This window comes from Spirosoma validum (genome assembly GCF_014699035.1).
In the GTDB taxonomy this organism is placed as follows: Bacteria; Bacteroidota; Bacteroidia; order Cytophagales; family Spirosomataceae; genus Spirosoma; species Spirosoma validum.
The window spans coordinates 230,686-288,356 of record NZ_JACXAA010000010.1; the positions used below are offsets into that span (position 1 = coordinate 230,686).

Below are 57,671 nucleotides of genomic sequence, written 5' to 3' on the forward strand. Positions count from 1 at the left end.
CGATTACTCAATTTTTGCAGAGAAATTTTTGTAGAATTTTCACCTTTAAGAGGCTGAGCCGCAGATTGATTGCAGCTCGTTAAACGAATCCTCTCATTATGAAAATACTCTACAGAAAATTAGGTAATTTACTTGTGTGGCCGTTTGTTTTGGGTAGTCTTGTCGTCAATGCCCAAACTCGTGTCAAGGACATTCGCTCTGGCGCTGCTTCATCAACGCCAGAGCAGCTTATTAACATCAACGGAGTTCTCTATTTTGTGGCTAATGATGGTGTGCATGGGAAGGAACTCTGGAAATCGGACGGCACGGAACAGGGTACAACACTTGTCAAAGACATCGGGCCGGATGCTGTTGATGGTGAGGTTAAGTATCTAACGAATGTAAATGGAACTGCATTTTTCAGCGCCAGGGTAGCGACTGGGTTCGGTGTAGTTGGAGAACTCTGGAAATCGGACGGTACGGCTGCTGGCACGGTAGAACTGCTGGATGGTCAGACGAACAAAGCAGAGAGTAAAGACCCTGCTAATTTGACCAGCGTGGGCGGTACACTCTATTACTCCAATACGCTGGCGCTGGGTGGATTCGGCTACACAGGGCTGTTTACATCAAACGGTACCAGTTCGCCCGGCACCCGGCGGATCAAGTATTATTCGTCCGAAGCGCCAGCTTATCCCAAAATTTCGCAGCTAACGGATGTCAATGGGACGCTCTATTTCATATACGCAGGAGGACTCTATAAATCGAATGGTACGGAAGCCACGACGACATTAGTAAAAACAATTACGTCCAGTACAGAAAACACAAAAATTCGGAACCTGATTAATGTCAACGGAACGCTCTTTTTTGCCGCCGATGAATCGTCAACGAATACGTATCGGCTCTGGAAATCAGATGGCACGGCTGCCGGTACGGTAAAAGTGAACGATGGAATCGGGAATCCGGCTGAAGCGGCAGATGCGGCTAATCTGACGAATGTAAATGGTACGCTGTATTACACAAACAGTGTTGTAAGGGCTGGAACGGGCATATACTGGGGCTTGTTCAAATCAAACGGACCCGATTATCCTAATGCCAGTTTCTTTGGGTCCTTCAGAAAATCTTCCAATGATAATCCGCTTAGCAACGACATCCCCTATGACGCTACGTCCGCTCAGGCTGCTCGACCGTCTGACTTAACGAATGTAAATGGAACATTATACTTCGTATTTGCCGGTAATCTCTGGAAGTCGGATGGTACGCGAGCTGGTACGGTAAAAATAACGGATGCAGTTGCGCCGAGCTATCTAACAAATGTGAACGGAACGCTTTATTTTGTCAGTGCGCAAAAGTCGATTTACAAGACGGACCCTACTTCCAGTACGGCATCAAGCGTTGTCATGTCATCTGATTTTACCTACAATCTAACAAACGTCAACGGCACGCTTTTTTACACACACAATGATCCTGCTACAGGTGTCGAGCTTTATAAAGTAGATACTGCACCGGTTGGACCACAGTCTCTGGTGCTTACTGCACCAATCTACAACTGTACAACCGGCCAATTTATCTTCCAGACGAGTGGGGGCGACAACACACTTATCGAATACATGGCTCCTGGTATAACAAGCTGGACAGCTAATCCAAACCAGTTTGTGGATACTGAACTTCGGACAGCTGCCGATGCTAAACCCATTGTGCTATACGCTCGCCAGAACGGGGTGATTGTTACAACTTTGTTCGACATACGGGCGCTGTGTCCGGTGGGTCAACCGCCCATGAACGGCGGGCTACAGCTGATCACTCCGCTCTATAATTGCCAAAGTGGTGCTTTTACGTTCCAGACAAGCGGGGGGAACAATACGCTGATTGAATACATGGCGCCCGGCATAACCAGCTGGACAACAAATCCCAACCAGTTTGTCGATACGGAATTGCGCACGGCTGCCGATGCTAAACCCATTACGCTGTACGCCCGTCAGAATGGATTAACCGTAACAGCTTTGTTTGATATACGGGCGCTGTGTCCGGTAAATTCTCCCGCTCGCGTGGCAGCACCGTCCAGGCTGGACGTAACCCTGAGGGCGAGGATTTACCCCAATCCCGTTTCAGAAAAATTTACAGTCGATATTGAGGGAGATACCGATCAACCCGTTCGGTTATGGTTGGTTGACGTAATGGGGCGAACAGTTATCGATCGACAGATTAAGCTGGATCAGCCACACCATTCGGAAGATGTAGGAATAGGCCAGCAGGAATCGGGCTTATACCTACTACGGATCAGCACACCTTCCCAAATACGAACGTTGAACGTATTGAAACGCTGAAATACCGAGTTCCTGATGGGATAAATGGGTAACTGTAATCCGTTTTTATTGAAATTACTGACTAAATCAGATAAGAAGATGATCAATAACGAATCATAACTTCTAAACAGAACAGGCTTGGCAAAGTGCCAAGCCTGTTCTGTTTAGAAGTTATGATTTCAGATTAGCGTTAACGCCCTACGCCATTGGGCCCATACGTTCCAGCAAGGCTTTCGATTTACGGATTCCTTCGTATTCGTCCAACGTATCACCCTCATATTCGATACCGGCTATGCCTTTAAAACCGCTGTCTTTCACGATTTTCAACATGCGGGTATAGTCGGTTTCGACGCAGTTGCCGTTCGCGTCGAAGTTGTAGAACTTCGTTGAGACGCCCCCTTTGGTATACGGCATCAGTTCTTTCACGCCCTGGTAGCGGTCGTACTCTTCCAGGCAGGAGTGCCCTTCGCCACGCTTAATGCAGAAATTGCCGAAATCAGGTAACGTACCAACGTTTTTCATATTTACCTGCTTCATAATGCCCGATAGCCATTTCCCGTTGGAGGAAGGACCGCCGTGATTTTCAACAATCACATTGATAGTCATGGTTTTGGCAAACTCACCTAATTTGCTGAGGCTCTCGACCGCAGCCTTGGCCATTTCTTCTTCGGTGCCCTGTCCGGCTGCGTTTACCCGAATGGTTTTACAACCCAGATACTTCGCGCATTCGACCCATTTGTGGTGATTCTCAATAGCCTGCGCGCGCTTGGTCGCATCAGGTGAAGCCATATCTCCTTCACCGTCAATCATGATCAGGTGATTGGTAATGCCATTGTCTTTGCAACGGGTAAGCAGATCGTTCAGATACGTTTTATCCTGCGCTTTGTCCTTGAAGAACTGATTGACGTATTCAACAATACTGATATCGAACTCTTTACGGGCGATGCCGGGAAAATCCAGATTCGTGATTTTCTTAGCGAACAGGGCTTTGTGCAATGACCACTCGGCCAGCGAAATATCGAACCACATTTTTTTAGGAGGAGTTTCGGCAAAAGCAGTTGGAAAAACGGCCATACCCGCCAGCGAAACAGCAGCTTGTTTCAAAAACGAACGACGATTGGAGGTCATAACAGAATAGGTTTGACAATGAGGACTGGCAGCCAAAGACCGCTTTCCGTTACGTAAAAGCAGACTGCTACGTCGAAAATACTCATGACTAATTCGGCCACCTTTATGGATTCGGGCTTGTCTTGTAGCGGATTTAGACTCTGTGCAAAACAAGCCGTACAAGCCTGAAGGAGAAATTCTTCGTAATTTGCCACCATTCGACTACTACGTACCCAATGATTTCTTTCGAGACCATTCAGCAAGCTCACGACCGAATCCGGCCATATATTCATCGGACGCCCGTTCTGACCAATCAGACCATCGACGAACTGGCCGGGGCTAAGCTATTTTTTAAGTGTGAAAACTTCCAGAAAATCGGTGCTTTTAAAGCACGGGGCGGTTTAAATGCCGTGCTGCAGGTAGCGGCCAATAAAGAAGGTAAGGCCATTACAACGCACTCGTCTGGGAATCATGCGCAAGCAGTGGCTTTTGCCGCCCGACAGGTTGGCTTACCTGCTTACATTGTTATGCCACGTACCGCCCCGCATGTCAAAAAGGCGGCTGTGTTGGGCTACGGTGCCGAAGTGATTGAATGTGAGCCAACCCTTGAAGCCCGAGAACAGGGCGTCCGTGATGTGATCGAACGAACGGGTGCGGTGCTGGTCCACCCGTTCGATGATGATCGCGTCATCGCCGGGCAGGCAACCGCGACAAAAGAACTGATTGAGGATGCCGGGATGGAGAAGTACGGCACTGAGCCGGAACGCCGGACCAGACCATTCGATTCAATTTTAGCGCCCGTTGGCGGGGGAGGGCTGTTGAGTGGCACAGCGCTGACGACACATTACCTGTCGCCAGCAACGCGCGTGGTTGCCGGAGAACCTGAAGGCGCGGCAGATGCAATTTTATCGTTCCACAGTGGACGGATTGAGAAAGCCCCCTATATCAACACCATTGCTGATGGCCTGATGACCACGCTCAGTGAGCGAACTCTGGCGATTATTCGTGAACATGTCGCTGATATTTTAACCGTTTCGGACGCAGAAATTATTGCCGCCATGCGACTGGTTTGGGAGCGGATGAAAATCATTATCGAGCCATCCTGTGCGGTCCCACTGGCTGTAGTCCTGAAACATAAGGACCAGTTTGCAGGGCAGAAAATCGGTCTTATTTTAACCGGCGGGAATGTCGATTTAGGAAAACTGCCATTTTAATTTCAGAACTGACCTATGGTTGCCATCCGTTCTATCGCTCACGAACAGACGTATCCGCTCCGTCACTCAGTGCTTTGGCCCGATAAGCCGTTTGATTACGTAAAAGTTGAAAATGATGCTGAAGGACATCATTTTGGTGCATTTGAGGATGACAAGTTAATTGCCGTGATTTCACTATTTGTCAGCGATGGAGCGGCTCGTTTTCGGAAGTTTGCGGCCCATCCTGACCGTCAGCGACAGGGGATCGGTACGCGCTTGATGAAACACATCATCACCGAAGCCCGGCATTTAGGTGCTACGACACTCTGGTGCGACGCTCGATTGGACGCGGCTGATTTCTATCGGCGTTTCGACATGAAAGCCGTAAGCGAGGTATTTTACAAAGGGCCTATTCCGTACGCCAAATTTTCGCGTACCTTGTAAAACTTCTTAATGGCGTGGTACATCCTGATAGACGTATTATCTAACCATAAACCCTTATCAACCAATGAAACTGTTTGTAAACTTTCTTTTTCTGATCAGCTTGTCGATGCTGGTCAACGTAGCAAACGCCCAGTCAGCGCCAGCTTCGTCTGCCGATTCAACGAAAGCGTATGCCGGTTCATACACGTTTGCCAGTGGTTCGCCTGTTCAAAAATACGTTATCACTGCCGAAAAGGGGGAGATCTATGGCGCTGCCGATGACTATGGAAAAAATAAACTGGTTAAACAGGCCAAAGTAGATACGTATAAGTCAACCAGTTCGTATGGTTCGATCATTACGTTTGTTCGGGATGCTACGACAAAAGCGGTAACAGGACTGACCATGGCCATTCAGGGAAGTGAATTAACGGCTAAAAAAGACAATCCGTAACTAAACGGCTCATCTATGAGTTGAAGGTTTATGTGTATCAACAAGGATTGATACGTAGCAGCTTGCCACGTAACGATCGGTAAAGCACGTAAACACAATTGACTCAACGATGAAAACAACATTTGCTCTGTCAGCCACTGTGCTGGCTGTAACGATGCTGGCTTGTAGCCAGAAAAAAGAAGCGAACCAGACCGAAACATCGGTTGTTGCCGCCGACACAACCATTGAGCTGCCTGCGCCATACGCAACCAAATCAGCCAAGAATTTTAGCAACGTAACAGGTTGGTCTGAGGGGGAAACTCCGAAGGCACCCGCTGGATTTGCCGTTACGGAATTTGCCCGGGATCTGGCGAGCCCACGCTGGATATACGTAGCGCCCAATGGCGATATTTTCGTTGCCGAGGCCAACACTGAGCGTGATAAACCCAAAGATATAGCCCTCAATGCTGTTACAGGACGAAACAAGTCGGAACGGACTGGTGCCAGTGCCAACCGCATCACGCTTTTTCGCGACACGAACAAAGACGGAAAACCTGACCTGAAAGAAGTATTCCTTACGGGTTTGAATCAGCCTTTTGGTATGTTGGTGTTAGGTGACTATTTCTACGCAGCCAATACGGATGGGTTGATGCGCTATGATTACAAGCCGGGCCAGACGAAAATAACCGCGCCAGGAAAAAAGATTCTGGATTTGCCAGCTGGTGGTTATAACAATCACTGGACGCGTAATTTGCTGGCTAGTCCTGATGGAAAGAAAATTTTTATCACGGTTGGTTCAGGCAGTAATGTGGCTGAACACGGCATTGATAACGAGAAACGTAGAGCGAATATCCTGGAAATCAATCCGGACGGCACCGGCGAGCGCATTTATGCCAGCGGCCTGCGAAATCCGGTTGGGATGGATTGGCAGCCCACTACTAAAGTTCTGTATACAGCTGTTAATGAACGTGACGAACTGGGCGATGATCTGGTACCTGACTACATGACCAGTGTGAAAGAAGGCGCCTTTTATGGCTGGCCTTACGCTTATTTAGGCCCGAACGAAGATCCACGTCGGAAAGGTGAGCGCCCCGATCTGGTCAAAAAGACACTCGTCCCTGATGTTCCCTTAGAATCACATACCGCGTCGCTCGGACTAGCTTTTTACGACAAAACGGCCTTCCCTGAAAAATACCGGAACGGTGCTTTCATTGGGCAACATGGCTCCTGGAACCGCTCGAAACTCGTAGGTTATAAAGTTGTGTTTGTGCCGTTTCAGGATGGTAAGCCTGGAAAACCCGAAGATTTTTTGACAGGATTTCTGGCCGGAAATAACAAAGATGTGCATGGTCGGCCTGTCGGGGTTACCGTGATGCCTGACGGTTCGATGCTGGTTGCCGATGACGCATCAGGCCGCATTTGGCGGGTAGCATCAAGCAAGTCATAAGAATCGAAAGATAAGTAGGTCCAAAAGCATCAGTGGCTGACACGCAGGTTTTCACGCCTATGTCAGCCACTGATGCTTTTTTTTAGACAACGTTTATGCCTATTAAAACTGGTACAATAGTCTGGCCCGCAAGCCAACTGTCGTATTTTTCTGCCAGTTGAGGTCTGGTTGTTTCAGCTGTTGGTTACTTTGTATGGGTATGTTTAGCACGGGGCTAGCCTGTACGACCCAGTGACTACGTTGCCATTCGATCCCCGTAGTTAAGGCAAAATTGCTGACGAGGGCAACCGGTTGACTTCTGGTCGTATTTATCTCATCAAACCCACGCTGTACTTGAGGCTTTAAAGGCAGTTTTAATATATCGCGGCAGTAGTAAGTTATATTTTCTGAGTTCGTCAGGTTTAAATACATACCAGCCGTGGGTAAGAAGGTTAAACTCTGATTAATCGGAATTCGATAGCCAAGACTTACCGGTATCTGAAGCCGTATTTGTCGCGTGTCAATGTTTAAAATATCCCGCCAGGCATCATTAGGACGGGCAAATTCCTTTCGGAAATCGCGCTCGGTGCGGTCATTGAAATCTTCTTCAGTAATAAATCGGTTCAGGAACGTAGCCTGACTAAGACCGACGCCCAGCGTCCAGTGCCGCCCAAGTAAAACTTCCGTAAAGACGCCTGCACTCCACAAACGAGAGGTAACTTCTCCACCCACACCCGCCCGGAAACGAGTTGCTACCTGCTGCACGGGCTGGCTGGCAGGTGTCTGCGCCTGTGTTTGGGCAGGTTCTGCATTAACTACCGTTGTGCGGGCTGGACGCATTCGTTTCGCCCGCTGGGCCAATGCCGCTCCCCAGTTTATACCTTCAGTCGATAAGGGCAAACTGGCAATTGTCTCGTAGGTCGCCGAGGTCTCGTTCGTTGTCCCCGCCGTTTCAGTTGGGTTGGCTTTATTATCCCCGACATTCGTATTGGCTACTACGTTTCCCTGATCATCAGCAGAAGTTGACGGTAATACGTCGTTACGTCTCGTCTCCCGATTCCGCCCACCCTTCGTCTGACCAATTGAATTTTTTTCGTTTGTAAGCGTATTGGACGGTTTAACAGACGTATTAGTCGATTTATTGATTACTGATGATTCGTTATTGGTATTCTTGGCAACAGAAGGAGTAGAGGATACATCATACGATTCCGTTTGTTGGTTTTTAGTCTGGTTAGTAGGTTGACGCGTAATGACCGGAGAAGCCGTAGGGTTATCAGTAGCGTACCGTTGTTCCGGAGGTGTCTCCGTATGTTGACTAAATCGCTCGTCACTACGTATCTCCGATCGTACGTCTGCCCTTGTTCGTGATGGTACAGGAACGTAACGAGTAATGTAAACCGTATCCGGACGAACGGCCTGACTCTCGTTCCGATTCGCTGAAGCCGTTGTTTCCTGTGATTTTTGAGCGGACGTAGTTTTATCCACATGCACTACGTCGGGCTGTACGCGTTCGTTCAGAATCACATCCGAACCCGAGACCGATGGGACTGGTGCGGATTGTTTTGTAGCATTCGGATGCAGTTGCCCGATTGTCTGGCGGAGCTGGTTGATTTCCTGCCGCTGCCAGATACTGAAGGCGATTAAGGCAACTGTGCTGATAGACGCAGCTGCCAGAAGCCATGACTGCCCCGACCAGACACCACCTGAAAATGGGCTATTCGCGCCAGGGGTGTTAGGCTGGTATAAGTTAGCGTCTTTGAGCGTTGACTGCATCCGCGCCCAATCTTTGTCGGTAAACTCCGGCCGAATACTTTCCAGTTTTCGCCGGATAATATCGGTAAATCGGTCAGTTTTCATGATATGGAATCGTAGCTGTTGAGCCAGTCTTAGCGTGGTAGGCTTGTTTGATGAGAAGTTGCAATTTCTGTCGGGCACGCGCGTAATTCGATCGCACCGTCGCTTCGTTATGGTTCAAAATTCCGGCGATTTCATGCAGGCTGTACCCATCCACTACATGCATCATAAAAACCGTTCGATACGTTGGGCTGAGTTGCTGCACTAACGCCAGAATCTCTTCGGCGGCAATCTGATCGACAATGTCATCGTTAACCGCCACCTGCTCTCCCATTTCCAGCGAACTATGCTGATCCTGCCGGTGATTTTTTCGGTAGTGGCTAATGGAAGTGTTAACCAGAATTGTTCGTAGCCAGGCCTTGAAAGGCAACGTTTCATCGTAGCTGTCTAAATGCTGAAACGCTTTGAGAAACCCTTCGTTCAGAACATCTTCGGCTTCTTCGACGCTCGATGTGTAGCGGAGACAGATACTTTTGGCGTAACCAAAAAATTGTTTGAACAGCGTTCGTTGCGCTCGCGGATCGTTGGCGCGGCAAGCCCGAATGACACTCAGTAAGTCATTGTCGGCGAACGTAGACGATTTTCGGAAAAACAAAGTTCGGGCAGATTAACGTAAACAATCCTGATTACAAAGACACTACGCTTTTCCAACCTATAACGTTGCAGGCCTCTATCAAGTTATCTTTTTTTATTTGTACTGCCACATTTGTCTGCAACGTAACGTAAAGGCAATAAATGGGTTTACTCACCCCGTTTATTGGTGTGCAATGAAAGTGTTAGTGATTGGTGATGAACATACCTACGGCTATGGGCTGTCGGGTGGAAAACTAAGCTATTTGGGGCATTTTATCCGTCACATTAGCCGGACGGGACAAGATATTTCGGTTGAAGCGTACGCACATTTGACGATGCCACAAATCGCATTGACGCTGGCCCAACTGCCTCTGGATCGCTATGACCTCATCATCCTACAGTTCAATCACAACCTGTTGCAGTCTACCAAAAACGATCTGTCGGGTATGCCGCGGGTAGCGATGCCTATTTTGCCTCATCCGCTGGCGCTGGAAAAACCAAAAGTCCACGTTACGTTTCTGAATCGTTTAAAAGCGCTTAAAACCGCCTTGCTCTCCATGGTTTGGCCACCCTATGGTTTAGCGGGTATATCGGCTTTACTGAAGCAGTTACGTCCTTATCGTCATAATGTATTGTTACTAACCCCGTTGCCACACCGAACGTGGGTTAGCCGATGGCTGCAAAGACAAAGCCGATCTATTCTGCTGGAAGAGGCTGATCAACAGATTTTTAGTGTTTTTGATGCCGATTCGGTTATTCAACTTCGGGAAGAGTATTTTCTGCCGAATGATCCTGAACACCTGAGTGCGGTTAGTCATGAGTTGTTAGGCCGCGTACTGTTCGATTTTTACCAATCTGCTCCAACCATTGTCACAGTCCAGTCTGTCCGACGGGAGCAAGAGTAATGGTATAACAACTGCGCTGGCATAGTTTGTACCTAGCCATGCCAGTGCAGTCCGTGAAATGCCAGGGTTATACCAATACTTAAGGTAACTTAGCCTGAAACAATCCATTCTTAAAATTGACTCTCTCAGCCGCATCGGATGTAGACTGGCTACTGTTGTCTCTGAGTAAAGAAACCTCGAACGTACCCTCAATTTCACCTCGTTGCAGGTCATATCTGGTAATCCTGATCGTTCCATTCCTGGTTAAGTCTGGTTTGTATTGATCTCGAATTACATCGCCCCCAATTAATGTCATAAAACTTACACCTACTTGATTTGTGCTGGCTGAACAGGATTGTTGAGTCGAGACGGTATACACCCCCACAGCTAAAGGTACGCCGATAAATGTAAGCGATTGATCTCCGCAATACCCTGCACAAAGGGTAGGAGATTGTAATCGGGCTTTTGGATAGGGTAACTTGTTTTGGATAATGAGGTTAACCGTATTAACCCCACTAGGGTCACTGGTAATGCCGTTTCGCCAGGTAGTCGAAAAGCCACCCCAAGCCTGTTCATTCAACACAGCACTTGTATCTCCGCTAAAAGCGGGATCAGGAGTAGATTTTGAGCACCCCAATAACCCGATCAATAGGATCAAAAGCGACTTCAAGGTCTTCATAAATATGTTTTCCTGGGTAGACCGAAATCAAGCGGTAAGCGTTGGCATTCCCTATTGTACAGAGATTGTAAGTGTGGTAAAACCTGATACTCATCATGTCTTCGGCTGATGAGTATTTTTTTTGTTACGTTTTCAGTCATAGGCTGAGTGGTCTAATTGAACGATTTTTGTTACTATTTCACGAACCAGCATAAAGGTTTGGTTATCACGTAGCAAGCAGCACTGAGCCTTTATTGATTCTAATGCTGCCTGCGCGTTGAAACTAACGGTCTGCGAAAGGGAAAACGTAGTGACTGGGACCGCACAGTTAGGCTTGCCGGTTCAGATGTGCGTTTACTTACTTCGTTCTCTTAAAATGAGGTTCTTTGCTATACACTATTTTTTGATCGTCAGCAAGGACCAACCTTGAAGAGTTGGGGATACTCTCAATTTCTAGTCATTAAATTATACTCAACATGAAACGCTTTTCAGTATTATATCTGCTCAACGAGCACTTTCATCATATTGGCTGTCGAACGCAGGCCGAGGCTGAATCACTTCTGCAACGGCTTTTGATGGATTCAAGACGAATTCCGGTGGGCATTTACGATGCCAAGACTGAACTCTTCGCCTGGGAACCCCTTCGCCAGCGGGCCTATAACCAGTCCGGTATTGGCGAGCAAGGGAAGCTGGGTGATCAGATCATAACTATTGCTGAAGCCTTGCGCCATGGAAATTCGAGTGGGCAAAGCTTAGTTAACGTTCAGAAAACCAGCTTTTTCGCCTGAATACTAGGTGGGATAGGGTTCTAATAGATCGTTAGTTAAGATTTAAAGCTTCCCTTTTTATTCAGCGCATCATAACGTAGCAACGCTTCCAGGTAATAGTAGTCAGCATAGACGATAGGCGTATTGACCTCACTTTTTTGTGGTTTGGAACCTACGCTATGTTTCAGAATAAAATTATTGTTCTCGCCTAAAGTCGCTTTGTAGGCGGGGCTGGCTAAGCTCTCCAGCATCTTCACGGCTGACTGATAATACGTCTTAGCAGAAGGACCACCGTAGGTACAGAGTTCGAGTAGGGCAGAGGCTGTAATGGCTCCCGCTGATGCATCGCGCTCTTCATTCGGAATATTGGGTGCATTGAAATCCCAGTACGGAATTTTGTCGGCGGGTAAATTCGGGTGTTTCAGATAGAAATCAGCAATGTGCCGGGCCTGAGCCAGGTATTTGGGATCTTTCGTTTCGCGATACATTACCGTATAGCCATACAATCCCCACGCCTGTCCCCTCGCCCAGGCCGAATTGTCGGCGGCACCCTGCGCCGTTTTCTTCGCAGCCACTGTACCATCTGGATTATAGCAAATGACGTGGTAACTGCTATAATCAGGCCGATAATGGTTTTTCAACGTATTGTCGGCATGAGTCAGGCAAATGTCCCGGAATTCCTTGTTCCCCGAAGTTTTCGCGGCCCAAAACAGAAACTCCAGATTCATCATGTTGTCGATGATAACGGGATAATTGTAGGTCTGAAATTTATTCCACGACTTAATGACCCCAACTTTTGGATCAAACCGTGTCGATAGCGACTTGGCACCGGTCAGCATGATCGGTTTGTAAGCCGCATTTTTGGTCAGTCGATAGCCATTGCCGAACGGGCAATACAGCATAAAGCCGAGGTCATGTGTACCGGTATTGTATTGTTCTTTGGCTACGGCCATTGTCCATTTATGAGCCGCTTCTTTCCAGACAGGATCATTGGTACGTTCGTATAGATACCAGAGCGAACCACCAAAGAAACCACTACACCACCAATCAGATTTTCGATCATCGGGCGTCCCGTCGGGCTTTGTAGACTGGGGAAACTTGGTCGTGTCGGGATGACTCTTCAGCATAAGGCCATACTGCTGAGTCGCAAAGGCAAATTCTTTATTGACGTCAATAGGAGTTTGGGCGATGGCCATATGGCCGATCAAAAGAAAAAGTAATACGTAGCGTTTCATGCGAATGGAGTTGTCAAAAAGCGACCATTGGTTTGTGCGATAATGGCCTGTTAGTAAACTAAGCAGAAAGCACCTAATTTTTAACCAACCGTAGTCGACTAAAAAACGAACAGGGGTGAATCTGTAACTCAGATTCACCCCTGTTGCGACTAGTACTATTACTGATACTATATCTGTACTTGCATCTCCTGAGGCTTTGTGGTATCGCCAGTAGGACGACCTTCCGGTTGAGGCAGCGGTCGTTTCTCCGTAGGATTCGGTCCTGGATTTTCGGGCTGTACATCCTTCCGGCGGGTCAGGTATGTGTAAATGACCGGCACTACGTAGAGCGTCAGAACGAGAGAGAAAATCAGACCGCCTACAATAACGATACCCAGCGGAATCCGGCTTTTTGAGGCTGAACCAAGCGCCAGAGCAAGCGGCAACGCGCCAAAAGCGGCCACAAGAGTTGTCATCAGAATCGGTCGCAGACGTAGTGCCGCTGACTCAGCAGCCGCTTCAAATTTATTCTTGCCCGTCAGCCGCTGTTCATTCGCGAACTCCACGATCAGAATCCCGTTTTTCGTGACCAGACCCACGAGCATGATGATACCAATCTGGCTGAAAATGTTCAGCGTCTGATTAAACATCCATAGCGAGAACACGGCTCCGGCAAGCGCCAGTGGTACCGTAATCATGATGATGAACGGGTCGATAAACGAATCGAATTGAGCCGCTAAGATTAGATAAACCAGAACCAGCGCCAGAGCGAAGGCAAATAACGTATTACCCGAACTCTCCGCGTAATCGCGCGAGGGGCCAGAAAGCGCTGTCTGGAACGTATCATCAAGCGTACGAGCGGCAATAGCCCGCATAACCTCTACGCCATCACCAACCGTTTTGCCGGGAGCCAGACCCGCCGAGACTGTCGCCGATTTAAATCGGTTGTAGTGATATACCTGCGGTGGACTACTAACCTCCTGAAACTTAACCAGATTGTCCAGCTGAATAAGTTGCCCTGCATTCGAGCGGACGTAGAACGATGCCAAATCCACGGGAGCGTCCCGGTCGTCGCGAGCTACCTGCCCAATTACCTGATACTGCTTTCCATTCATCAGGAAGTAAGCCAACCGACGGTTACTCAAGGCTAATTGCAGCGTCTGCGCTACGTCCTGTACCGAAACGCCTAGATTCGTTGCCTTTTCGCGTTCGATGGTAATGTTCAGTTCCGGCTTATTGAATTTTAAATCAACATCGGAGTTTTGGAACGTGGGATCTTTCTGGACTTCATCCAGGAATTTTGGCAGTTTCTCCCGCAGCTTTTCAAAGTTCAGATTCTGAATAACGAACTGAACCGGTAGCCCTCCTCCCTGACGACCAACCTGAATGGTCTGGTCCTGTGTGGGAAATATGCGGGCTTCGCTGAATTTTTTGAAGTTCTTGGTTAGGTAGTCGACAATCTCCTGCTGAGACCGTTTTCGGTCGGCTGGATCGGTCATGTTCACCATCACAAACGACGAATTCACGGCTCCTGCTCCCGAAAAACCAGGCGCTACAACACTAAAGGCCAGCTTGTTTTCCGGAACCGAGTCGAGTACGAACTGCAGAACCTTGTCGGTTATAGCTGATTGGGCTTCGAAGCTGGTCCCTTCAGGTGAGGTGATTGAAATTCGGGTACGGCCCCGGTCTTCGAGCGGAGCCAGCTCGGATTTAAGAAATGATCCCAACCCTAAAATCAGCAATAAACAGACGCCGATTATTGCGAACGCCCAACCTCGCTTGCGCATGAAACTATTCAATGAGTCGCGGTACGTTTCGTCCAGCCAGTTAAAAAACGGTTCGGTTTTTCGATAAAACCAGGAGCGACCGTGGTTTTTACTAGTCAGTTTTACGCTCAACACAGGCGTTAGCGTCAACGAAACGAAGGCCGAAATCAAAACGGCCCCTGCGACTACGATACCAAACTCACGGAATAATCTTCCCACAAATCCCTGGAGGAAGATGATGGGTAAGAATACAATAGCCAGGGTAATAGATGTTGATATAACCGCGAAGAAAATTTCGTTGGAACCTTCCTTGGCTGCGGTTTCGGTATCCATCCCTTCTTCAACCTTCTTGAAGATATTCTCCGTTACGACAATACCATCGTCAACGACCAGACCCGTTGCCAGTACGATCCCTAGCAGCGTCAGTACGTTAATACTGAAGTCGGCCAGATACATAATGAAGAATGCGCCAATAAGCGATACGGGAATGTCGATCAGTGGACGGAACGCAATAAGCCAGTCGCGGAAGAACAGGTAGATGACCAGTACCACCAGCACAAACGAGATGAGCAGGGTTTCGCCCACTTCCTCAATGGCCCGACGGATAAAGATGCTTCGGTCTGTCCCAACATAAACGATGATGTCTTCAGGTAAATCTTTTTTTAACTGATCAAACCGTTTGTAGAACTCATCAGCAATGCTCACGTAGTTAGCACCTGGCTGTGGAATCAACGCCAGAATTACACCGACGGCTCCGTTCTGCTTTGACGTTGTTTCTTCATTTTCAGCTCCGAGCAAGGCATAGCCAACATCCTTAAAACGGATAATCTGGTTACTGGTCTGCCGCAGAATCAGGTTATTAAAGTCATCCTCAGTAGTTAACCGACCTACGGCTTTTACCGTCAGCTCAGTCGTATTGCCATAAACCTTTCCTCCCGGTAATTCAACGTTCTGCGCTGTTAAAGCAGTCTGAATATCCTGTGCTGTCAGGCGATAGGCCGACATTTTAATCGGGTCAATCCAAAGCCGCATCGCCTGGCGTTTTAAGCCAAAAATGTTAGCCTGGCTGACGCCCGGAATGGTCTGTAGTCGTTCCTGAAGCACGTTTTCGGCATAGTCCGACAATTGCGTGGCGCTACGTGTCGTGCTCTGCACGTTCATGAAAATAATCGGGTCCGAGTTAGCGTCGGCTTTCGTCACAACGGGTGGCGCATCGATGTCTTGTGGCAGTTGTCGCTGAGCCTGCGATACCTTGTCGCGTACATCGTTGGCCGCCTGCTCCAGATTGGCGTCCAGGTTAAACTCAACCGTAATCGTGCTGGCCCCTAAGGAACTGTTCGATGAGATCGTTCGAATGCCTTCGATACTGTTAAGCGATTTTTCAATAGGCTCAGTAATTTGCGATTCAATGATTTCGGGGTTCGCTCCAGTATAATTGGTACGTACCGAAATCACGGGTGGGTCAATGGCCGGGTATTCGCGAACACCGAGAAAGGTGAAGCCGATGATACCGAACAGTACGATAACAATCGACATCACCATCGCGAACACGGGCCGGTTCAGGCTTAATTCGGGTAGACTCATGATTGAGTTACAGCGTTATAGAGTTTTGGATGCGTCAGACACCTGTATAACTGTACAACTGTTTAACGTTTTAGTTTGCGGCTATTTTGGGACTAGTGCCCGGTATCGTAATAACCTTCCCAACCTTAACCGGTGAATCGGGCTTTAGAAACAGCAGACCGGTTGTAGCCACCGTATCACCCCGTTGCAGTCCAGACAAAATCTGAATGGTACCTGCGGTACGAAGACCGGTTTTTACATCTTTAAAAACGGCTTTGCCATTTTTTACAACGATGACCTGATTCGTACGCGTTTGCGGAATAACGGCCTGTGTCGGAACCACTAAACTCTGCTCATTTTGAACCGTTAACGTAACGCGGGCAAACGTACCAGGTCGAAACCGTATAGACGCATTATTGACGCGCGCCCGGATGCGGAGGTTACGCGTTTGTTCTTCTACGCCCGGCTCAATGGCATAAACAACGGCCTGGCTAGGCTGCACACTTCCATCCACGGAAAACAAAATCTGACTTCCAGGATGTACGTACTGACCGTATTTTTCAGGAATTGAAAAGTCCAGCTTTAGCGATGATACCTGCTGTAAGCGAACAATTAACGTATTGGGAGACACTAAAGCTCCGGCACTCACATTTCGTAAACCAATAATACCCGAAAAGGGTGCCCGAATTTCGGTTCGTTGAAGATTGGCTTTAACCAGATCAATATCTGCCAGCGACGATCGCAGATTAGTCGTTACGATGTCGTATTCCTGCTGACTAATACCCCCTCGTTCCAGCAGTTGCTTGTTCCGCTCTTCCGTACGACGGGCATTGTCGGCCTGCGCCTGAAGCTTTTGCAACTGCGCCCGTAAATCGGCATCGAACAGTTTTACTAACAAATCGCCTTTTGCTACAGGCTGCCCTTCGCGAATGTTGAGCTGGATGATACGCGCCGAAATTTCGGGATAGATATCTACCTGCTCGTTAGGCAGTAAGGAACCGCTGGAAACAACATCTTCTTTGAGTCGCTGGGAGATAACGACAAAGCCATTTACGCTCGCTGGACCTCCTCCGCCCTGTCCGCCTTTGCCACCTGCTCCCCCCTTTCCTTCAGAACCGCCTTTACCACCTCCTCCGCCCGAACCGCCGGGTGAAGACCCTGGAGCGGGGTGTAACACTTTATTATACACAATTATCCCGCCGAGCACCAAAACGACGAGACCGATAGCAATCCATCTTTTCACAGAGTAATTATTTGCAGGAAGAACTAGAGATTTTAACGACAGAACAGCCGCTATTGTTACAGAATGCAAATCTATCAACGTTAGCGACTATTTCAAGACGCAAATACCCGAATATGAGCGGATTCCATAATTGTTTTTTTACCGTGTTTAGCAGGCTGTAAATGTTGCTATATCCGTAAAAATGCCTAAGCGTATAATGCCTCTTCGCTACTTTATTATCAGTTAAAGTGGAATTTGCCAAGATTCATTCTGCTCCTATCAGTTGAAACCCTTTATCGGGTAGCAGCCTTCAAAATAAAGGTGCAGGTATGAAGTACAGGAAGTACTTAAAAGAAAATCTACAGACGGCGATTTTCGGAAAGGAATTTGCCCTGTTGATTAGATTCTGACAGGGGGTGCATTCTCAAATTTCTATCATAACTACGGAAATGCTACGCTTGTTAGTCGTTCATATAGGTCTCATATGGGGTTTGTTTATATATTAGCCTAAAATAAAACGCTATGACGCCGGTAGAGGAGACTACAAAACCGAAGAAAGCAGCCATGACGCCCGAACAACGGCGACAACGGCAACTTTTGTTGAGCCAGCTCGTCTATGAAATGGACGACAAACCAATATACTACGCGGGCTATCGCGACGTATTGAATGGTCTCAAAGAACCGGAAGCAATCATGGGCGCAAGTTATTTGCAGAGTTATTTAGTTGAGATTATTCAACGTTTTCTGTTTTCACATCCATACAACAACCAATTTCGAATTTTGGCAAGTGAGCTGGGTGTGCAGATCGATAAAAAGAAATGGCGTTCGTGTGATATTGCTCTCTACGATAAGACGCGTTTAAAGGGAATTCCCTTATGGAACAAGTACATGCCTATTGCTCCGGATTATGTCATTGAAATTGATACAAAGGCCGATCTAAGTAAATATCATTACCAGCACGAATATTTTGTAAAAAAAACGCGCCAGCTTCATGAGTTTGGCGTAAAGAAAGTAATCTGGATTTTCACGGAAACTATACCCGTTATTTGGGAGTCTGAGTCCGCTGATGAGATTGTAATCCGGAACGGCTGGGATCATAACGTAACGATCACCGATGGCCTGACGTTTAATCTGGCAACACTATACGCCGATGCACAAAAAGATTAATCCGCATTCAATACCATTAATAACTCGCTGATCATCATAGCCGTAGCGCCCCAAACGCGGTAGCCCTGAATCTGATAGAACGGCGCGTCAACGAGCGTACCTCGTACTTCAATCTGGCTATCACCAACGATGGTTTCGTCCAGTAACGTCGTTAATTCGACTTCCACTACGGCTTCAACCTCTCGAGGGTCCGGGTAAAAATCCGGCCGGTAGGGAAGCATGCCGACTACGGGCTGTACATAAAAATTGCTGGGTGGAATAAATAACTCAGTCAGTAGACCCAATACTTTTACATCCGATATACGAATGCCTACTTCCTCCTGGGCTTCACGCAGGGCCGTACGGGTCAGGTTTTCGTCAATACGTTCCATTCGCCCACCCGGGAACGCCATCTGGCCCGCATGAACGCCATCATACTGAGGCCGCAGAATTAGTGGTAAATAAATGGAATGCTGATAGGGGTAGAAACAAATCAGCACCGCGCTTCGGCGTGTCCGTTCGTTGGGTTTAATGCCAAGCCGATACCGGGCTGTCGACGCCATTTTCTGGTGAGCTACTTCGCCCGGCAGCGGTTTTTGCAGCCGCTGGCGAAGGTCTTCCGTAAAGCTATGAAACGAGGTGTCGATCATTGTTTGATTTGTTGTTCGCCATCTGCCATATGTGGTTAACGTAACGCGGGTAACGGCTGGCCACAAGCAGGAAACGACTACCCTTTTTTATACAACTTAACTAATTCCTCCGCGCAACGTTCACCATCCATCGCTGCCGAAACGATCCCACCGGCGTAACCTGCCCCTTCACCGCAGGGAAATAATCGGCTAACCTGAACGTGTTCACACGTAGCACGATCTCTCGGGATACGCACTGGCGACGAAGTTCGGCTTTCTACGCCAATAAGTTGCCCCTCGTTGCTCAGATAGCCATTCATTTTCCGGCCGAAGTCGCGCAGTCCCTGCCGTAAAGGTTGAGCAATGTGATCGGGCAGAACGTCGCTCATATCAACCGAAGCTAAGCCGGGTTGGTATGAGGTTGGCAATAGCCCGCTTGACACACGACCATCAACGAAATCGGCGATACGTTGTGCGGGGGCCGTTTGCGAATCAGTTACGTTCGAAGGATTTCCCATCTGACAAGCCCAGCGTTCGAGATCATGCTGTAACGCCAGCCCAGCTAATGGTCCTTCATCAACGTAAGGCTGCAGGTCCTCATCAGCAATGGCTACAACCAACCCCGAATTGGCAAACTGCGAATCCCGACGCGAGGGCGACATACCGTTCACGACCAGTTCGCCCGGCGCGGTTGCCGCTGGCACAATAAACCCTCCCGGACACATACAAAACGAAAAAACGCCCCGTTCTACCCCCTTGAAACGGGTTTGCGTAACCAGGCTGTAGGAGGCTGCCGGTAAATAATCGCCCCGATCGGATCGGTGGTATTGAAACTGATCGATCAAACGCTGCTGATGCTCAATGCGAACGCCCATCGCAAATGGCTTGGCTTCGATCCGAACGTAGCGGTTATGGAGCAGATAAAAAATATCGCGGGCTGAGTGACCCGTTGCCAGAATAACCCCAATCCCGGTCAAGCTTTCGCCATTGGCTAGCACGACGCCTTTTATTTCGTTCGGGTCAGCCGGTGAACCGCTCAGGATTAAGTCGGTTACTTTGGTATCGAAACGTACCTCACCGCCCGCTTTCAGAATGCTGTTCCGCAGATCGGCTACAACGTTCGGGAGTTTGTTGGTACCGATGTGCGGGTGCGCATCCACCAGAATCTGTTCGGTAGCTCCATGTGCTACGAAGATTTCCAGGATCCGCCGGACATCGCCCCGCTTGGTCGAGCGCGTGTATAGTTTCCCATCCGAATACGTACCGGCCCCACCTTCGCCAAAGCAATAGTTCGATTCGGGATTGACAACATGATCTTTGTTAATCGCGGCCAGGTCACGACGGCGGAGACGAACATCACTGCCTCGCTCGAGCACAATCGGTTTTATGCCTAGTTCGATCAGTCGTAGAGCGGCAAATAAACCCGCCGGGCCCGCGCCAATCACTAGGGCTTGCGGAGCCAGCGTGACATCCATTTGTGGCTTCTGATACTGGATCAGTGGGGGAGGGGTTTCGCTGGCATACACGTCGGCTTCGACCTTCACCCGGACCTGCCGGTTGCGCGCATCGATCGACTGCCGTCGCTTACGTACTACTACGTCCTCAGTGTCGGGTAAGGCAAGACGACCCAATACCTCATCTCGAAAGGCCGTATCGTCTAAAGCCAGTTCAGGAGCAAGCGTTAGGGAAAGTTGATGAATCATTGGTGTAAAAATCGACTTAGGCTGTGGTTGCAGTTAGTCGGTAATTGAAAGGCAAAATTTGGACGAAATCCGCTCTTAACGTAACAGGTCAACAAAGGTTTGGGTTCGCTAGCGACGTAGCAACTACAACCGTAAGGCTTTCATCTGTTTAACGGCGTAATTCGCGGCTCTAGCCGTAAGTGCCATATACGTTAGCGAAGGGTTCTGCGTACTGGTCGACGTCATACAAGCGCCGTCGGTGACAAATACATTCGGACAATGATGTAGCTGGTTCCAGCGATTGAGTAACGACGTTTTCGGATCGCGACCCATCCGAACACCACCCATTTCATGATTCTCGCTACCCGGCAGTCGGCCAGTATCCTGCGTGCGAATGTTTTTGAAACCGGCCTTCGTGTACATTTCGGAGAATTGATCGAAGAAATCCCGCAGAATTTTTTCGTCATTTTCGTCGTAACCAACCGAAACTCTAAGTTGTGGTATCCCGAAATTATCTGTCAACGTCGGGTCAAGACGCACCGTGCTGTGTGGTTTCGGAATAGTTTCGGCCATCATCGCTGAGCCGACTTGCCATTCACCTAAGCCTGGATTTAACAGATTATGCTTTAATGCTGAACCAATACCGGCCTCATTCTGAGTAGACGGTCTCGAGGAATAGAACGTAGCGGCATAACCCCGCAGAAAATCGGTTTCCTGTTTCACTACGTTCCGGAATCGGGGAATGTAGCTGCTATTTGGCCGCCGACCATCCGTCGTAAATTCGGAAAAACCTTCATACGTAGCAGAAACTCGTCCCCGGTAACTGTGAAACGCCACGTGCGTACCCAATAGCCCACTGTCATTCCCCAGGCCATTTGGAAAACGGGTTGAGATTGAATTCAGAAGAATCAGATTGGTATGCAGTGCCGACGCATTCACGAAAATAATATGGGCGTAATACTCCGTCATCTGGTGCGTTTGCGTATCAATCACCCGTACGCCCGTCGCTTTGCCGGTTACCTTTCCATTCGTTTGGTCATCGTAAATAATGGAATGAACAACCGAATTAGGCTGTAACGTGAGTTTCCCGGTACGTAGCGCCCAGGGAATGGTCGACGCATTACTGCTGAAATAGCCACCATACGGACAACCGCGTTCACATAACGTTCGATGCTGACATTGTGCCCGACCTTGCTGATAATGAATAGGCTTCGGCTGAGTGAGGTGAGCTGCCCGACCAATGATTACATGCCGGTCGTTATACTGCGTAGCGATCTGTTTTTTGAAATACGATTCGACACACGACATCTCGTGCGGAGGCAGGAACTCACCATCCGGCAACGTAGCGAGACCATCCCGGTTTCCGGTGATGCCCACGAATTTTTCAACGTGACTGTACCAGGGTGCAATATCGGCGTATCGAATTGGCCAGTCTACGGCAAAGCCATCGCGGGCGGGTCCTTCGAAATCAAAATCGCTCCATCGCTGTGTCTGTCGTCCCCAGGTCAGCGAGCGCCCACCTACCTGGTAGCCATGTATCCAGTCGTAGGGCTTTTCCTGTACGTAAGGCTGTTCACTGTCTTTAGCAAAAAAATGCAGTGTGTCTTCGTGGAAGGCGTAGTTCCGGCTGGCAATTGAATAATCTTTGCGGATGTGAAGTGGTACTTGCCCGCGATGTTCCAGCTCCCATGGATTTAACGTAGCGGTTGGATAATCGGTGATGTGATCGACCGGCCGACCTCGTTCCAGCAATAACGTACGTAATCCACGTTGCGTAAGTTCTTTTGCTGCCCAGCCTCCACTAATTCCCGAGCCGATCACGATGGCATCGTATGTACGGGTTTTTACACTATCTATCGATAAATACGCCACGTCTACTAATGATTTTACGGAACGATCCAATAAGAACCGTTCCGTAAAAATAACAAACTCAACGCTTTTTAAAGCGTTGCCAGAAAGGCCATTGTGTCAACCCCATCGGCGTAATCATTCAGACTGGGGTGCTGGGTTTGTCCGAAGGGAACACTACCCGAAAGCCAGCCCTGGGCAGAAGCTACCACCTGAATTCGGTCGGCGTTGGCATCGAGCCACGTGATGGCGTCGTCCTGAGTCTGGTACGTCTGGTAATACACGACTGAAATGGGCGAAACCAGACCTTCATTTTCAGTTAGTAACAGGTAGCCGTTATCAAAGTGCGGTATGGCATTGATGAGATAGATCGACTTATTGTAATCGTAGTTGTTCTGGTACTTGTGGTTATTCAGAAAGGTTTTGGCCTCTGGTTCCAGCGTACGTAATAAAGGCGTGAAGTCATACGGCTCACCATTAGGCCCTTCTGGAACCAGCAGCGTTGAGACATTTCGGCACCCTAACCCATAATAATCGGAAAGGTCATGACCAAGTTTTTGAAACTCTTCTTCGCTTTCTTCGCCCATCAGCAGACCTACCGACGTACGGTTTTTGCGAATGATACTTGGCTTCTTCCCAAAGTAATGCTCAAAGTAACGGGCTGTGTTGTTACTCCCTGTTGCGATATAAGCATCAGCCGCATTTAGTCGGTCGGCTTCCTCCAGCCAGCTATCGATCGCTGGATTGACCTCCTTTAATTTTTGTATTAAATAGTGGATAAATACAAAATCCTGGCTGCTTAGTTTCGCCAATAGTTTGTGACCGCTCATAAGTACGCAGAGCAGATCGTGGAACCCAACGGCAGGAATATTTCCTGCCATAACGACCCCCACCGTACGCGGTTGCTTTGGCTCAGTCGGATACTGACTGGCCCAGGCCGTGAGCTTATCGGCGGTTAGAAAATCATCCGCAAGAGCGCGTAAGGCAGCCAATGAGTTCTCAAGCGTAAACCAGTTATTTTTATAGTAAGCCTGTTGAGCAATAGCAGCTAGTTCGGGTTGGGCATCAGCTGAGCGCAGAAAGTCACCTAGAGCCACGAACGTTTGCAGACGTTCTGAATGAAGCATGAATTGGATAAACAAATGGAATACACCATCAACTAATGTAATGAAAATTTAGTTTGTTGCCAACCTTTAAATAGTTATATTTGTTGTCCTATTTAAGATAGTATAAATTTAGCGTATATAAATCAGACCTGCTCATGGCAATCATGATTACCGATGAGTGCATCAACTGTGGTGCCTGCGAACCCGAATGCCCTAATACAGCCATCTATGAGGGTGGCGTCGAATGGACGTGGGGTGGGGGAACGGAACTGACCGAAGTCGATTTTGGCGATGGTACAGTTGTGAGTGGCAAAGCTCCTCAGTACCCTGTCTCGAACGAATTTTATTACATCGTCTCTGATAAATGCACCGAGTGTGTAGGCTTTCACGAGGAACCTCAATGTGCGGCCGTGTGCCCAGTTGATTGCTGTGTTCCCGATCCTGAACACGAAGAAGAAGAAGACACATTGCTGGCTAAGAAAGCATGGCTGCACGCTGAAGCATAAGCTAGCAGGACAAACCAGTTTACCATACAACAAAGCCCGATCAGTTTCCTGATCGGGCTTTGTTGTTTTCTAGCCTAAATACAACTCTAAAATAGGCGATTTCGCCCTAAAAAAGCAAGTTTTCATATAAAATAATATTCTGTAAAAGGTGCATTACGCAAAATATAGTTTAGAATTAAATTTAATAGTTATTTAGGTACTTATGGCTGAAGAAATAGAAATATTTCAATTTTTTTGGCTAAAATCTAAGAAATCGCATAATTATTTGAGGTTGCTTATTGCGTACGATAATTTTTTAAACAAAATTTGCTTCGAAATGAAACCACGATAATAATTTACCACAACCAAATTTATAATATGAAAAAAGCTGTTTTACTTATTGGATCTTTGTTTTTTGGTTTAGCCGTTCAGGCGCAGGATTCTACTTCAGCAACCCCCGGAAAATTCACGTTTTCTGGTTACATGGATACGTATTATTTTGGTAACTTCAATAATCCCAGAAGTCAGTCGAACTTAGGCTTAAGTGGTCCTGGTGTTCCGGGTACAGCGCGCGCTTTCGATCAGAAAGCGGGTCAATTTGGCATCGGTTTGATTCAGGCAAAAGCGACGTACACGGCTGATAAGATTGACGCCGTTATGGATCTGGCATTTGGTCCATTTGCTGATCTGGGTAACTATGGCAACAATGTCGGATTTCTTGGTGCTGGTTCAACATCGCTGGCGATCAAACAGGCCTACATAACCTTTAAAGCGACTAACAAATTATCGTTCACAGCAGGTCAGTTTGGTACCCACATTGGCTACGAGGTTATCGACGCTCCGGTTAACTATAACTATTCGCTCTCGAACCTTTTCAACAACGGACCCTTTTATCACATTGGTCTGAAAGCGCAGTATGCGTTTAGCGATAGAGCCTCTTTGATGCTTGGTCTTGTCAATAATGTCGACAACATCTTTGACAACAATAAAAAGAAAGGCGTGATTGGTCAGTTCTTCTTCTCACCAGTATCGGGTTGGAACGTCTATGTAAATGGAATCATGTCGAATGAGGCTTCTAATCCTGTTCTGGGTGTCGACAGCACAGTTGCGCTAAGTGCTGACAAAGGCATGTATTCGTTGCTTGATCTAACGACCACCTATCAGATTTCATCTAAGTTCTTCCTTGGCCTGAATGCGGCTATGGGCTCTCAAAAAGGTGATTATCAAGGCTACGGTGGACCCGCTACGTCGAAGAGCTGGGGCGGCTTTGCGCTGTATTCCAACTACGCCTTCACCGACAAATTTGGCTTAGGAGTTCGGTATGAAATGTTCGATAACAAAAGTGGCGTCCGGGCTCTGCTCGACGCTTCCGGAAAGGGTGCCAGTGTTAATTCCATTACCGTAACGGGAAATATTACGGCGGCTGATGGACACATCCTGTTTAAGCCTGAACTACGGGTTGATAGCTACTCAGCCAACAAATTCGAGAAAAATAATGGCTCTCTAACTAAGTCGCAGGCTACCCTGGGCATGGCTGCCATTTTCAAGTTCTAATAGATAACCCCGCTTGCTTAACCCAATTTCTTAACTCAGTACAACAAAAAACCTCTCCTGTATTATGCAAAAGCCCAGTTACATTCCTCTCATTCTTCTGCTAGTTTTTGCCGTGCTCGGTATACTGCCTGGTTTCAATGGCGTTCCGACACAGATCGTAACCGAAGGCATCAGCGCTGGTGATACGGCCTGGATGCTCGTTGCCACAGCTCTTGTCTTGTTGATGACTCCTGGTCTGGCCTATTTCTACGGCGGTATGGTGAATAACAAAAATGTTATCTCAACCATGCTGCAAAGTTTCGTAGCGATGGGTGTTATTAGTGTTTTGTGGGTTGTTATTGGATTTAGTCTTGCATTCGGTTCGGATATTGGTGGTTTCATTGGTAATCCAATGGATCACTTTATGTTCAAAGGCGTATTGGACGGTAAGCCCTGGTCCCTGGCCGCTTCGATTCCCCTGGTCGTTTTCGCGTTCTTCCAACTTAAGTTTGCCGTCATTACGCCTGCTCTGGTAACGGGTTCAATGGCCGAACGTATCAATTTCAAGTCATACGTTTTGTTCATGATCCTGTTCAGTGTGTTCGTATATGCTCCCCTGGCACACATGACCTGGCATCCAGAAGGTATCCTGTTCAAACGGGGTGTGCTTGATTTTGCTGGTGGTACGGTTGTACATATGTCCGCTGGCTGGGCCGCTCTGGCCGGTGCTTTGTACCTGAAACGCCGGAAGTCACAAATCGAAGCTAGCTACTTCCCACCAGCCAACATTCCGTTTGTTCTTCTAGGTACGGGTTTACTGTGGTTCGGCTGGTTCGGTTTTAATGCAGGTTCGGCAGTAGGTGCAACGCCACTGGCCGCTTCGGCTTTCGCAACAACCAACACAGCTGCGGCTGCGGCTGGTCTGGCCTGGGTTCTGTTCGATGCCGCTAAAGGCAAGAAAGTATCGGCACTGGGTTTCTGTATCGGTGCAGTAGTAGGCTTGGTCGCTATTACGCCAGCCGCTGGTTTTGTAACGGTTCCAACCTCTATTTTCATCGGTACCGTAGCTTCTATGATTTCGAATTACATCGCTCACTTACGGTCGAAGTCAACTCTGGATGATACGTTGGACGTGTTCCCTTGCCACGGTGTTGGTGGTATGGTTGGTATGGTCATGACCGGCATTTTCGCCAGCAAAGGGGTTAACTCAGCTGTAACGGTTGAAGGCTTGGCTTTTGGCGAAACGGGTCTGTTCGTTGAGCACATGATCGCCCTGGTTGGCGTATCGGTATTTGCCTTTGCTATGTCGTTCCTGCTCCTGAAAGTGACTGACCTGATTCTGCCACTTCGTGTAACGGAAGAAGACGAAAAGCAAGGTCTGGATGTCAGCCAGCACGACGAATTCCTGATCGAAGCGTAATTATAAACAAATGGTCACTACGTGTCTCAAAATCGTGGTGACCTAATCAATATTGCAACAGAGCCACAGGCACCCTGTCTGGCCGTGATGTCTGGCAGCTTTATCTGTGGTTTTGTTGTACTTATGGAGCCGTTCCCGCTTGGGGACGGTTTCCTATTTTATACCCTTTCCCGTCTATGAGAGCAACGTGAAAAGCAGGGCTATAATAGCGGGAAGGGCCTGAACGTAGAAAATAGATTTCTGAGCGGTCAGCGCCCCAAAAATACCCGCTACAATCACGCATCCCAGAAAGAAATAAGCGACGTTATTGTGCCATTCATTGTTTTGGATAAGTAATGACCAGATGAGCCCGGCGGCTAAAAAGCCATTGTAGAGTCCCTGGTTTGCAGCCAGCGATTTGGTTGGCTCAAATAAATCGGGTGGGAGCGATTTAAAGGTTTTCCGGCCTCTGGTTGTCCAAGCAAACATTTCCAGCCATAGAATATAGAGGTGTTCAATGGCTACGAAGCCGATTAAAATGCTGGCGATTAGTTTCATAACTCTTCAAAGTTGTTAACGTAAATTATCTAACGTAGCAGACGTCGACCTGACAAGCACGGATACAAAGGTCTCTCAATAAACACGTACAGACCGTGAGCGATCACGATCAGTAAACCGAACAGCAGCCAATAATTCCGTATTCCCATTTGCTGTAATCCGTTCGCAACTACCCCAAGATGAATCAGATAAAAAGCGTAGGAACTGTGTCCCAGTGCCTGAAAAAGAGGAAACGACAACACGTAATGAATGATCGATTTTTTGTTGAGTAAGCCCAGGAAAATCAGCCCGATACCAATTGGCAGAACACAGTTGTAGGCAATAAATTCGCTTCCTATTAATGCCACCGATTCAACAGTGTAAGACGCTACGTTGGCTTGCCAGATAACGCAGATTCCGAGTATGACTAGCCCACTGGACGTAGCAAAACGATAAGCAGGCATTTGTTTCCGGTGCCAGCGATGGGCCAGCCACATACCCACAATGAACTCAAACGCTCGCCCGAAAAACGTGTAAAACAGCATAAATGGTAAGTTGCCAAAGAAACCCCATCCGTTTGTTTCTTTCGCTATAAGCCATGCAGACAGGCCAATGCTGAGCAATCCGATGGTTAGCCAGAACGCTCCCCAACGTCGTAAGCCGGTAAAAAGGAAGGGAGCCAACAGGTAAAAACAGGCTTCGACCGTCAGGCTCCAGCTTTGGGCTATACCGCTGAATTTGATCTCGTCAAAAAAGCCTTTTAGTAACGTAATATTCAATACAAAGAGTGATAAACTCATTGGCTGGCCCCTCATTGCGCTAATTCCAGCGGTTAGAAAAAAGAGCAACGCATACAGTGGGAAAATTCGAGCGAATCGATTCTGTAAATACCTCCGCCATGACCAGTTTTTCTGAGTGAAAAAACTCTCCGCGTAGCGATGATAAATCAGAAACCCACTCAGCACGAAGAATATCGATACGCCAACATAGCCTTGGTCAAATAGCCGACGAGCGATAGTACCGGACGTAGCTGGATTATAGTGATGAAGAAAAACAAGATAGGCAGCCATCGCTCGTAAACCTGTTAGTGCCGACACGTAACGTCCAACGTTGTTTGAATCCAGTGGACCAGCGTTTACCAGAGCCCGGGTCATCGAAGTAAGATAATTCGGCCATTGAGTCGTTCGGCCAAACCGCTGTTCATCGGCCAGTCGTTCGGATCGGTAATGACAATTTTATACAAATACACGCCAGCCGGAAGTAATGCGCCGGAATCGGATCGCCCGTCCCACGTCCACTCGTTGAGCCCGATACGTACCGACCCATGCAGGCGACGTACTAGGTGTCCGTTCTGGTCGGTGAGGGCAATTGTTACGTTCTGGGGTGGGTGGTCGCCCGAGAGGGTAAAGGCAAAACGTGTTTGATCTCGGAAGGGGTTTGGGTAGATGGTAAAGTCAGTCAGACGGTGGGCGTTTATCACCTGGAAACGCACCTGATACGGTACGGCTCTATTACCTACGGCGTCGCGGGCAGTAACGAGCAAATGATAGTTGCCTTCAGTTAAGCTGGGTGATACATACCGAATCCTGAATACGTTGTCTGCCTCGGTTGCTTGAATCACGGCGTTCTGCCAGCTAAGTCGCTCGAATCGGGAGTTTTTGCCGGGACGTTGCACATATAAATCAAGGCCCGTCGTGTCGCGCCGGATAAGCGACCGGTTGTCATCGGTTACCAGTACGTCGATTACGGGTTGGGCTGAAACAACCGAACCGTCTGTAATTCGTGCTCCATCGAAAGCCACTTCAAGTAATGGACCAACGACATCCGCCTGGACGGGTACGGCTAAATCCAGCGTATTATTCTGAAACGAGTATTCGGGTTGAAGGCGAGGATTTACCGTTAAGATAATTCGGTTGTAACCTGGTAATGTTTCTGTAGCAATTACTGACGAAAAACGTAACGTATCAGTACCGTTCAACGCTTTAACTTTCCACTGTTTTAGTTGGGGATTGGATAGCCCGGATGCGTAAATCGTTTGCTGAACAATAAGCGAATCGGCAAATGGATAGGGGCTTAGGTTCGTAAATTCAATGGGAATAGTGAGTACGTCACCCTGCTGAATATCCGTGGAAAGAGGCTTTGCCAGCCGAATCTGGCCTTCAGGTAAGCCGAGCGCCGGACTGTTTGGCGCATACGTAAATGAACCCGTAGCCCATCCTGAATCTGCACGTACAGAACCGTTTTGGTAGTCTGCCCGCCGGACGCGCCAGTAGTACGTAGTATTCGGCCGATCAGGCAACGTAGTTGGATAACTAATGATGGCGATAGCAGTAATACGTTGGGTCAGGTGTAGTGGACTGTCGAATCGGGTGGTGCTGTCAAGTTCCAGATCGAAGGTATGCGGAGTCGTGGTAGCATAATTGGCCGTCAATCGAATAGTTGTCGTTTTGACTACACTATTCGGTGCTGGATAAATTAAAATGGGTTTCTGCCCGACCAATGTTACGTCAGTGGTAGCCTGATTGTTAGAATGGTTTTTTTCAGCACGAACCGACGGGGAGTCAGCAGGATTGATCGTTACCTCAAATTGGTTTTGTCCCTCAGTGTCAGGCGCATTCGGGAAGATTAGTATCAGTGTATCACGGTAAGCAATTGGCTGAGGGATTATCCAGTTAAAAATCCCTGATTCTCGTCCGTGAACGAACCGACGTACCCGGACGGGAATCGCTCCGACCCGATATTGCCCGGCATTCTGAACCACAACCTGGATCTGCACCGAATCGCTCTGTAGACTTAACCGCTGGTGATGCGTGTCTTGAATGCTAAGCCCACCGGTCGTTACGATGTAATCCGGGGTTTTGAAGGGAAATAGTCGGATAGCCGGGTCGCCCTGTAAAACCATTTGCTGACAGTTGGCCACTGCCCGTCCATCAGATGATTGCGCCAGAATCCGCCGGATCGTTTCCTGCTGAAGTTGGCCAATGGATTTGTATAAATGAGTACTGTCCGCCAGTAGCGTATACAGCGTAGTGCTATACTGATGCAGGACATCCGGGTAGCCGAGATGGCTGTGGGCAATAGCCGCAATGGCTCCTCGGTTGGGCGTAAGCACCCAGTCGGTTGCGAGCGTTGGACGACCGAAAAAGAAATTACCGATAGCGCACCCATTAACGAGCAGAAGCGGGTATTTGCCTTTGTTCCGATAGCCTAGGGCGTCATTTGAAGAAAAGCCGATATCCAGATCGGTCACGTCCAAACCGGAATGGCCGAAAAACGTCATCAGGCCGATGCCTTCGTTAACGGCTTTCACTACGTCGATGGATTCGACCAACTTATCGGTTGTTTTCGAGAGGGTTGTTACCTGAGCTCCCAGCGATTGACCGAAGGCCTGTTTTTGGTAGGTATCCATCAACTGGCGAAATAAGGCGACTTCCGTTGGCGTCTCGCCCCCGCTGAGATGCAATAGATTTTTGCGCCACAGAGCCTCTCCCGAAAGGCTTTCGTATTCTTTTACTTTGTTCAGATAATCAATCACTTCCTGCGACGTACCGGCATTGATACGTCCGGTCGGTACCGCTGGCACGTCTGGTGCTTCGCCATTCAATCCCGCCGTCAATACTACGTCAGAACCGGGAAATCCACCGGTCATAACCAGGTCGAGCAACGCCTGATTCGGATCGTGTCGAATGCCGGGTATACTGCGGCTGCGACCGAGTAGCAATAAATACTGTAACGCACCCTCGCTTTGCCTAAGTAATTGATCCGTAAACCGACGGATGGCCAGTGGATGCCGTTCGCCATAGCTATACTGATCAATAAGCTGCTGCATGGTAACCGTCAGCGTATCGTATCCGCCACCCGCTGCCGACGCACGGTAACGGGCATAGTCACGAACGGCATCGATTGGTTGCGTCAACGCTTCGTGGCTGATAATCAAATACGTTGGCTTACGATTCCGCCAATCCGTAAACCTCACTTGTCGAATAGATGGGACCGATTTCGGCTGACTTACGGCCAAAAGGGTACGTAACGTATCGGTTCCGCGTACAACAAATCGAGCTGTTCCAGTCGACGATACAGTTGCGCCAAGACGTCGGGGTGTCGTTGGGTCTGAAATGTCCCAGAAACGTGTGGCTGGATGTGCGTCTACTACGTCTATGCGTGAACGGCCTGTCGGGTTAAGAGCAAGCCGAAACGTGCGTGTGGTTTGTCCGTTGATAGTGAACCGCTGCGGGTATCGGAGCTGGATATACGATACCGAATAGTTATCTGTAGTTGAACTTTCATTCCGCGAGACCGTCGATAGAAACAACTGGCCGTCAGCACTTACATCATTCCAGCCAGCGTCTTCCCGAATTCGCGCATTATCATACGTTGAAAAACTGATCGTATCGAGTAGCCGCTGGCTATTGGTTGTTGGTCCAACCCGACAGTCTACCCTGTGATCGATTAGATCCCGACCAACCAGCAATACGTCGATTTGCGGATCTGGGGCCGTCCGGACCAGATTCGTAAGCTGAAAAAGGGTAGTATATGATTTATTTTTCTGTTGTATCGTACCCGTATATCCTTCTCCGGCTTCGTAATAGCTGTATTCAATTTTGGGCGGAATTCCAGCTGCCCAACCGGGATAAGTATCTGTAAATAAGCGTAGTTCCTCTTCCCAATGATACGATTCGGTAGCCAGACCAGCGTACGTAGTATCCGAATAGATTACCATGCGCTTACCCGCTTTTCCATCGAGCCGCCAGGTCAGGAAATAGGCTGTTGTATCGCTGAACAGACTGTAATACGTGTGAGGTTGAGCACTGTGGGGTCGGTAAAGCAGCGAATCCTGATCGCCATCGTTCGCACGGCCATAAAACTCGATAAAATCACCCGCATCGAAACGCTGGTCCGGTTCCCCTTCAACATAAATCGCCTGTTCAACACCCCTATGAAAGAGCTGAAAAGTTATAGGATTAACCGGATTGACCGGAACGCCGGCCTGCTGTAATTCGGCTGCTGTGATGCGGTAGAGCCCGTTTTGGGCTATCGGTATTTTGATATATGTCTGCGAATAATTGATCCAGTGCGTAGGGTCGGGGTCATTACCGATAGATTGAGCCGGGATAATGGTCGCTCTGATAACGAATAAAAAGACAAACAGACAAGTCCGCGTTCGATGCATGGTAAGAATGATGCCGTAGAAAGTAATTACTGGAGTTAGACGGTCGTACCTTACTGTAGGTATCAGTTACGTCTCTGCCAATGGTTGCTTACACGAACATTTTCTTTGCTACACGAAAAGGCTGCGCTCACTAATCATCAATGAGCTTCAGGATCAATTTTCCTTTTACGTTGCCTGACTCGCTGTAGTCATGCGCCTGAGCGAGTTCATCCAACGGATACGTTCGGTCAACTACGGTTTGTAACTTCCCCTCAGCCATTTGCTTCAGAAGCCAGATCGCGTCTTCCTGCTTGAAACTGACGAGGAGTGACTCCGCTTTCTGGGACTGAAAAATGGTGACGACTTGATCCAGAATTTGTTTGGGCGAGGGAAGCGTCGTTACGTAGATGCCGTCTTCAGTCAATACATTTTTGCACTCGTCGTAATTACTTTTACCGACAGCGTCAAAAATAATATTGTATCGTTCTGACTGCTTCGTAAAGTCAACCGTGTCATGATCAATCACATGATCAGCGCCCAATTGGAGCGCTAAAACCGCATTATCGGCACCGCAAACGGCTGTAACCTGTCCGCTCAGCAAGCGGGCAATCTGGACGGCGAACGTACCAACTCCGCCGGATGCACCATTGATCAGAACCTGGTCGCCGGGACGAAGATGGCCTTTATCCCGAAGAGCCTGTAAGGCCGTCAGAGCAGCCACGGGGACGGCGGACGCCTGCACAAAACTAACTTCGTCGGGTATCCTGACGACGCTTTTCCGTTTAGCCACTACGTAATCTGCATACCCACCTCCCTCAGGGCCCAGAGAAGCAATCACCCGGTCGCCAACCTGTAGATCGGTGATCATCAGACCGACTTCCATCACGACACCGGCACATTCGCCACCCAGAGTTTTGGGGAAATCGTTTGATAAAACCAGTTTCATACCTCCGTCCCTGGCTTTTGTATCCATGGGATTAATGCCAGCCGCATGCACGTGAATAAGTACGTCATGCGTATCAATTTCCGGTTTAGGCACATCCGTTACGTGCAGTTCCTGGCTGGTTCCGTATTCGTTAATCACAGCGGCTCTCATAGTTAATTCAGGTCATGTTGCTCAATCATAACTGAATAATTACCCCCTGGTGTTTAGGTATTTTAGGAACAGGGGCGCTTTACAAGCCACTATTTTTCGTGACCAGCAAACAATCCCGGCTCATCGTACTTATTGAGTTTACGTTACGCAGTACAACATAACCCGTTAAACGCGATGAAAAAGCAAATCAGACAATATACCCCCGATGGACAAACGACGTCAGGTGGTGGTATGGACAATTCGGCAGCAAATGGAAGCAACGTATCAGGCAACCAGGGTACAGATAATGCTAGTGATAATGCGGACCTAGCGGATGTAAGCGGCCCCAATCAGGACAGCGACGAGGACGATTCAGGTGTATCCAGACGTAAGGAGAATACGGGCGCACTAACCGGAACCGATAAGGATGAAACTGGACCGGGTGAAACGATGGCTACAGAATCCTAGCTGATTCCACGGAAGGTCGCATTACAATGAATCCTCGCCTGATAAATTGGGCGAGGATTTTTATTTTTCAGAAGAGTCGAAAAAATAGTTTCAAAAGCGGTAAAGTAATTTCTCCGTTGATTCGTCATCCTTTATAGAACAGCAAATCAAAACACGAATCAACATGAACAACACACTTGTAAAATCCATTTTAGCGGGTCTGCTTATCGGAGGAGCTTTATTTATTATGCCCTTCTTTCTGCTGCGCTTCGTTGTTTTCTTCCTGATTATCGGCGCTCTGTTCCGGCTCTTCGGGGGCGGACGTTTCCGCCGGAGAGGGTGGGGGCCAGGCTGGGGCTATGGACGTGACTATGCGTTTACCGACCGGATTCGCCAAATGAGCGATGACGAATATAGTCAGTACAAACAGCGTTCCGACTATAATCGATATGGGAATTATGTGGCTCCTAAAACGACTAATGAAAATCCCACAAATAGCTAAACAACCGCACTCATGAGAAATCGATTAAACCCCTGGGTTGTCGTGCTGACGGCTGCCCTAACCTTCGGAAGCCTGATGGCTTTCGTTGGCCCGCGTTCATTCGGCCATCATTGGAGATCTTATGGACACTACGGTCGTCATGGCTGGCATGGGCCGCATGAGCGGTACCGTTATGACGACCGCTACGATGATCGACGCTATGAGGATCGACGTTCAGACCGACATGCGGATCAGGTACCCGTGAAACCTGATACCGGTACGTACTAGTAAACAGGGAAAACCTGTTCAGTAGAGAGGCAATTCAGCAATGGATTGCCTTTTTGTGTTAAGAAATTAGTATGATTCATTCTCTTGGCAGAACTGGTTCAGTATGATAACCGTACTTTGTTCTTAGAATCTAGTATAGACCTTCGTATATTGATCATGACCAAACAAATCGTTCTTATCGCGGCCACCCTGTTATTGACGGTCGGATTTGCGCAGCCAGTACAAGATCAGCCACTGTATCGATTGCCTATCCGGACTGTTCAGGATCTTCATAATTTTTTTAAATGGACGGATCAGAAAAAACCGATCATCAGTGGGCATAGGGGAGGAATGATCAAAGGCTTCCCCGAAAATTCGATTGCTACGTTCGAGAATACGCTGAAGCATACGCCTGCTTTCTACGAAACCGACCCGCGCCTGACCAAAGATAGTGTGATCGTGTTGATGCATGACGAGACGCTGGACCGCACAACAACCGGTCACGGAAAAGTGAGCGATTATACCTGGGCTGACTTGAAAAAGCTGTTCTTAAAAGATGCTGAGGGGAACGTAACGGATCACCGCATTCCGACGCTGGCCGAAGCGATTGAGTGGGCTCGGGGAAAAACTGTTTTGAATCTGGATAAGAAGGACGTACCGTTTCCCCTGATTGCGGCCATGATTCGGAAGCATAAAGCCGATGCCTTTGTCATGCTCACCGTCCATACCGCTGAGCAGGCCCGTTTCTACTACGATGACAATAAAGACCGGATGTTTTCGGCATTTGTGAAAACGCCACAGGCGATGGCCGAGTATGAAAAGGCGGGCATTCCCTGGAACCATATGATTGCCTACATCGGTCCGGACATTAAGCCCGAGAATCAGGAAATGTATAAGTTGCTTCACGCCAAGGGCGTTATGTGCATGATTTCGTCCGCACCTACCTACGACAAACTACGTACTAAACCAGAGCGCCTGTCAGCCTATCAGGCTATCATTACCGATGGTGCCAGTGTACTTGAATCCGATTTGCCTATTGATGTTGCCGAAGCATTACGTTTGCTGGAAGTTGCCAAAAAGTAGACGAGTAGATTAAGAATGTTTTATCATTCTAGACTGGCCACAAGGTACGTAGCGCTGTACATTACCTTTGACGAAAGATATTAGCTGAATCTATTATGAAATCGACGATTGTTACGTTTGCTATTCTAACGTTTCTCGGAACCACGCCCGCAATGGCTCAATTATTCCCTTTTTCACTGACCAATTACACGTATAAACCGGCTCAACTGACCATTGGTACGTTACAGGGTAAGGAATCGGTTAGTCGCTATACGCTACAGGGACCAACGGCTAACTTGTTCTCAATAAATAAAGCAAACCAGCTCACTATCAAAGCGGAAGCGGCTGGCTCAGACAAACCCTGGTACGACGTGGTGATTGAAGGCAGGAGCGCCAGCGGTACCAAACGCGATACGTTACGTGTAGTAAAAGATTCGTTTATTCGGAATCAGGTCATTGCGCACCGGGGAGCCTGGAAACAGTCAGCCACTACGGAAAATTCGATTACGTCGCTTCAGAATGCGGTAAAGTTAGGCTGCATGGGCAGCGAATTCGATGTGCACATGTCGTCGGATTCGGTGTTGTTTGTTAATCACGATCATGCCATTCAGGGTATAGAAATCGAAAAAACGCCAGCGGCTGAATTGGCGAAAATCAAGTTGAGTAACGGCGAATCGTTTCCTACGTTAGAATCCTATCTGAAGGAAGGGATGAAGCAGACCCGTACGAAGCTGATTCTGGAAATCAAAACATCCAAAGTTGGGAAAGAGCGGTCGCTGGCGCTGACGGAGCGGATTGTAAAGATGGTGCACCAGTTAAAAGCACAAGCCTGGGTCGATTACATTGCTTTTGATTACGACGTCTGTAAAAAGGTGAAAGAATTAAGTCCGGAAGCGGCTGTCTCGTATCTGAACGGTGATAAAACCCCGGAACAGCTAGCGGGCGATCATCTGAACGGATTTGATTATCACTATAGTATACTGCGTAAGAACGAAAACTGGATGCAGGACGCCAGCCAGCGTAAGCTGACTACCAACGTCTGGACGGTAAATAGTGAAGCGGATTTACGTTGGTTTCTGGATCACAAAGTGGATTATATCACGACGAATGAACCCGAGCTGTTGCTGACAATGGTACGGCAGTAACGTTGTAAAGTTGGTTTGAGCAACTAAAATTAAAAGTCCCTAAATCCCCTTTAGGGCAGGGCTGTTAAGTGCTAATCCCGTAGGGATGAGATCATTGTAGAAATAAGCAGGGTCACCCCTCCCAAAACCCCGGAGGGGTGACATCATTTCACCCCTCCGGGGTTCTAGCTCGATTGGTGGTTACTTTTTCTACAAAGATTACACCCTTTCAGGGTTGACAATCAGAACTTAACCGCCCTGCCCTTCAGGGGATTCAGGGGTTTTGTTCGCTCTTAAAATTTCGGCTCGACCCAAAGTGCCGTAAAGCAGACTACGATCAGCAAAAGCCAGGCCCAGTTAGGTAGTTTAGCCGTGGCTTTTCGATCAGTTTGCTCTATCATGGTTTGATACTGATTGTGAGCGAGTACAAACTGACGAACGACTTTGGCGTCACGTAATGGCGCATCGGAACCGTCAATGTATACGGCCAGTGAATCTTGCAGGGGTTGCCAGCCGGATTGACTGAACGAAGAAGTGCCTGCCGCCAGGCGGTCGTTGATGGGCGAGTAGGTAAGAGGTAACGTATCATTCCCAACCCGAACAGTACGTGACCGGCTAGCTGGATTATTGATAAAAATCGCTTGCTGGATTCCGCTATAAATGGGGGCATTGACCAGAACCGAATTTTTGTCGGCGTGCGATAATCTGGCCAGCACCGACATCCACACCCGATTATACGTAACGCTGTCGCCACTGAGCGAAAGAGGATAGGTTTCACTTAGCAAGCTAACCCCTACACGCCCGCTGGTCTGCTGAACGGCTATTGGATAACCCGGAACCGTAAATTGATTCAGATTATCAACGAAGCGATATGGGAGAGCCGTCAGGTTATTGCCAATAGGTACCGTTGCTTCGTTGGACGTTTTGCGAACCTGCCAGAGACTACCAACGGCCTGATTGATCGCCCGGCAATCGGTTTCGGGATTCGTTAGGTTGATAAACAGGACAGCCTTTCCATCAGCTATGGCCTTCCGAATGGTTACGTTATTGGCGTTCGCCGGTTCGGTAATGATCAGATCCGGTACCGTTTTTCCTGCCGATCTTCCGGCTTTGTTAATGCTGACATTACTGCTAATGTCTTTGGAAAGTGTAGCTGATAATTGAACCGTGTGGCCATGTTTCCCTAACCAGCCGGCCAGGGTTTTGCTCTCAAAATCAGGGCTGTTGAGCAGGAATTGTACCGTAAGTGGCTCTGTCCGGCGGGTGAAGAAGTGAAGGGTATCGAGCGTAGCCTGATCTACTGTCAATTCGGTCTGAGTATGTCCCTGCGTAAAAGCTGGGAAATGAAGAGAAAATGGATTTTCGCCTTCATGCAGAGCGACGCTGTCTACTGTTTTATTGCCAAATCGGAGACGTAACGTTTGATTCGTAGACGATAAAAGTCGCCCCGTTACGTGCTGGATTTCACCTTGCCGTACCAAGCCTTTCCAGCGAATGTTCTGTAATTGATCTGGCTGATAATAGGGAATCCATCGTAGGCTGGCGCTGCTGAGTTGGGTAAGGATTGGGGTTGGAAAATTCTGCCCGACGAGCGTAACGGAATCATACTCCGGCTTGAAGTTGCGGCTGGTAAAACTCTCCTGAATGCGCAGACTGTCTTTCACGCTGGCAGCAACGGCAGATGGTACGTTATCGGCAACCAGCAAAGCGTGGGTGGCTGGCTTCGAAACAGGCCATTGAATTTGCAGAAAAAAGCCGACCAGCACTAGCCAGAGCAATGCGTTTAAGCCCGCTCGAAGCCATTTGCGGCCGTTCGGCAGCGATTGATTCCGGGCAATGAGCCAAAGTTGGCCAATCAATACGATCAGCAACGTACTGGCAATTACCCAATTGATTGAATTTGTCCAGTTAATGGTGGTTTGCATAAGGGCTGATCAAAACGCTACCTCAGTTTTCGCCAGAAAGTCTGTTGCAACGTACAGTCGCTAACGTAAGACGGTCCGGTTTGCTCCGACGTGTTTGTCAATACGTATAGCTTTGACTTCAATTGAGTTTTTTCCTGAGCAGATAGTGGTTTGCCTCCGGCTAACTTTTGCAAGCCTGCCAGTACCGACCAGTTTTGCATACCGCTATTCACTACGTTGTTTGCCAACGCATTACCAAGTTGCTGTACCGTTTGTCGTTGACGGGAATCGAGTTTGGGCAAATCCAGATAACCGAGCGTTTCGGCAACCAAAGCCTCGATACGTTGTTGACTATACGTTCGCGATTGATCGAACGAGGTCGTTACGTTCTTTAGCTCGCCCGTTAGCCGGGTTTCTTTCTCTTTCGTTTGTGGCGGATCGAAGCCCGTTTTCTTAACGTACGACCGGGCCTTCTGCTGCGACAGTTTCAAGTATTTAAGCGCTTCCTGCTCGAAGGGCAGGGCTTTCTCAGGCTCGTACATGCGCAAATGCAATTCCGATTGCCACATGTTTTCCAGCGCCATCTTCAACAGCGACCGCGTCGATTGCTCATGAAACGTATTGGTCTCGGCGTCATCGTGCGAGTGCATGTACTGCTCCATCAAAGCGGCCAGCGGGTCTTTGCTATCGTCGGATTTGCCACCCCCACCATGATTGTGACCATCGTCGGCTGAGTGCGTTTGCACGGGAGCAGGCGTTGCGGTTTGCTCGCCTTCACCCTCGTCGTGCTTGTGCATATACGCCTGAATCGCGGCCATACCGGCTACAACAGCTCCGTCATTGTTCGTTGGAAGAGGGTTTCCTCCACCAATGTTTTTCTCAAATTCTTCGCCCAGAAATTGACCGTAACGAAGCCGCAATGCTTTCTGATCGAATCCGATTTCGTTCGACTGGCTCTTGAACGCATGGGATGTGGCTCCTTTGACCGTCATCTTTTTACGCCCGGCAATCAGTTTTTCCGTGTCGATAATAATCTGCCGCTGGCTTCGGAAATACTCCGGCATGATGTTCACCGCCATCGTTGCCAGTTCACTTTCTTCGACCTGCGTCGTGTCTTTGTAAACGACAAAATACGTATCGGACTTGGTGAAATTCGGTTCAGGCTGGCGGTTATCAAAAGCGGCCCAGTAGTAGTACAGCTCGTCACCTGGCGCAAATTGTAACGCACTCAGATCAAGCGTTTTGGCGATTCGGGTTTCCTTAAAATTGCGCTGATCCAGCGGCATTTTTATTTCTCTGAACTTCACATTCTCGCCCGAGCCCCGCGCTACGGTAGCGACAATAAACGCCTGCGTTACGCTGAAATCATCCGAAAATTTAGCCGCTACGTTCAGCAATTTCGGATCTTTCAAATAATGGTAGCGATACAACTCCTTTGATTCCGGCTCAATTTTCGGTGCTAAATCAGGCTTGGCTTCGAGCCGGTAAAAATCGGATTGATAGACTAACGAATCCCGTTTCGCATCGGTATGCCAGTAGGCTTTGATAGAATACAAGCCGGAGTTAATCAGACGGTCCTGATACGTAAATCCGTCGCCAGTTTGTCGGAAGGCCAATTCCTGTCCGCGGCTACTGACCAGCTGAACCGATATTTGTCGATTATCACTGAAACGTACCTGCCAGGTCAGCGCCGAACCGACAATAGACGACGCGTTTAAGTTCGACGAGTTAATAACCGGTAACTGCGTATAAGCTGGTGGCTGGACCTGCAGGCTAGCGGATTGAAACGTAGGGGCAGCGGCTTTCTGCTCTGGTACAAAAGCTTCCAGAAATCCACGTTGTTTGGGTGGGTTTGGCGTATCGTTTTGCAGTAACGGATAACCGAAATGAATACCGAGAACCGCCAATAGAACAAGTCCATATAGCCCAATTTTCGACCAGACTACAACCGGAATACGAACATGCTGAATGTGTTCGTTCAGACGATCGAGCTGTAGTCGTTCAGCCAGATTGAGTTGCGGTTTGGTTAGCAGAGGAAGGCTATATTCTACGTCGCCAACGGTTTGGTGTATCAACTGAATGGCCTGAGGCTGTTTGTTTTGATAGAGCTTGCTGAAAAAAACGCCAGCTCCAAATCCGATCGCGCCGACCAGAATCGGCCAGACAGTAGGACCTGTAAAGGTTGCTGTTAACAGATAAGCTGATATCGCCAGCAGGATGCAACGTAACAACGCGTTCGCATATAGCTGATACGTAACCGACGATATAAGGCGTTTTAGTTCGTTCATGCGTTTCTGGTTAAAGCGAGCCAACGTTCGAGTCCTATCAAAACAACAAATGTCAGTAGCAGTACGTTTTGCAGACCTGCCTGTTGGTGTGTACTGGATTTGGCTGACGTAACGAACAAGGCTTTTAAATCCTGCTGGCTCAGCGGTTTTCGATTCAAATTCAGCTTGTACTGTTTCAGAAACTGCTCACCCAGCCATTCGGGAAGCTGCCCTGTTTCAACCCGCTCGGAGGTTTGTGGGGTTAGGGTTTCGTTCGTGAAAATGACGTTTTCGGACGGAATAGATTGCGCTATTCCCGAAACAACGTAAAGCGTTTGTGAAGATGGTTTTGCTGGTAACTGGTCGGTTAGAATCCAACTGTATTGGCGGTTGGCTACCGGTCGGTCGTCAATAGATAAGTCCAGCGAATACACATCGATAAGTGCGGAAAGGGCGGCTTTTACGGTTTGCCGTTCCTTCTCATTCCGATAATTGAGTAATGTAGAAATTGGTCCGGAATGGGCTGGAGCCGATTGAAATCGTACAGTTGGATCAAGTGCTGGACTATTAATGAGTTTCCCCGCCCGGTTGACAAATAGCTTTTTATCGCCTTTTACGGCCAGATAGGCCCGTGGAGCGTTTACTGAATCGACCATCGTATGCAATTGGAATCGCGCAGGAACTGTAATGGCCGGAACGCTGGCCAAATCCTGATTCGCCGTTACGTATAAATTCAGATCAGTATTTTTGGCGTCGAGCTTATTGATGGCCGTCTGGAGACGTAACGGACTAAATGCCGATGGTTTTTGCGTTGGGGTAAGTTGGTCGCTTACGGGTTCCAGCTGTTCATTGGCCCAGACGATACGTTCTCCTTTTTTTCTGGCTTCCGTCAACTCAAAGCGAAAATTGTCGGCAACGGAGGCACTAGGCTGAACAAGATGAACTTTCTGAATGGTTGGTGGCTTATTGAACCAGTTCAGAATCGGTTGAGCGAGTAAAAACGCTAACAAAATCAGTAGTAAACAGCGAATGAGCAGCAGCAGAATGTTGTCGAGTCGAATGCCCCGGCTCTGTTGCTGCTGACTTTCGGTGAGCCATTGTGTGGCAGCCCAAGGCAGCGGTTTGCCCTGTTTCTGATGCCAGAAGTGAATCGCTATTGGAATAGCAATCGCCAACGCACCCCACAATAAAAATGGCTCAATAAACTGCATATTGTTTTCTTTCGCCACAGACCGCTCCGGCGGCCTAGTCTATGGCATAATTTTTAACTCAATAAAAACTGTTTCAACACAAGGGCCAATGGGTCGCTTAACCGCGTGCGAATAAGCCGCACGTGCGGGATGCGTAATGCCTCTTCCAGCTTGCTCAAATAATCCGATGATCGTTGCCGGACAGTCTCCCGGATGGCGTCAGCCTGTAGTTCAATCTCTTTGCCGGTTTCCAGATCCTGAAACCGATAGAAACCACTCATTGAGAAATCCATTTCCTGATCGCCGAGTATCTGAAAAAGAACGATTTCGCGTCGTGGCCCGGCTATCGTCTGAATCAGGTTTATCCACTCATCGTTTATCTGCAAAAAGTCGGAGGCTATAATCAGCATCTCAGCCTGCTTACGGCCAAACTCAGGAATAGAAGCCGCTTGCTTGTCCCAGGCTCCCGACGCCTTCGCTAGTTCGAGCGTAGCCACTAATTTCTGGAAAGACTGTTTGCCGGCTGGAACGGCCGTTTGTACCATACCATTGTGTAAGGTGTACAGACTCAGTTGATCTCCCTGTCGATTCGTCAAATAAGCCAGCGAAGCCAGTAGAATTTTAGCGTATTGTAACCGACTGACACCCGCTTCAGCATAATTCATCGAACCCGACAAATCCAGCAACAATCGGATTTGCTGATTACTTTCCGTTGACGATTCCCGAACCAGATAATGACTGGTCTTTGCGAAAAGCTTCCAGTCAATACGTTTTGGATCATCACCCGGTACGTAGTGTCTGAACTGCTCAAACTCCGTCCCAATCCCCGACCGTCGGCTGAGCTGAATACCCAGCATCAACTCATCGCTGACCAGTTTGCCCGCCAGTTGCAGATTGTTGAGTTTAATGAGGTCGTTGATGAGCATGATTTTACTGGATTCGGTTCACGACTGCCAAGTCACGAAGTTGCTGACGTATCAAGCACTCGTAAGCACTACGTTAATTTGAGTTCGGTCAATAACTGCTTAATGACTTTGTCAGTCGTAATTCCCTCCGCTTCGGCGCGGAAGTTGAGCGCAATTCGATGGCGCAGAATTGGGTAGGCCAGCGTCTGAATGTCTTCCGGAATAACGGAGAATCGTTCGTTCAGAACGGCCCGGGCTTTGGCGCATAAGACCAATGCCTGACCCGCGCGCGGTCCGGCTCCCCACTGACTCCATTGCTTCACGTAAGCCGAAGGAGAGTCAGCCGGACGGGTAGCGCGAACGAGTTTATTAATGTACCCAATCAATTCGTCGCTGATGTGTACCTGCCGCGTAAGGGTTTGTAGTTCGAGAATATCCTGATCCGAGAGAACCGTATTCAGTTCCGGTCGATTCGTGCCGGTTGTACTTTTCAATACGTTTAGTTCCTCAGTCTCTGACGGATAGCTGAGCTTGATGTAGAGCAGAAACCGGTCTAACTGCGCTTCGGGTAGGGGATACGTACCAGCCTGCTCAATCGGGTTTTGGGTGGCAATGATCAGGAAAGGTTTGGGCAGCACGTAATCTGTACCGTTATACGTAACCTTATACTCCTGCATGGCTTCGAGCATAGCCGCCTGCGTTTTGGGCGGAGTCCGGTTAATTTCATCGGCGAGTACTACGTTAGCAAATAGTGGCCCCCGGTTGAATACGAACACTTTGTGGCCTGTCTCGTGGTCATCTTCCAGAATTTCAGTGCCTACAATATCGCCGGGCATCAGGTCAGGCGTAAACTGGATACGCTTGAAACGCATCGCCAGCGCATCGGACATGGTTTTTACCATCAGGGTTTTGGCCAATCCGGGTACGCCTTCGAGCAGGCAATGACCTCCCGCTAAAAGCGCAATTAATACCTCACTGATCGCTTCCTGCTGGCCAATAATTACCTTTCCAATCTCGCTTCGTAGCTGGGGTAGTTTGGCTACCAGTTTCTTGTAGTGTGTTAAGTCTGTTGATTCCAATGGTTCTATCTATCAGGTTGTAAAGAGGGACTAATTAATGTAAAATGAGCCATGTAGAATGGTTCATTATCAGCTCCTAAGCTGTGAGTGCATACGTAACAATATTGACGCCGAACTTGGTATTGTCTTCAGCCAGAAAGCGCTTATTCCGAAAGTCGTAATCCCACTCGCAACCGTAATCTTTGTTGCTATAAAGCACACCGATACGTCCGTTGATGGTAATCGCTTTCAGGTAATCGTGCACCAGATCGTCGCCCCAGCCATTCAACTCGAACGACGTAGTGGGCGGGCCTTCGTCAAATTTGAAAAAACAACTATAAATCGGGTGGGTGTTCGGAATTTTCTGTAAGGCTTTCGGCCCGAATGTTCGTGCCATTTCCTGCTCGAACGATTTGGCAAATAAGCCATCAACGTCGTGGTTACAATCATCGACGAATACGAAGCCGCCATTCTGAACGTAGCGTTTAAAATGGTCGCGCTCCTGGGTTGAAAACTCAACCAGCTTGTGGCCACTGAGGTAGCAGAACGGACTTTTAAATAAATCAGGGCTGCTCAATTGGACTACTTTCTCTTTCTGATCAATCGGTAGCGTAGTGTATTCCACCAACGAATGCATCAGGTTCGATGGCATTCGTTGATCGGTATCCCAGTCGCCGGAAGTGTATTGAATTCGGGTGAAAAAAAAAGGTTTCAAGTCCGTTTGTTGAGTGAAAAATTAAGCTAACAGCCGTATGGCTTCGGTTCGATATTACTATTAGCAGTTAATTTTATATTCATTTTAGTAGATGTCCAGTAAACCTATATAACTGATGAAATGGACGTCTTCTACGGTTAAAAATACATGTATTTCAGCTATATAGCTATGGAATTAATGGTTTTTCCATGATAAAGTCTTCCATCAGGAAACCATCGCCGATGTCAATGTCTTCGTTCCCCACGATGCTAAAACCCATGCGTTCGTAGAACTGAATGGCCTTGTTGTTGCGGTTTACATTTAGGTCTAATCGATCGTTGCCATGACGGGTTGCCAAGTCTGCGACGGTATCTATCAGTAACCGACCCACACCTTTACCCTGACTAGCGGGCAACAAATAGATTTTATGAATCTTTGTGATGGATTCGCCCTGATAATTCGATTCGTACGAAACATAACCGAGATTCTCGCCACTATCTTCGTCTTTGGCTAACAGAAATACGTGATTTTTGTCATTAATCTGACTTTTGAGCGCATCCAGACTATACATCATTTCCAGCATGTAATGAATCTGTGAAGGCGACAGAATTTCTCCGAACGTACTAGGCCAGGTTTTATAGGCAATGTCCTGAATGATCGGCAACTCGTTCTCAGTGACTTGGGTAATGGCAATCATTGTGGTTTGGACTAACGTGTCAGGCTGATTTCTTTAGTAAAGCCTGTAACGTGTCGAGATTCGTTTTCTTATCGAAGATAGCCTGCACCGGAATCTCAAAACCTGATATGGTCAGTGCTTTGAGCGTATCATTCAGGTACAACGCAGCGACTGAAGCAAAGGCCATTGTCGGTTCATCTAACTGATATTGCTCGACGGACTTCCGAACCGGATCAATAATCCAATATTCACGAACGCCGTGGGCAGCATAGTCTTCAAATTTGATTTCCTCAACGGATGTTGCTCTGTCGCGACCAGTTGTGCTTTTCGACAGAATCTCAACAACCAAATCCGGTGCTGGATGCTCCATCTGGTCGTCTTCAAATGAGCTGGCCGTTTCGCTATTCCAGAAACAGATATCCGGCTCGTAATCATTCCGTGTCAGACCAACAAGAGCCTTCTCTGCATCGACAGCTCCTAAGTCGTAGAGATGAACATAAACTCGTAGCAAGGTTAATAGATTCGACGTAGCGTCCAGATGTCGACGCTTTACGGGCGAATGCATAATGACTTCACCATTAATGAATTCAGCTTTAATGTCATCGCGTAACCACTCCCGAAATGACTTCCTGCGCTGAGCTTCATCGGCCAGAATAGCCTGTGCACGCTCAATCACTAATTTGGCGTCGGGTGCTTCCAGTAAATCAGCAACACGGGTTTCGAGCATTTCACAAATTTCTATTGGACTATGAAGTTATGTAAAATTTCAGGATTTCTGACGGTTAGCTATGAACGAGCAGGATCATCATTGGCCAAATCCAAAGCCGGGTTTGGTCCAGGCCATGAGCAAACTATTTTCAAAAGAACCGTCCATATTCCGGGTTTTATTTTTCATCCGACCTTCCTGAACAAAGCCTAAGCTATGGTACAGGCTAATAGATTTTTGATTCGATGCTCTTGATTCAAGCTCCACCCGCCCTACTTCAGGAAAGGTTTGCTGGACCTCGTCCAAGAAAGCCCGGAAAAGCATCTTTCCTACGCCCTTTCCCTGATAGTCAGGATGGACCGCAATCGTCAGCCCCGTTAGGATGTGATCAAAAATGTGCAGTCCGTATTTTGACGCGTGAATCTCGGCAACGAGTTGATTGGTTGCATCAATCGCAACGAGCATAAGGCCATGACGTTCAATGGTTGAGAACAAACCATCTACGTACTGATCCGTTATTTCCGCTTCTGTTCGGGCAATGCCCTGACTGATTCGGGCAACTTTTCGATGCAGGTCAACAATTGATTTTTTATCCTGACAGGTTGCCTTCCGAATGATAACCATAACAAGCCGTAGATAGTACCATTAAGTTCGATGGTTGGCGCTGGTAACGTATTAGGACCAACCACCGAACTCAGCAGAAAATAGTTTCAACTTTCTTATACCGCATCCGATAAACTGGTAAACGTAAATTCACGAATCTTCATTGGCGGAATCAGGTAGTTCTGATCCGATTCGGTGCTGACGACGCGTTCCGGTTTGCCCAATGCTTCAAGGTTATTGAGCATGATGATCGGACTTTCGTTGAACCGGAAGTTTTTTACCGGGTGCTTAATCTTACCATTTTCGATGTAGAACGTACCATCGCGGGTGAGGCCCGTCAGCAAAATAGTTTGTGGATCAACGGATCGTATGTACCAGAGTTTCGTGACTAAGATACCGCGCTGGGTACTTTTAATCATGTCTTCCAGCGTAGCGTTTCCACCCGCCATGATTACGTTGTTAGGGCCTGGAACCGCTTTCTTTCCCTGTTTCTGCGCCCAATACCGGGAATACGACAGATTTTTTACAACTCCCTTCTCAATCCACATCGTTTTTTCCTGTGCCCGGCCATCTCCCGACCAGGGCGAAGCGGGCAGATCAGGATTGGTGGGATCGGAGTAAATTGTCACTCGTTCATCAACGATTTTATCGCCTAATCGCGACTTGCCGCCTGCTTTGCTGAAATACGACCGACCCTCGTCGGCCGAACGGGCGTCCATATTGAAAAAAATATTTTCGAGCAGAACGACAGCGGCTGTTGGTTCCAGAATCACGGTGTATTTACCCGGTTCGATAGCCCGGGCCTCGGCTGATCCCTGTGCTTTCTGAATGGCAATGCGAGTGCCTGCTGCTGTATCCAATTTGCTGAAATCGCTGTATCCCCGCGCTACGTAGCCCGATCCTTTGCCGTCGTTTGTGCGGACGGTCAACGAAAAATTAACGCTCGTGCTGGGATAATACGCAAACAACCCTTTGGAGTTCATCATGGCCGTGTAGCCATAATTATCCTGTAGAAAGCCAGCCGCAACCAGGTCTTTCTCGCGCGAGAGTTGCAAACTTTTGTTAACAGCATCGGCTCGTGTGTCGGGTGTAATCTTCGCGGTCGAGTCGAAGAAGCCATTCGATTTCAGGTACTGCTGTGGGCCTAAAACACCAACGTATTCGGGATTTTCAGGCGCCAATCGAGCCAGTTCCTCAGAGCGACGGACTACTTTTTCAAGCGAAGCATCGTCGAACTCATCAATGGTCGCAACACCGACTTTTTTGCCAAAGGCCGATTGAACCTGTAAGTTTTGATTGATCAGGGAGCCACTGGTCGACACTTCGTTGCGAGCGTAGCGAAGGTTACCGCGTTCTTCGCCCAGCAGATTAACTTCGCATTCGTCAGCTTTCGAGTAGCTTAAAACTTTGGTGAGCAGGGCCTTGGCTTCTGCTTCGGTAAGAATGATGGCCATTGCTTTTGGTCATTATGAGTCATTAATTGTCATGTATAGTCATCCAGTTACCATTACTTGTTTACCTGATAGTAGGTTATAATGAATGACCAGTTGATGACCAAAAATGACAACTTAATGACTATATTTTTCTAGCTGTATTGATTACGTTAACGCCGTTGAAACGGGTCGTAGAACTGCCGTGAGATACGGCACTCGATTGAGGGGGCTGCCCTTTGCCGTCGAAGAACGAACCGCCGAGTCGGTAGTCGCGCTCATCGCAAACAGCGACGCAGGAATTCCAGAATTCCTGCGTATTCGATTGATACGCTACGTCCTTAAGCATACCCGCAATCTGACCGTCTTTAATTTCGTAATACAACTGGCCGCCGAATTGGAAATTATAGCGTTGCTGATCAATCGAGAATGAACCGTCGCCAATGATGTAAATGCCTTTCTTGACATCCTTGATCATATCCTGAACCGACAACGGTGTCTTGCCCGCTTCCAGTGATACGTTAGCCATGCGCTGAAACTGGACTGAACTCCAGCTATCGGCGTAGCAGCAACCCTGCGATTCTTTCTCCCCAATGATGTGAACCTGATCACGGATGGCCTGGTAATTCACCAGTGTACCATCTTTAACCAGATCCCATTTTTTGGTTTTTACCCCTTCATCATCATAACCCACAGCGCCCAGCGAGCCTACCTGGGTTTTGTCCGCCACCAGATTAACCTGCTTGCTACCGTAGTTAAAGTTCTTCGCCTGCCATTTGTCCAACGTAGCAAAACTGGTTCCGGCAAAATTAGCTTCGTAACCCAGCACGCGGTCAAGTTCAAGCGGGTGGCCCACGGACTCGTGGATGGTCAGCCACAGGTGCGACGGATCGAGAACCAGGTCATATTTACCCGCTTCCACCGACTTGGCAGTATGTTTTGCCCGGGCTTGTTTGGCCGCTGCCGTTACGTCTTCGAGCATGTCATACCCCTTGTTGTAACGGGTTGTGATACCCGTTACTTTATCGGCTGGGTTACTTTGCAAATACTCGTACCCCATACCGACCGGTGCGCTGAGTGACTGCCGGGTTTCAAATTTACCCGTTTTAGGATCGATAGCCGTAACGGTAAAGAGCGGCCAGATGCGATGGATGTCCTGATCGGCATACGTACCATCGGTGGAGGCAAAATACTTCTGTTCGTTGACCATGAACAGAATTGAGTTCACAAAATTGGCTCCGTTTTTCAGAGCTGCGCTGTTCACCGACATCAGTAAGTCTACTTTTTCCTGAATCGGTACTTCGAAGGCATTTTTTGTGATGGGTGCTTTCCAGGATACTTCCCCGTAGCCTTTTTGGGGAGCCAACTGCACGGGCTGTTTCATAAGCTTGGCATTGGCTTTAGCAATGGCCACGGCTTTTTCGGCGGCTTTGGCCGTATCGGCCTCACTTTTGGCATCGACTACAGCCGCAAACCCCCAGCAACCGTCGGCAATGACCCTAACACCGACACCATACGATTCAGTGTTGACAATGTTCTGAACTTTATCCTCACGCGTGACGACGAATTGGTTCAAATAACGACCAACGCGAACGTCGGTATACGTAGCGCCTTTGCTTTTGGCTGCGTTCATCGCTGCATCGGCCAGGCGCTTTTTCGTTGCTACGTCCAAACCGGGTTCGAGCAAAATTTCCGGGGTTACGGGCCGGGAGAAGGCCGGGAGACTCGGTAGTAAAATACCGGTCGTACCCATGCCTAAGAGTTGATTAAAATCTCGGCGATTCATGGTGGTAGGAATTTAAACACGTAGGCACAAAGGTCAACGACTTATCAATGGAATTCTTCCTTATGAACGCCGTGCCTTTGTGTCAACGAAAAACTAAACGGCATCCGACAGACTGGTGAACGTAAAGTCGCGGATCTTCATTGGCGGAATCAAATTGCCTCCCGCCCGAACCGGCTTACCCAATGCTTCAACGTTGTTCAACATAATCACCGGACTTTCGTTGAAGCGGAAGTTTTTAACTGGGAATTTGATCTGCCCGTTCTCAATGTAGAACGTACCGTCGCGGGTAAGGCCGGTATACAATTGGGTTTGTGGATCGACGGCGCGGATATACCAGAAGCGCGTTACCAGAATCCCTTTATCCGTGCTCTTGATCAGGTCAGCCAGCGATTGCGTACCCCCCATCATAATGAAGCCACTGGCAAACGGAATGGGCTTAACGCCTTTCTTTTCGGCCCAGTAGCGCGAGTAGTACATATTTTTCACCACGCCGTTCTCGATCCAGGTGCGTTTTTCCTGAGGAAGGCCAAGGCTATCACCCCCACCACCCCCGCGTCCGCCCCCACCACCTCCTCCGCTAAAAGGCGCTAGAGGTAGCTCTGGATTCTGTGGATCAGTAATGATCGTCACCCGTTCATCGAATAGCTTTTCGCCCAGGCGCGTACCGCCCCCTTTCTTGCTCAGGAAGCTACGGCCTTCGTCGGCCGAGCGAGCGTCGATGCTACGCATCATGTTTTGCAACAGTTCGACTGATGCGGTTGGCTCCAGAATCACGGTATACTTACCCGGTTCGAGCGCCCGCGCACTTGCCGACGCCATCGCCTTTTGCATAGCAATCTGCGTCGTGGCTTTCGTATTGAGTTTCGTTACGTCGTTGACATCCGGGTTTGCGTAGCCTGAACCCAGACCATCAGCCGTGCGGACGGTAATGGAGAAGTCAACCCCCGTTGACCGGTTATAGCCGAACAATCCTTTGCTGTTACCGATTGAGGAAAAGCCCGTAGTATCTTCCATGTATCCGGCTGCGGTCAGGTTTTTCTGCCGACAGGGATCAATGCTATCGAAGGCTGCCTGAGCGCGAAACTCCGGGTTAATTTTCGCCGTACTTTCAGCGTACGTTTTTGTTTCCAGATACGTCTGAGGCCCTAACATGGGCATGTATTCCGGGTTTTCGGGCGCCAGTTGGGCAATTTCCTCCGCCCGTCGAACCGTTTTTTCGAGGGAGGCATCGTCAAATTCATTGATGGTTGCCGTTCCCGATTTCTTGCCGTACACAGCCGTTACCGCCAGCGCAATATTGTCCGATTCGCCACTGGTCGAAACGGAGTTACGTGCGTAGCGGATATTGCCCGTACGATTGCCTGACAGGCTGACACTGGTTTCGTCAGCTTTCGAATAGGCGAGAACCTTGTCGATTATTTTTTTAGCCTCTTCTCTGGTTAAAATGGCCATTTCTAGTAGTTGATTAGTGATTAGTCATGTTGTAGCCGTATAGGTCCCTTATAAAGAGACACAGCATTCAACCTGTGGATACAACATGACTAAAGCTTATATTTTTCTCGCTGTATTGATTACATTAACGCCGTTGAAACGGGTCGTAGAACTACCATGCGAAACGGCACTCGACTGCGCAGGCTGTCCTTTTCCATCGTTGAAAGCACCACCCAACCGATAATCGCTCTGGTCGCAAACGGCGACGCAGGAATTCCAGAATTCGCGGGTATTCGCTTGGTACGCTACGTCCTTGAGCATACCGGCAATCTGACCATCCTTAATTTCGTAAAATAACTGGCCGCCGAATTGGAAATTATAGCGTTGCTGATCGATCGAGAATGAACCGTCGCCAATGATGTAAATGCCTTTCTTGACATCCTTGATCATGTTCTGAACCGACAACGGTGTTTTGCCTGCTTCCAACGATACGTTAGCCATGCGCTGGAATTGCACTGAACTCCAGTTATCGGCGTAGCAGCAACCCTGCGATTCTTTCTCCCCAATAATGTGGACTTGATCCCGAATCGCCTGGTAATTCACCAGAATCCCGTCTTTGACCAAATCCCATTTTTTGGTTTTTACTCCTTCGTCATCCCAGCCCACAGCGCCCAGCGAACCTACCTGCGTTTTGTCAGCTACCAGGTTAACTTCTTTACTACCATAGTTGAAGTTTTTCGCCTGCCATTTATCGAGGGTCGCGAACGACGTACCAGCGTAATTAGCTTCGTAGCCGAGCACACGGTCGAGTTCAAGCGGGTGGCCAACCGACTCGTGGATGGTCAGCCACAGGTGCGAAGGGTCGAGAACCAGGTCATATTTACCCGCTTCCACTGATTTCGCGGATAACTTTTCTTTGGCTTGCTTGGCGGCTGAAGTAATGTCTTCGAGCATATCATACCCTTTGTTGTATCGGGTCGTGACACCGGAGAGTTTGTCGCTCGGATTAACCTGCAAATACTCGTAGCCCATGCCCATTGGCGCACTCAGCGAATTACGAGTAGCAAACCGACCGTTCTGCGGATCAACGGCTGTTACGGTAAAACTCGGTCCAATCCGGTGAATGTCCTGATCGGCATACGTACCATCGGTGGAGGCAAAATACTTCTGCTCGTTCACCATGAACAGTACGTTGTTCACGAAGTTGGCGCCGTTTTTCATAGCCGCTGCGTTGGCCGATAGCAGCAGATCCACTTTTTCTTTAACCGGCACTTCAAACGCATTTTTCGTAATAGGCGCTTTCCAACTTACCTCGCCAAAGCCTTTCTGGGGAGCTAGCTGAACCGGTTCGGTTAATAGCCGGGCATTCGCTTTCGCAATCGTCACGGCCTTTTCGGCGGCTTTCGCTACAACGGATTCATCGCGAGCATCGCTCACAGACGCAAAGCCCCAGCAGCCATTGGCAATCACGCGAACGCCAACGCCGTAGGATTCGGTATTGATAATGCCCTGCACTTTGTTTTCGCGCGTGAGCACAAATTGATTCAAATAACGACCGATACGAACGTCGGTGTACGTAGCGCCTTTGCTTTTGGCGGCATTCATGGCCGCATCAGCCAGCCGTTTCTTCATGGCTACGTCAACACCGGGTTCCAACAGGGCTTCGGGTTCGACACTACGGGAAAAAGCGGGTAGGGCAGGCATTAGTATACCCGCTGTCCCCATACCTATAAGTTGGTTAAAATCGCGACGATTCATAAAAATTAGTCAATAGAGGTAAGCTGAAATAAATCAGTCAATAGATCGGCTATTGACTGACAACTGTGACTGACGACTTTTATACGGCGTCCGAAAGGCTGGTGAACGTAAAGTCACGGATTTTCATTGGCGGAATTAGATTACCGCCCATGCGAACAGGTTTGCCCAACGCTTCAAGGTTGTTGAGCATGATCACCGGACTCTCGTTGAAGCGGAAGTTTTTCACCGGAAACTTGATCTGTCCGTTCTCAATGTAGAACGTGCCGTCGCGGGTCAGACCTGTGTACAGTAACGTTTGTGGATCGACTGGACGGATGTACCAGAAACGCGTCACCAGAATTCCTTTTTCGGTACTTTTGATCATATCGGCCAGCGATTGTGTACCGCCTTCCATGATAAAATTGGCGGGCGCCGGAATCGCTTTCACCCCTTTTTTATCCGCCCAATAACGCGAGTAGGAGAGATTCTTCACCACCCCTTTCTCGATCCAGGTTACTTTTTCCTGCGGACGACCATCGCTGCCCCCGTTGAAGCGGCCTTGTCCACCTCCACCACCCCCTCCTCCGAACGGTGACGCAGGGACTTCAGGGTTTGTCGGGTCGGAATAAATTGTGACGCGTTCATCGAATAATTTTTCGCCCAGGCGCGTACCACCGCCTTTTTTGCTCAGAAAACTACGGCCTTCATCAGCTGAGCGAGCATCGAAGGAGTTCATCATAGCCGCCATGAGCGATGCATCCACATTGGCCAGGAGAGCGGCTGGTTCCAGAATCACGGTGTATTTTCCTGGCTCCAATGCCCGGGCACTCGCTGATGCCTGCGCTTTCTGCATGGCTATTTCGGTAGCTTCTTTCGTGCTCAGTTTCGATACGTCGGTAACATCGCGGGTGGCGTAACCCGAACCTAATCCGTCCGCCGTGCGCACCGTGACCGAAAATTCAACCGAAGTTTCCCGGTTATAGGCTGATAAACCTTTGGTGTTGGCAATAGCCGTGAATCGGGTCGAATCTTCCATGTATCCGGCAGCCGTCAGATTCTTTTTGCGGCAGGGGTCAAGGCTATCGAAGGTAGCCTGCGCCCGAAAGTCCGGGGTCATTTTTGCGGTACTTTCAGCGTATGGGTTTGCGGCCAGATACGTCTGTGGCCCCAGCATGGGCATGTACTCGGGATTTTCGGGCGCTAACCGGGCAATTTCTTCAGCCCGTCGAACGGTCTTTTCCAGCGATGCGTCATCAAATTCGTTGATGGTGGCCGTGCCTGACCGTTTGCCGAAAACCGCCATGACTGATAACGAAAGGTTATCCGATTCGCCACTGGTCGATACCGCATTCCGGGCGTAACGGATATTGCCCAGACGCCCTCCCGACAGACTGGCGCTCATCTCATCGGCTTTCGAGTAAGACAATACCTTGTCGAGTATTTTTTTTGCTTCGTCTTTGGTTAAGATTGCCATGTCGTTTTGGTTAGGTCACAGACCGGGCCGCCGGAGCGGATACACGGAGATAAGAACTCTCTGTGCATTTCTGGGGCATAACGGTTTAAATTTTTCTACCTGTATTAATTACATTGACTCCATTGAATCGGGTTGTGGCGCTTCCGTGTGAGACAGCGCTAACCTGTGACGGCTGGCCTTTGCCGTCGAAGAACGAACCGAACGTGCGGTAATCATCCTGATCGCAAAGCTGGGCGCAGGAGTTCCAGAATTCCTGGGTGTTGGACTGGTACGCTACGTCGTCGAGCATCCCAACGATTTCGCCGTTTTTGATTTCGTAGAATAGCTGGCCGCCAAACTGGAAATTATAGCGTTGCTGGTCAATAGAATACGAGCCTCGTCCGATAATGTAAATCCCCTTGTCGACACCTTTGATCATGTCGAACACGGAGCGTTTTTCGGTGCCCGCTTTTAGGGATACGTTCGGCATCCGCTGAAACTGTACGGAATCCCAGTTATCAGCGTAGCAACAACCGTTAGACTCTTTCTCGCCCAGAATAGCGGCCTGGTCGCGGATAGCCTGGTAATTCACCAGAATGCCATCTTTAATCAGATCCCACTGTTTGCAGGGAACTCCTTCGTCGTCGTAACCAACAGTTCCCAACGTGTTCGGCTGGGTTTTGTCCGCTACTATATTGACCAGTTTACTGCCATAATTGAACGATTTACTTTTCCATTTATCCAACGTAGCGAAGCTGGTTCCGGCGTAGTTGGCTTCGTAACCCAGTACGCGGTCAAGTTCAGTCGGGTGACCTACGGACTCGTGAATGGTCAGGCCAAGGTGGTTTGGATCGAGAACCAGGTCATATTTGCCGGGCTGTACGGTTTTAGCCTTCAGTTTTTCCTTCACCTGTTTGGCCCCTAACGTAGCATCTGCAAGCATATCGTAGGAGTTTCGATACCCCACCAAATCGTTAGGAGCTGCGATTTTTTCGGACGCCAGACCATCAAGGTATTCATACCCCATACCCATGGGCGAACTGAGAGCATCACGGGTTTTGAACTTCCCCGCTGCCCGATCAACTGCCGAAATGGTGAAGGTTGGCCAAATACGATGAATATCCTGATCAATGTACGAGCCATCGGTGGAGGCAAAATATTTTTGCTCGTTGATAAAGAACAGATTTGACGTAACGAAGGCCGCTCCATTATCCAGGGCCGCGTTATTCACCTTCATCAGTAAATCAATTTTTTGCTGGACTGGCACCTCGAAAGCATTCTTCTTGATCGGGGTCTTCCAGGTCACTTCCCCTACGCCTTTCTGAGGGGCCAGCTGCACGGGTTCACTCTGAAGTTTGGCGTTGGCTTTCGCGATGGCTACAGCCGTCTCGGCGCATTTAGCGATAGCGTCGGGCGTAACGTTGCTTGTCGCGGCAAACCCCCACGTACCATTCGCAATCACCCGAATTCCCATGCCATACGACTCGGCATTAACGATATTTTGTACTTGTTTCTCCCGCGTGAAAAGGTACTGCTGCAGATAACGGCCAATCCGAACATCGGTATACGTAGCCCCTTTGCTTTTAGCCGCGTTCAGCGCAATATCAGCCAAGCGTTTTTTTGCAGCGTTGTCCATTCCCGAATGGCGACTGGTCATTTCCGATAGGTAATCGGACGATACGTTGCTACCCATCACGGGAATATTGGCCGTTAGTAGTCCGCCAATCCCCAGTCCCGACAACTGGATAAAGTCTCTCCTTTGCATTATTTAGTGAAACATTTGTTGATGACTGAGTTTCCAAGTGCTCAGAAACACGAATATGGCCAAAAATAACAGATAGGTCGGTATGTATTGTCTTTTTTATGACAAATGGTAAATTGGTATTTATAAAAAATGTCATAATAATATTCTGAAAATCTTATGTCAAACAGATTAATTTGGATAAATAACTGAAAGATACACAGTACAATGACAACGTATTCGCAGCAACTGGAGGAATTTATACAAGACGTATTGATCACTGTACATGCTAACATTCGTGACTTAGAAGAAAAACGAACTTTCGCTGACCCGGAGGAACACGACTACATTGATGGCCGCTTGTTTAGTTACGTAGAGATGCTGGCAATTTTGCGTACGTCGGCCCGAGACACAGGTCTTGATCCAAAGAAAATTGGTTTATGAAAGAAAAACGATTTGAAGAGATAAGCCAGTCTGTTAAACGAAAGGCGCATCCTCATAATTAGGATGGATATTAGTTTACCGTTCCCTCAGTTTTTAGCTATATCGCGCCCAAAAATTAAATTTTATCGACCGTTTAATCAATAAGTGCATTTTGGGGATTTGATTACATAATTTGACAGAATTATGTGCATACTATTGTAAAATGTTGATTGATAGATATTTATGTGTATAATCGAAGGGATGCATTTTGGTTTGTATCAAAATAATATAATTAGTTTACTTATTTGATGAAATTTCTGAGTTTGATAATGGCT

General features: G+C 48.5%; 48 protein-coding genes. 17 read left to right on the forward strand and 31 right to left on the reverse strand.

The genetic code is table 11. From position 1 onward, the window contains the following. Positions 1-98: 98 nt before the first annotated feature. Positions 99-2,303, forward strand: a complete 2,205-nt coding sequence (locus tag IC230_RS24315; protein WP_191041658.1) for an ELWxxDGT repeat protein — start codon at positions 99-101, stop codon at positions 2,301-2,303. A gap of 177 nt (positions 2,304-2,480) precedes the next feature. On the opposite strand, the gene IC230_RS24320 is transcribed toward IC230_RS24315, so the two are convergent. Together IC230_RS24320 and IC230_RS24325 are read right to left on the reverse strand one after the other, a co-directional pair. Further along, complete coding sequence (locus IC230_RS24320; RefSeq protein WP_191041659.1) at positions 2,481-3,410, reverse strand: sugar phosphate isomerase/epimerase family protein; 930 nt, start codon at positions 3,408-3,410, stop codon at positions 2,481-2,483. Further along, positions 3,407-3,607, reverse strand: a complete 201-nt coding sequence (locus IC230_RS24325) for a hypothetical protein (RefSeq protein WP_191041660.1) — start codon at positions 3,605-3,607, stop codon at positions 3,407-3,409. Before IC230_RS24325 ends, IC230_RS24320 begins: the two co-directional genes overlap by 4 nt. Before the next feature lie 18 nt (positions 3,608-3,625). Between IC230_RS24325 and IC230_RS24330 the strand changes: the two genes are divergently transcribed. The 4 genes from IC230_RS24330 (at position 3,626) to IC230_RS24345 (ending at position 6,882) form a co-directional block, all read left to right on the forward strand. Further along, positions 3,626-4,603, forward strand: coding sequence for a threonine ammonia-lyase (locus IC230_RS24330; RefSeq protein WP_191041661.1), 978 nt, complete (start codon positions 3,626-3,628; stop codon positions 4,601-4,603). 15 nt (positions 4,604-4,618) lie between these two features. Then, positions 4,619-5,026: a GNAT family N-acetyltransferase gene (locus IC230_RS24335; protein WP_191041662.1), complete on the forward strand. Its 408-nt coding sequence runs from the start codon at positions 4,619-4,621 to the stop codon at positions 5,024-5,026. A 64-nt stretch (positions 5,027-5,090) separates the two neighbouring features. Further along, entirely contained in the window at positions 5,091-5,456 is a 366-nt protein-coding gene (locus IC230_RS24340; RefSeq protein ID WP_191041663.1) for a DUF3471 domain-containing protein, read from the forward strand. 109 nt (positions 5,457-5,565) lie between these two features. Next, a complete protein-coding gene (locus tag IC230_RS24345) occupies positions 5,566-6,882 on the forward strand; it encodes a PQQ-dependent sugar dehydrogenase (protein WP_191041664.1) in 1,317 nt (438 codons plus the stop codon). 102 nt (positions 6,883-6,984) lie between these two features. Here IC230_RS24345 and IC230_RS24350 read toward each other — a convergent pair whose 3' ends face one another. Further along, the gene (locus IC230_RS24350; protein ID WP_191041665.1) at positions 6,985-8,718 is read right to left on the reverse strand and encodes a hypothetical protein; all 1,734 of its coding nucleotides are present in this window, start codon (positions 8,716-8,718) and stop codon (positions 6,985-6,987) included. Further along, positions 8,708-9,310, reverse strand: coding sequence for an RNA polymerase sigma factor (locus IC230_RS24355; protein WP_191041666.1), 603 nt, complete (start codon positions 9,308-9,310; stop codon positions 8,708-8,710). Before IC230_RS24355 ends, IC230_RS24350 begins: the two co-directional genes overlap by 11 nt. A 172-nt stretch (positions 9,311-9,482) precedes the next feature. Between IC230_RS24355 and IC230_RS24360 the strand changes: the two genes are divergently transcribed. Then, positions 9,483-10,193, forward strand: coding sequence for an SGNH/GDSL hydrolase family protein (locus IC230_RS24360; RefSeq protein ID WP_191041667.1), 711 nt, complete (start codon positions 9,483-9,485; stop codon positions 10,191-10,193). A 79-nt stretch (positions 10,194-10,272) separates the two neighbouring features. Here the strand turns inward: IC230_RS24360 and IC230_RS24365 are convergent, their stop codons facing one another. Next, positions 10,273-10,851 carry a hypothetical protein gene (locus tag IC230_RS24365; protein ID WP_191041668.1) on the reverse strand — a complete coding sequence of 193 codons (579 nt, stop codon included), beginning with the start codon at positions 10,849-10,851 and terminating at the stop codon, positions 10,273-10,275. Positions 10,852-11,306: 455 nt separating this feature from the next. Here IC230_RS24365 and IC230_RS24370 point away from each other — a divergent pair, with 455 nt between their 5' ends. After that, on the forward strand, positions 11,307-11,618 hold the full coding sequence (locus tag IC230_RS24370; protein ID WP_191041669.1) for a hypothetical protein: 312 nt from the start codon (positions 11,307-11,309) through the stop codon (positions 11,616-11,618). Between the two features lie 35 nt (positions 11,619-11,653). Here IC230_RS24370 and IC230_RS24375 read toward each other — a convergent pair whose 3' ends face one another. The 3 genes from IC230_RS24375 to IC230_RS24385 all read right to left on the reverse strand — a co-directional run bounded on the left by IC230_RS24375 (position 11,654) and on the right by IC230_RS24385 (position 17,383). Then, positions 11,654-12,832 carry a glycoside hydrolase family 88 protein gene (locus IC230_RS24375; RefSeq protein ID WP_191041670.1) on the reverse strand — a complete coding sequence of 393 codons (1,179 nt, stop codon included), beginning with the start codon at positions 12,830-12,832 and terminating at the stop codon, positions 11,654-11,656. Between the two features lie 167 nt (positions 12,833-12,999). Next, the gene (locus tag IC230_RS24380; RefSeq protein ID WP_191041671.1) at positions 13,000-16,161 is read right to left on the reverse strand and encodes an efflux RND transporter permease subunit; all 3,162 of its coding nucleotides are present in this window, start codon (positions 16,159-16,161) and stop codon (positions 13,000-13,002) included. A 70-nt stretch (positions 16,162-16,231) separates the two neighbouring features. Next, complete coding sequence (locus tag IC230_RS24385) at positions 16,232-17,383, reverse strand: efflux RND transporter periplasmic adaptor subunit (protein ID WP_191041672.1); 1,152 nt, start codon at positions 17,381-17,383, stop codon at positions 16,232-16,234. 501 nt (positions 17,384-17,884) lie between these two features. On the opposite strand from IC230_RS24385, the gene IC230_RS24390 reads away from it, so the two are divergent. Beyond that, positions 17,885-18,529 (forward strand): PDDEXK family nuclease, encoded by a 645-nt coding sequence (locus IC230_RS24390; RefSeq protein ID WP_191041673.1) that lies wholly within the window; start codon positions 17,885-17,887, stop codon positions 18,527-18,529. On the opposite strand, the gene IC230_RS24395 is transcribed toward IC230_RS24390, so the two are convergent. The 4 genes from IC230_RS24395 to IC230_RS24410 all read right to left on the reverse strand — a co-directional run bounded on the left by IC230_RS24395 (position 18,526) and on the right by IC230_RS24410 (position 23,794). After that, positions 18,526-19,158 (reverse strand): NUDIX hydrolase, encoded by a 633-nt coding sequence (locus IC230_RS24395; RefSeq protein WP_191041674.1) that lies wholly within the window; start codon positions 19,156-19,158, stop codon positions 18,526-18,528. The genes IC230_RS24390 and IC230_RS24395 overlap by 4 nt on opposite strands. A gap of 77 nt (positions 19,159-19,235) precedes the next feature. Next, entirely contained in the window at positions 19,236-20,840 is a 1,605-nt protein-coding gene (locus IC230_RS24400; protein ID WP_191041675.1) for an NAD(P)/FAD-dependent oxidoreductase, read from the reverse strand. A 123-nt stretch (positions 20,841-20,963) separates the two neighbouring features. Further along, positions 20,964-22,691, reverse strand: coding sequence for a GMC oxidoreductase (locus IC230_RS24405; RefSeq protein WP_191041676.1), 1,728 nt, complete (start codon positions 22,689-22,691; stop codon positions 20,964-20,966). A 68-nt stretch (positions 22,692-22,759) separates the two neighbouring features. Then, positions 22,760-23,794, reverse strand: a complete 1,035-nt coding sequence (locus tag IC230_RS24410) for an acyl-CoA reductase (protein ID WP_191041677.1) — start codon at positions 23,792-23,794, stop codon at positions 22,760-22,762. 134 nt (positions 23,795-23,928) lie between these two features. Here IC230_RS24410 and IC230_RS24415 point away from each other — a divergent pair, with 134 nt between their 5' ends. The 3 genes from IC230_RS24415 to IC230_RS24425 all read left to right on the forward strand — a co-directional run bounded on the left by IC230_RS24415 (position 23,929) and on the right by IC230_RS24425 (position 27,211). Next, positions 23,929-24,279, forward strand: coding sequence for a 4Fe-4S dicluster domain-containing protein (locus IC230_RS24415; RefSeq protein ID WP_191041678.1), 351 nt, complete (start codon positions 23,929-23,931; stop codon positions 24,277-24,279). A gap of 357 nt (positions 24,280-24,636) precedes the next feature. Further along, positions 24,637-25,812 carry a porin gene (locus IC230_RS24420; RefSeq protein ID WP_191041679.1) on the forward strand — a complete coding sequence of 392 codons (1,176 nt, stop codon included), beginning with the start codon at positions 24,637-24,639 and terminating at the stop codon, positions 25,810-25,812. A gap of 64 nt (positions 25,813-25,876) precedes the next feature. After that, positions 25,877-27,211 carry an ammonium transporter gene (locus IC230_RS24425; RefSeq protein WP_191041680.1) on the forward strand — a complete coding sequence of 445 codons (1,335 nt, stop codon included), beginning with the start codon at positions 25,877-25,879 and terminating at the stop codon, positions 27,209-27,211. Between the two features lie 174 nt (positions 27,212-27,385). On the opposite strand, the gene IC230_RS24430 is transcribed toward IC230_RS24425, so the two are convergent. The 4 genes from IC230_RS24430 to IC230_RS24445 form a co-directional block, all read right to left on the reverse strand. Continuing rightward, complete coding sequence (locus IC230_RS24430; protein ID WP_191041681.1) at positions 27,386-27,748, reverse strand: DUF1304 domain-containing protein; 363 nt, start codon at positions 27,746-27,748, stop codon at positions 27,386-27,388. 29 nt (positions 27,749-27,777) lie between these two features. Further along, a complete protein-coding gene (locus IC230_RS24435; RefSeq protein ID WP_191041682.1) occupies positions 27,778-28,881 on the reverse strand; it encodes an acyltransferase family protein in 1,104 nt (367 codons plus the stop codon). Continuing rightward, a complete protein-coding gene (gene porU2 / locus IC230_RS24440; protein WP_191041683.1) occupies positions 28,878-32,897 on the reverse strand; it encodes a putative type IX secretion system sortase PorU2 in 4,020 nt (1,339 codons plus the stop codon). The genes IC230_RS24435 and porU2 overlap by 4 nt, the downstream gene beginning before the upstream one ends. A gap of 130 nt (positions 32,898-33,027) precedes the next feature. Continuing rightward, positions 33,028-33,972, reverse strand: a complete 945-nt coding sequence (locus IC230_RS24445) for an NAD(P)-dependent alcohol dehydrogenase (RefSeq protein ID WP_191041684.1) — start codon at positions 33,970-33,972, stop codon at positions 33,028-33,030. A 174-nt stretch (positions 33,973-34,146) separates the two neighbouring features. Here IC230_RS24445 and IC230_RS24450 point away from each other — a divergent pair, with 174 nt between their 5' ends. From IC230_RS24450 to IC230_RS24470, 5 genes are all read left to right on the forward strand, one after another. Further along, a complete protein-coding gene (locus IC230_RS24450) occupies positions 34,147-34,419 on the forward strand; it encodes a hypothetical protein (RefSeq protein ID WP_191041685.1) in 273 nt (90 codons plus the stop codon). Positions 34,420-34,582: 163 nt separating this feature from the next. Then, complete coding sequence (locus IC230_RS24455) at positions 34,583-34,900, forward strand: hypothetical protein (protein ID WP_191041686.1); 318 nt, start codon at positions 34,583-34,585, stop codon at positions 34,898-34,900. Positions 34,901-34,912: 12 nt separating this feature from the next. Continuing rightward, the gene (locus IC230_RS24460) at positions 34,913-35,167 is read left to right on the forward strand and encodes a hypothetical protein (protein ID WP_191041687.1); all 255 of its coding nucleotides are present in this window, start codon (positions 34,913-34,915) and stop codon (positions 35,165-35,167) included. 156 nt (positions 35,168-35,323) lie between these two features. Then, the gene (locus IC230_RS24465; protein WP_191041688.1) at positions 35,324-36,229 is read left to right on the forward strand and encodes a glycerophosphodiester phosphodiesterase family protein; all 906 of its coding nucleotides are present in this window, start codon (positions 35,324-35,326) and stop codon (positions 36,227-36,229) included. A gap of 95 nt (positions 36,230-36,324) precedes the next feature. Further along, on the forward strand, positions 36,325-37,353 hold the full coding sequence (locus tag IC230_RS24470) for a glycerophosphodiester phosphodiesterase (RefSeq protein WP_223860819.1): 1,029 nt from the start codon (positions 36,325-36,327) through the stop codon (positions 37,351-37,353). A 272-nt stretch (positions 37,354-37,625) separates the two neighbouring features. Here IC230_RS24470 and IC230_RS24475 read toward each other — a convergent pair whose 3' ends face one another. The 15 genes from IC230_RS24475 to IC230_RS24545 all read right to left on the reverse strand — a co-directional run bounded on the left by IC230_RS24475 (position 37,626) and on the right by IC230_RS24545 (position 56,937). Beyond that, positions 37,626-39,257, reverse strand: a complete 1,632-nt coding sequence (locus tag IC230_RS24475; protein WP_191041689.1) for a hypothetical protein — start codon at positions 39,255-39,257, stop codon at positions 37,626-37,628. Between the two features lie 17 nt (positions 39,258-39,274). Continuing rightward, positions 39,275-41,524 carry a hypothetical protein gene (locus tag IC230_RS24480; RefSeq protein ID WP_191041690.1) on the reverse strand — a complete coding sequence of 750 codons (2,250 nt, stop codon included), beginning with the start codon at positions 41,522-41,524 and terminating at the stop codon, positions 39,275-39,277. Beyond that, entirely contained in the window at positions 41,521-42,714 is a 1,194-nt protein-coding gene (locus IC230_RS24485) for a BatA domain-containing protein (RefSeq protein ID WP_191041691.1), read from the reverse strand. The genes IC230_RS24480 and IC230_RS24485 overlap by 4 nt, the downstream gene beginning before the upstream one ends. A gap of 53 nt (positions 42,715-42,767) precedes the next feature. After that, a complete protein-coding gene (locus IC230_RS24490; RefSeq protein WP_191041692.1) occupies positions 42,768-43,619 on the reverse strand; it encodes a DUF58 domain-containing protein in 852 nt (283 codons plus the stop codon). Positions 43,620-43,687: 68 nt separating this feature from the next. Next, positions 43,688-44,677, reverse strand: a complete 990-nt coding sequence (locus IC230_RS24495) for an AAA family ATPase (RefSeq protein ID WP_191041693.1) — start codon at positions 44,675-44,677, stop codon at positions 43,688-43,690. A 76-nt stretch (positions 44,678-44,753) separates the two neighbouring features. After that, on the reverse strand, positions 44,754-45,371 hold the full coding sequence (locus IC230_RS24500) for a DUF4159 domain-containing protein (RefSeq protein WP_191041694.1): 618 nt from the start codon (positions 45,369-45,371) through the stop codon (positions 44,754-44,756). A gap of 166 nt (positions 45,372-45,537) precedes the next feature. Continuing rightward, positions 45,538-46,047, reverse strand: a complete 510-nt coding sequence (locus IC230_RS24505) for a GNAT family N-acetyltransferase (protein WP_191041695.1) — start codon at positions 46,045-46,047, stop codon at positions 45,538-45,540. Positions 46,048-46,066: 19 nt separating this feature from the next. Then, positions 46,067-46,753, reverse strand: coding sequence for a Uma2 family endonuclease (locus IC230_RS24510; protein ID WP_191041696.1), 687 nt, complete (start codon positions 46,751-46,753; stop codon positions 46,067-46,069). 78 nt (positions 46,754-46,831) lie between these two features. Next, entirely contained in the window at positions 46,832-47,356 is a 525-nt protein-coding gene (locus IC230_RS24515) for a GNAT family N-acetyltransferase (RefSeq protein ID WP_191041697.1), read from the reverse strand. A gap of 95 nt (positions 47,357-47,451) precedes the next feature. Then, complete coding sequence (locus IC230_RS24520; RefSeq protein ID WP_191041698.1) at positions 47,452-48,789, reverse strand: TldD/PmbA family protein; 1,338 nt, start codon at positions 48,787-48,789, stop codon at positions 47,452-47,454. 121 nt (positions 48,790-48,910) lie between these two features. Next, positions 48,911-50,551 carry a TldD/PmbA family protein gene (locus IC230_RS24525; protein WP_191041699.1) on the reverse strand — a complete coding sequence of 547 codons (1,641 nt, stop codon included), beginning with the start codon at positions 50,549-50,551 and terminating at the stop codon, positions 48,911-48,913. Positions 50,552-50,644: 93 nt separating this feature from the next. Next, positions 50,645-52,003 (reverse strand): TldD/PmbA family protein, encoded by a 1,359-nt coding sequence (locus tag IC230_RS24530; RefSeq protein ID WP_191041700.1) that lies wholly within the window; start codon positions 52,001-52,003, stop codon positions 50,645-50,647. 96 nt (positions 52,004-52,099) lie between these two features. Then, complete coding sequence (locus tag IC230_RS24535; RefSeq protein WP_191041701.1) at positions 52,100-53,740, reverse strand: TldD/PmbA family protein; 1,641 nt, start codon at positions 53,738-53,740, stop codon at positions 52,100-52,102. A gap of 79 nt (positions 53,741-53,819) precedes the next feature. Then, positions 53,820-55,193 carry a TldD/PmbA family protein gene (locus IC230_RS24540; protein ID WP_191041702.1) on the reverse strand — a complete coding sequence of 458 codons (1,374 nt, stop codon included), beginning with the start codon at positions 55,191-55,193 and terminating at the stop codon, positions 53,820-53,822. 85 nt (positions 55,194-55,278) lie between these two features. After that, positions 55,279-56,937, reverse strand: a complete 1,659-nt coding sequence (locus IC230_RS24545) for a TldD/PmbA family protein (protein ID WP_191041703.1) — start codon at positions 56,935-56,937, stop codon at positions 55,279-55,281. 204 nt (positions 56,938-57,141) lie between these two features. Here IC230_RS24545 and IC230_RS24550 point away from each other — a divergent pair, with 204 nt between their 5' ends. Further along, the gene (locus IC230_RS24550) at positions 57,142-57,357 is read left to right on the forward strand and encodes a hypothetical protein (RefSeq protein ID WP_191041704.1); all 216 of its coding nucleotides are present in this window, start codon (positions 57,142-57,144) and stop codon (positions 57,355-57,357) included. The last annotated feature ends 314 nt before the right edge of the window (positions 57,358-57,671 follow it).

Excerpts from the sequence above, each read along its gene's own strand:
- IC230_RS24315 (WP_191041658.1), top strand. The coding sequence starts at position 99 with ATGAAAATACTCTACAGAAAATTAGGTAATTTACTTGTGTGGCCGTTT.
- IC230_RS24320 (WP_191041659.1), bottom strand. The coding sequence starts at position 3,410 with ATGACCTCCAATCGTCGTTCGTTTTTGAAACAAGCTGCTGTTTCGCTG.
- IC230_RS24325 (WP_191041660.1), bottom strand. The coding sequence starts at position 3,607 with ATGGTGGCAAATTACGAAGAATTTCTCCTTCAGGCTTGTACGGCTTGT.
- IC230_RS24330 (WP_191041661.1), top strand. The coding sequence starts at position 3,626 with ATGATTTCTTTCGAGACCATTCAGCAAGCTCACGACCGAATCCGGCCA.
- IC230_RS24335 (WP_191041662.1), top strand. The coding sequence starts at position 4,619 with ATGGTTGCCATCCGTTCTATCGCTCACGAACAGACGTATCCGCTCCGT.
- IC230_RS24340 (WP_191041663.1), top strand. The coding sequence starts at position 5,091 with ATGAAACTGTTTGTAAACTTTCTTTTTCTGATCAGCTTGTCGATGCTG.
- IC230_RS24345 (WP_191041664.1), top strand. The coding sequence starts at position 5,566 with ATGAAAACAACATTTGCTCTGTCAGCCACTGTGCTGGCTGTAACGATG.
- IC230_RS24350 (WP_191041665.1), bottom strand. The coding sequence starts at position 8,718 with ATGAAAACTGACCGATTTACCGATATTATCCGGCGAAAACTGGAAAGT.
- IC230_RS24360 (WP_191041667.1), top strand. The coding sequence starts at position 9,483 with ATGAAAGTGTTAGTGATTGGTGATGAACATACCTACGGCTATGGGCTG.
- IC230_RS24365 (WP_191041668.1), bottom strand. The coding sequence starts at position 10,851 with ATGAAGACCTTGAAGTCGCTTTTGATCCTATTGATCGGGTTATTGGGG.
- IC230_RS24370 (WP_191041669.1), top strand. The coding sequence starts at position 11,307 with ATGAAACGCTTTTCAGTATTATATCTGCTCAACGAGCACTTTCATCAT.
- IC230_RS24375 (WP_191041670.1), bottom strand. The coding sequence starts at position 12,832 with ATGAAACGCTACGTATTACTTTTTCTTTTGATCGGCCATATGGCCATC.
- IC230_RS24380 (WP_191041671.1), bottom strand. The coding sequence starts at position 16,161 with ATGAGTCTACCCGAATTAAGCCTGAACCGGCCCGTGTTCGCGATGGTG.
- IC230_RS24390 (WP_191041673.1), top strand. The coding sequence starts at position 17,885 with ATGACGCCGGTAGAGGAGACTACAAAACCGAAGAAAGCAGCCATGACG.
- IC230_RS24395 (WP_191041674.1), bottom strand. The coding sequence starts at position 19,158 with ATGATCGACACCTCGTTTCATAGCTTTACGGAAGACCTTCGCCAGCGG.
- IC230_RS24400 (WP_191041675.1), bottom strand. The coding sequence starts at position 20,840 with ATGATTCATCAACTTTCCCTAACGCTTGCTCCTGAACTGGCTTTAGAC.
- IC230_RS24410 (WP_191041677.1), bottom strand. The coding sequence starts at position 23,794 with ATGCTTCATTCAGAACGTCTGCAAACGTTCGTGGCTCTAGGTGACTTT.
- IC230_RS24415 (WP_191041678.1), top strand. The coding sequence starts at position 23,929 with ATGGCAATCATGATTACCGATGAGTGCATCAACTGTGGTGCCTGCGAA.
- IC230_RS24420 (WP_191041679.1), top strand. The coding sequence starts at position 24,637 with ATGAAAAAAGCTGTTTTACTTATTGGATCTTTGTTTTTTGGTTTAGCC.
- IC230_RS24425 (WP_191041680.1), top strand. The coding sequence starts at position 25,877 with ATGCAAAAGCCCAGTTACATTCCTCTCATTCTTCTGCTAGTTTTTGCC.
- IC230_RS24430 (WP_191041681.1), bottom strand. The coding sequence starts at position 27,748 with ATGAAACTAATCGCCAGCATTTTAATCGGCTTCGTAGCCATTGAACAC.
- IC230_RS24435 (WP_191041682.1), bottom strand. The coding sequence starts at position 28,881 with ATGACCCGGGCTCTGGTAAACGCTGGTCCACTGGATTCAAACAACGTT.
- porU2 (WP_191041683.1), bottom strand. The coding sequence starts at position 32,897 with ATGCATCGAACGCGGACTTGTCTGTTTGTCTTTTTATTCGTTATCAGA.
- IC230_RS24445 (WP_191041684.1), bottom strand. The coding sequence starts at position 33,972 with ATGAGAGCCGCTGTGATTAACGAATACGGAACCAGCCAGGAACTGCAC.
- IC230_RS24450 (WP_191041685.1), top strand. The coding sequence starts at position 34,147 with ATGAAAAAGCAAATCAGACAATATACCCCCGATGGACAAACGACGTCA.
- IC230_RS24455 (WP_191041686.1), top strand. The coding sequence starts at position 34,583 with ATGAACAACACACTTGTAAAATCCATTTTAGCGGGTCTGCTTATCGGA.
- IC230_RS24460 (WP_191041687.1), top strand. The coding sequence starts at position 34,913 with ATGAGAAATCGATTAAACCCCTGGGTTGTCGTGCTGACGGCTGCCCTA.
- IC230_RS24465 (WP_191041688.1), top strand. The coding sequence starts at position 35,324 with ATGACCAAACAAATCGTTCTTATCGCGGCCACCCTGTTATTGACGGTC.
- IC230_RS24470 (WP_223860819.1), top strand. The coding sequence starts at position 36,325 with ATGAAATCGACGATTGTTACGTTTGCTATTCTAACGTTTCTCGGAACC.
- IC230_RS24475 (WP_191041689.1), bottom strand. The coding sequence starts at position 39,257 with ATGCAAACCACCATTAACTGGACAAATTCAATCAATTGGGTAATTGCC.
- IC230_RS24480 (WP_191041690.1), bottom strand. The coding sequence starts at position 41,524 with ATGAACGAACTAAAACGCCTTATATCGTCGGTTACGTATCAGCTATAT.
- IC230_RS24485 (WP_191041691.1), bottom strand. The coding sequence starts at position 42,714 with ATGCAGTTTATTGAGCCATTTTTATTGTGGGGTGCGTTGGCGATTGCT.
- IC230_RS24490 (WP_191041692.1), bottom strand. The coding sequence starts at position 43,619 with ATGCTCATCAACGACCTCATTAAACTCAACAATCTGCAACTGGCGGGC.
- IC230_RS24505 (WP_191041695.1), bottom strand. The coding sequence starts at position 46,047 with ATGATTGCCATTACCCAAGTCACTGAGAACGAGTTGCCGATCATTCAG.
- IC230_RS24510 (WP_191041696.1), bottom strand. The coding sequence starts at position 46,753 with ATGCTCGAAACCCGTGTTGCTGATTTACTGGAAGCACCCGACGCCAAA.
- IC230_RS24515 (WP_191041697.1), bottom strand. The coding sequence starts at position 47,356 with ATGGTTATCATTCGGAAGGCAACCTGTCAGGATAAAAAATCAATTGTT.
- IC230_RS24520 (WP_191041698.1), bottom strand. The coding sequence starts at position 48,789 with ATGGCCATCATTCTTACCGAAGCAGAAGCCAAGGCCCTGCTCACCAAA.
- IC230_RS24525 (WP_191041699.1), bottom strand. The coding sequence starts at position 50,551 with ATGAATCGCCGAGATTTTAATCAACTCTTAGGCATGGGTACGACCGGT.
- IC230_RS24530 (WP_191041700.1), bottom strand. The coding sequence starts at position 52,003 with ATGGCCATTTTAACCAGAGAAGAGGCTAAAAAAATAATCGACAAGGTT.
- IC230_RS24535 (WP_191041701.1), bottom strand. The coding sequence starts at position 53,740 with ATGAATCGTCGCGATTTTAACCAACTTATAGGTATGGGGACAGCGGGT.
- IC230_RS24540 (WP_191041702.1), bottom strand. The coding sequence starts at position 55,193 with ATGGCAATCTTAACCAAAGACGAAGCAAAAAAAATACTCGACAAGGTA.
- IC230_RS24545 (WP_191041703.1), bottom strand. The coding sequence starts at position 56,937 with ATGCAAAGGAGAGACTTTATCCAGTTGTCGGGACTGGGGATTGGCGGA.
- IC230_RS24550 (WP_191041704.1), top strand. The coding sequence starts at position 57,142 with ATGACAACGTATTCGCAGCAACTGGAGGAATTTATACAAGACGTATTG.